We start from the raw sequence: 56,628 nt of genomic DNA, 5'->3' as shown, positions 1-56,628 counted from the left end.
GGAGTTCGGTCGTGTCGCGCCGCAGCCGGCAGGCCTCGTCCGGCCACGGGGCCAGGCCGGAGCGGTCCAGGGCGACGCGCGCGGGGCACTCGACGTCCTTCCCGTCGTAGGCCGCCTCGTACGGGACGAACAGTTGGTACGCGAGCCAGAACCAGCTCAGGAACGCGAGGGACAGCAGCCCGAGCCCCCACGCCTGCCGCCGGCCGGACCGGTCCCGGAAGGCGTCGGCGAAGGCGAGCGGATGCGTCATGACGTGGTCCTCCCCGGTGGCGACTCCCGAAGGTACCCCGGGACCTCCGGGGGAGGAGAGCCGCGGGCGACCGCCGCCGGGCCTCAGCGGGGCGGGAGCCGGTCGTACGTCTTGAACGTGTAGGTCGCCGAGAAGGCGAGCGAGTTCCCGGTCGCCGCGGGCAGGCCCAGGCGCCTGTTCACCAGCCGGCCCAGCGGGCCGCAGCCCTCGGCGGCCGGGGCGGTGAAGGTGTCGTCCTTCGCATCGAAGGCGATGACCGGAGGGTTCTTCGAAAGCCACCGGGAGCCGCCCACGCGCTGCAGGCGTATCTCCAGCGGCTCGTCGCCGCCGCCTATCACGCAGTCCCGCGGCAGCAGCGGACTCTGGACGCGGAAGCGCAGGGTGAACAGCCCCATGCTGCTGCCGACGGAGTAGAAGTCGGACCGGCCGCCGTACTCCGGCTGGAGGGACAGCGAGAACAGCGGGTGCCCGGCCTCCCCCGTGCGGTCCAGGAGTCCGCCCGGGACCTCCGTGGGCCCGCCGCGCAGCGCACCCCAGACCTGCCCCCTGCTCCCGTCCGGCATCGGCCCCTCGGCATGGGTGACGGTCATCGGCGCGAGCTCCGGTATCCGCCGGCTCCCGAGGTCCAGCGCCCCCGTCGCCGTGAGCACCTCGCACTTCCAGCTGCTCGCGTCGACCCCGGCCGGGATCGCCGGGCAGTCGCCGAAGTCGTACACGGGTGCCGCTGAGGGCGCCGCCGCCACGGGCGACGCCGGGGGTGCGGCCATCGCGGGTGCGGCCGTCGCGGGTGCGGCCGCCACGGCGACGGCGGCCGCGGTGAGCGCGGCCGCGGTGAGCGCGGCCGCGGCGGTTCCCGCGGCCACACGACGGGCGGTGGACGAGCGCTTCTCGGCTGTGGTCTCCATGCCGTCCAGACTGGCCGCCCGACCACCCCCGGGCCCACCGGGAATCCCCCCAGCCGTCCCTGACCCGCCCCTGACCCCACGTCAGGGGCGCAGCCCTGAAGCCGGTTCCCCCGTCAGGACTTGAGGGTGTCGGCCACCAGCTTCTTCCACGCGTCCACCGAGATCGACTTGATGCCGTCGCCGGACGAGACCTCCACCTTCTTGCCGTCCAGGTACACCGCGGGCGTGCCCTTCTCGCCGCTCTCGTAGAAGGCCTGGCCGACCCTGTCGACCCACGGCATGTACGTCAGCTCCTTCACCGCCTTGTTGAAGGCGGGCGTGCGCAGTCCGGGGACCTGGTCCGCCAGTTCCAGCAGGGTGGCCGTCGAGCCGAACTTGTCGTCCTTCTCCTCCGCCGGGTGGTTCGCGTACAGCACCTGGAGGTAGTCCACGAACTTCTCGGGGCTCTCGTTGACCGCCGCGCCCAGCGCGTTCAGCGCGCGCTTCGAGCCCTTGCCGCCGAGGGCGCCGTCCAGGAAGGTCGCGAAGCGGTACTCGATCCGGTACGTGCCCGCGTCCGCCTGCTCCTTGAAGGTCTTCCCGAGGCCCTGCTCGGCGCCCGCGCAGTAGGGGCAGCGCGGGTCCAGCCACATCGTGAGGGTGTGCTTCGCGTCCGCCCGGCCGTACGGGACGACCGTGCCGTCCTTGCCGGACGTGTTCGCCGGCCGGACGAACGGTTTGTCACCCGCTTCCGATTCGCCGGAATTGCCGGGGGCGTTGGCGGCGTACACCCCGACCCCGACGGCCAGGGCGAGGACCGCGACGACCGAGCCGCCGACGACGAGCCGGCCGCGCAGCCGGGCCCTGCGCACCTCGGCCTCGCGCTCGGCCTTCAGGCGCTCGCGCGCCTCGCGTCGCAGGTCGTCCTTCTTGGCCATGAATCCGGGGTTCCTTTCGGCAGGCAGGGTCGGTCGACCCCCAGTCGAGTCTAAAGAGCCTCCGGCGGCGCATACCCGGGCCTTTGGGGCATGCCAGGCACGGCCATTGGTCCCAATTGTCCAGCCCGTCACGGGTAGTCCGCATGCAGGCCGAAGGACTGCCCTTCAGGGCAGGCGTCGGACAGGTGAACAGGGCGTCATAAAGGTGAGGGGGGACGGCGAGTCGCCCTGCGAGACCTGATAGACAGTCCATATTCACGGCTGAATCGGCCCGCACGCCTTGGGGGGAAAGCCGCACTGTGAAGCCTCTACGCCGTCATGTCATCAGTACGTCGCGCAAGGTGCTGTGCACCGCCGCGCTCGCGGCCAGCCTGACCACTGCCGCGGTCGTGGGAAACCCGCCGACTGCCGATGCCGGGGAGTCCGCGCCGACCCCCGACAGCCCGCAGGCGCAGGACCGCGGCAACGCCCGCCTCGACCTGCCCGACCTGGTCACCGACCCGCCGCCGCCCGCCGGCGCGCCGCAGGGCAGCACCGGCATACCCGGAACCGCCCTCGACGCGTACCGGCGGGCCGCCACCTCCGTGACCGCGGCGCTGCCGAACTGCCACCTCCCCTGGGAACTCGTGGCCGGAATCGGTCGGGTGGAGTCCGTACACGCCTCGGGCTACGGCCTGAAGACGGACGGCTCGACCACCAAGCCGATCCGCGGCCCCCGCCTCGACGGCAACGGCTTCGCGCGCATCACCGACACCGACAAGGGCCTCTTCGACGGGGACACGGAGTACGACCGCGCCGTCGGCCCGCTCCAGTTCATCCCCTCGACCTGGGCCTCGTGGGGCGCCGACGGCAACGCCGACGGCACGCGCGACCCCAACAACATCTACGACGCCGCCCTCGGCGCCGGCCTCTACCTCTGCGCCGGCGACCGGGACCTGGCGCGTGCGCAGGACCTCGACAAGGCCGTACTGAGCTACAACAACTCCCGCGAGTACGTGAACACCGTGCTCAGCTGGATGCGGCAGTACCAGAAGGGCGGGGTCGGCGTCCCCAACCCGCCCGTCGTGAACGTCCCCCCGACGCCCACGCCGACGCCGATCACCCCCTCCCCGGGCCCGCGGCCGAACCCGCACACCCCGACCACGCCGGAGAAGCCGAAGCCGGACCCGAAGCCCAAGCCGGACCCGAAGCCGAAGCCGCCCACGGCGACGGTGGCCGGCCTGGACCGCCTGGGCGAGGAGCGGATCACCGCCGAGGCCGGTACGCAGTTCAGCGTGACGCCGCAGGTCAAGGCGCGGCTCAGCGACAACAAGCCGGCGGTCCGCGAGGTCGTGCTCTTCGAGATCGAGGGCGACACCTCCGGGACCGTCTTCGCCGGCGGCAGGACCCACGTGGTGGTCCGCACGAACGCCGACGGCATCGCCACCGCCCCCGTCCTCACGGCGGGCGAGAAGGCGGGCGACAAGGCCGGGGCCTTCACACTGCGCGCGACCCTGTACGGGACCCGCGAGTTCACGGTGCGGTTCCAGGGCGCGGTCACCCCGAAGCCGAAGCCGGTCGCGGACAAGCTGACTCGGGTCGGCGAGGACGCGGACGAGGCGCTGGTCGCCACGGCCGGCCAGGAGCGCTTCGCGCAGAGCGTGAGCATCCAGGCCACCGCCAAGGACCAGGCCCTGGCCGGTACGAAGCTGACGGCCGCCATGGTCGTGAAGGACGCGGACGGCAAGTGGGTCACCGCGGAGTCGGGCCCGTTCTTCAAGAGCACCGACGCCGCCGACGGCGAGGTCAAGCGGGTCCGCTCCCTGGAGCTGGCCCCGACGGACGAGAACGGCCGCATCCTCCTCCCGGAGATCTACCTCCCGGAGAGCGTCGAGCCGGGCACCTACCACCTCCGCCTGACCACGCCCGAGGGCGTGGAACTGGTCCTGGAGCTGAAGGTCGCCCCGAAGCCGGAATCCACCACCCCGGACCCGGGCACCCCGTAGGACACGGCACAACGGCGCGAGCCCCGCACCCCGAGAGGGGGTGCGGGGCTCCCGCCGTTCCGGGTTTCGGGCCAGGCCTAGCCAAGCGCCTTGATGGTCGTCCACCCGGAGCCGACGGCCGAGGGCGTCCCGTGGGCGGTCGTGCCGCCGGGGTAGTACCGCAGCTCGCCACCGCTGGTGACCGCCCAGAAGTCGGGCGTGGAGGACCCGCTCACGTTGGGTCCGCCGAGGACGATCGGCATGCTCGCGCGCAGCCAGCCGGCCGTTCCGTAAACGATGTCCGCACCGGTTGCCGAGTCGGCGGCGGTGGAGAGCGAGTTCAGATCCACGCCGCCGCCCGCGGCGGGCTTCCCCTGACGCAGGAGCAGACCACGATCGGCGTCCGGGCCCCGGTACAGCATGTCCGCAACGCCGTCGCCGGTGACGTCGCGGACGTTGACGATGTCCCGCGTCGGCCAGTACGAGCTGTCGGTGAGCAGCTCGGCCTTGCTGAACGAGCCGCCCGTATAGCCGGTAAAAGCCCACAGCTGGGTGTCCGCGATGGCCATCATGTCCGGCAGGCCGTCGCCCGTGATGTCCTCGGTGGCCACGATCTGCGATCCAGACGTTCTTCCGCCCCGGAGGGGACCTGAACGGCTACATGCAGGAGCAGCATGCACGGTACGGAGGCTCTTTTGTGGACTGACCCGATCGGCAGCGGCGTTTCCCTCAGGAGGTGGTGACCTTGGCTGTCGAAGCGGATTTTCTGCGGCGGTACGACCAGGCGCAGATCGCCGCAGGGCGCGGCGGAGGGGATTCAGCCCTGCGGCACCTGACGTCGTGGAAGGGCTTCGTCGAAGCCTGTGCCGAAGGCTACGACGACGTGATCTCCGAGTACTTCGAGGATCTTAGCGTGCGGGATGCCATCGAGTGCGGGCTGGCGGAGGCGTCCCTGAGGGAGCTGGCAGGCTACGAGGAGTACTCGCGTGCCGTGCAGGCTGTGGATGCCCGCTTCCGTGAGATCGCGACCGTTCCCATCCCACTCGCCCATCCGGAGAAGTTCTCCTGGTGGCACCACGTGGTTCCGCGCGCGGGTGGCGAAGAATTCGCTGCTGACCTGAAGCGCCACTTCGGAGTCACGATCGGAATCGTGGGGAGCGGCTGAGCAGTACCGAGTCCGTGCTCCCGCCCGCCCCGAGGGCTGGCGGGAGCAGCCCCACGACGCCTGGCCACAGGCCCTGCTCCTGAGGCGAACCCCCGGAGGGCAAAGGGCAGGGGCCCCGGTCCTCGCTGGCGCGAGGGCGGGGCCCCTTGGGTACTGCTATCCGACCGCGATCCGGTCGGGCCGGGCAACTTAGGCCACGGTCACGTTCTCGGCCTGCGGACCCTTGGGGCCCTGCGTGACGTCGAAGTTAACGGTCTGGTTCTCCTCGAGGGAGCGGAAGCCAGTCGCGTTGATCGCGGAGTAGTGGACGAAGACATCCGGGCCGCCGCCGTCCTGGGCGATGAAGCCGAAGCCCTTTTCAGCGTTGAACCACTTCACGGTTCCGGTAGCCATAAGCCCTCCTTGGGCCAAAGGGTTGCCCTGCTCCAGAACCTGCTAAGAAGTCTGAAAACTACAAAAGCCCGCGGGTTACATGATCCGCAGGCTCTGTACTGCAAGGGAAACCAAACTGCAACTTGCGTCGAGCCTAGCACGCAGAGTGTGCAGAGGGGTAGAGGGAAAGATCACGTCACCCGGACGTTTGACACCCCTCCAAGAGGCTGACGTGACGGCGGCGGCTAGTCTCGCGATGTGGACGCCAATCGCAGCCGGCCCCGGGTCGGCCACATTCAGTTCCTGAACTGCCTGCCGCTCTACTGGGGCCTGGCCAGGACCGGCACGCTGCTGGACCTGGAGCTGACCAAGGACACCCCCGAGAAGCTCAGCGAGCGTCTGGTGGCGGGGGAGCTGGACATCGCTCCGATCACCCTCGTCGAGTTCCTGAAGAACGCCGACCGGCTGGTGGCCTTCCCCGACCTCGCCGTCGGGTGCGACGGGCCCGTGATGTCCTGCGTGATCGTCTCCCAGGTCCCCCTGGCGCACCTGGACGGCGCCCGCGTCGCACTGGGGTCCACGTCCCGTACGTCCGTGCGGCTGGCGCAGTTGCTGCTGGCCGAGCAGTACGGCGTACGCCCCGACTACTACACCTGCCCGCCCGACCTGGGGCTGATGATGCAGGAGGCGGAGGCGGCCGTGCTGATCGGGGACGCCGCCCTGCGGGCCTCCCTCCACGACGCCCCCCGGCTCGGCCTCACCGTCCACGACCTGGGGCTCATGTGGAAGGACTGGACCGGGCTGCCCTTCGTCTTCGCCGTCTGGGCCGCCCGCAAGGACTACCTGGAGCGCGAGCCGCTGGTGGTCCGCAAGGTCCACGAGGCCTTCCTCGCCTCCCGTGACCTCTCCCTCGAAGAGGTCACGAAGGTGGCCGAGCAGGCCGCCCGCTGGGAGGCCTTCGACGCCGAGCTGCTGGAGCGCTACTTCACCACCCTCGACTTCCGCTTCGGCCCCGAGCAGCTCGCCGGCGTGAAGGAGTTCGCGCGGCGTACGGGGGCCGGCGACGCCCGCGTGGAGCTGCTCGCCCCCTGAGGTCGGGGCGGCCGGCCGCGCGCGGCGGGGCCGCTCCGCATACCGTCCGGTATGTCCCGTAGGAGGCTCTTCGTGGAGCCCTCGGCGTAATTCCTGATGAATTTCCGGAGAATCCGCCCCGGGGATTCCGCGCGCCCCCGTTCAAAGGGCGTCCGCCCGCTTCTCGTGATTGTCGTGGACGCGCCGTGATTGGCGCTCCCGGTGGAGGGCCGCGCCGGGGCGGTCTCGGGTGCCCGGGCGGTGAGCGAGGTGAATTCCGCGGGTGGGCGATCCGGTGCCGAGATCGGTCACGGAGATGGGTCGCGGAGATGGGTCGCGGAGTCGGTCGAGGAGATCGGTCGCGGAGTCGGTGCGGCGCGGGCGGTAAGTCGGCCCGGGAAGCGGGCCGGGAAGGGCCGCGGGAATTCGGCCGCCGTCCGGTTCACCGGTTCGGCCGCCCGGGAACTTCCGTACGCGGCTAGGGTGCTGGCGACACCGGGCCACGAGGCCCGGACCTCACGGGGGACCGGCAGGGAGGCACCCATGCATCCGCTCGACGCGGGGGATCCGCGGACCATCGGTGCGTACCGGCTGCTCGGCAGGCTGGGCGCGGGCGGAATGGGGCGCGTCTACCTCGGCCGCAGCGCGGGCGGCCGGACGGTCGCGATCAAGAGCGTCCACCCGCACTTCGCCATGGACGACGAGTTCCGGGCGCGGTTCCGGCGCGAGGTGGAGGCCGCGCGCCGGGTGGGCGGCGAGTGGACCGCCCCGGTGCTGGACGCCGATCCTGACGCCTCCGTGCCGTGGGTGGCCACCGGGTACGTGGCCGGGCCCTCCCTGGACCGGGCCGTCGCGGCGCACGGCCCCCTGCCCGAGGCCTCGGTACGGGCGCTGGGCGCGGCCCTCGCGGAGGCGCTGGCGGCGGTGCACGCGCTGGGGCTGGTCCACCGGGACGTGAAGCCCTCCAACGTGATGCTGACCCTCGACGGACCCCGGCTGATCGACTTCGGGATCGCGCGGGCCACGGACGGCACCGCCTCGCTGACCTCCACCGGGGTGTCGATCGGCTCGCCGGGCTACATGTCGCCCGAGCAGATCGTGGGCAAGGGCACCACGGCGGCGGCGGACGTGTTCTCCCTGGGCGCGGTGCTGGCGTTCGCGGCGTCCGGGTACCCGCCGTACACCGGGGACAACTCGGCCACGCTCCTCTACAAGGTGGTGCACGAGGAGCCGGACCTGGAGCGGGTGCCGGCGGGCGGGCTGCGCGAGCTGGCCGCGGCCTGCCTGGCGAAGAATCCTTCCGACCGGCCCGCCCCGGCGCGGGTCGCCGCGGTGCTGGCGCCGCAGGGGGCGGCCGCCGCGGTGGGTCCCGGCTGGCTGCCGGGGGTGCTGGTCGAGGAGATCTCCCGGTCGGCCGTGCGGCTGCTGGACCTGGAGGCGGACACGGACGCGGGTACGGGCGCGGGTACGGGCGCGGGTACGGGCGCCGGTTCCGGTTCCGGTTCCGCTCACGGGGCCGACGGCTCCGGCGTGCCGGCCGACGCCGTACCGGTGGCCGACGCGGTGCCGGGTGCCGCCGCGGCTTCCGCCGGGTCCGGTGCCGGGTCCGGTGCGGGGGCGGTCGTGGACACCGGTGCCGGCAGTGGCTCGGTGCCGGCCGGGTACGGGTCCGGCGCGGTGCCGGCCGGGTACGCGGCCGGGGGCTTCGGGCCGCCGGACCCCTCGTACGGCAAGGGCGAGCCGTACGCCGCCCACGCCTCGTACGGGACCGGCGGCAACCCGTACGCCTCCGGCACCGGCGGCCGCGGCGGCCCCCTGCCCGGCATCCCCGCCCCGCGCGAGGCGGAGGGAGGCACCCGCTTCACGGTGACCGCCCGGGCCGGCCGGCGGGCCAGCTGCACGGTTGCCCTCGCGGTCGCGGGCGCACTGGCGGCGGTGACGGTGGGCGGGTACTTCCTGACCGACCTGTTCCCCGGCAGTGCCAAGGGGAAGGACAGCGCGAACGAGCCCGGCGGCGGAAGGACGGGCCCGAGCGTCTCGGCCGCCGCGACCCCGCCGACCGGGGGGACCGGCCAGGACGCCGGACGCCGCGACTCCGTCCCCGAGGCCCTCACCGGCACCTGGAAGGGCAGGGTGACCACCAAGAACTTCGGCGTGCCCGTGGACTTCCAGATCACCATCACCGCGGGCAAGGTCGGGCAGGTCGTCGGCCGGGACAAGTCGGTGCTCGACCTGCTGGGCACGGAGTACGACTGCAGCGGTGAGTGGAAGCTGGCCGAGGCCACCGACCGCTCGCTCGTCCTCGACACCTCGGGCGGCACCAACCCCCACCCCGGGATCTGCGCCGACGGCTCGTCGAACGAGCGCTTCACCCTCAACGCGAACGGCACGCTGCACTACGCGTCGGGCGACGCCGCCGCCGGGAAGCCGGAGGGCGACCTGACCCGAGAGCGATGAGGGGGCTGGCGTAGGCTGGATCGGTCCGAACCCCTTGACACCGCCGAAAGGTGAGGCACCGGTGACCGACCAGGCCGCTCTCCAGTCTGTCCTCGATCGCGCCGCCGAGGGGGGCCGGATCTCCGCCGAGGAGGCGCTGGACCTCTACCGGCACGCCCCGCTGCACGCGCTGGGCCAGGCGGCCGACGCCGTACGCCGCCGCCGCTACGCCGGTACGGAGCACATCGCGACGTACATCATCGAGCGGAACATCAACTACACCAACGTCTGTGTGACGGCCTGCAAGTTCTGCGCCTTCTACGCGGCCCCCAAGGACACGAAGAAGGGCTGGTCCCGCGACCTCGACGACATCCTGCGCCGCTGCGCGGAGACCGTCGAGCTGGGCGGCACGCAGATCATGTTCCAGGGCGGGCACCACCCGGACTACGGCGTGGAGTACTACGAGGAGCACTTCTCGGCGATCAAGAAGGAGTTCCCGCAGCTGGTCATCCACTCCCTCGGCGCGTCCGAGGTCGAGCACATGGCCCGGATCTCCGGGGTCTCCGCCGAGGAGGCCATCAAGCGGATCCACGCCGCGGGTCTGGACTCCTTCGCGGGCGCGGGCGCCGAACTCCTGCCGGAGCGGCCGCGCAAGGCGATCGCGCCGCTGAAGGAGTCCGGCGAGCGCTGGCTGGAGATCATGGAGATCGCCCACGGCCTGGGCGTCGAGTCCACCTCCACCATGCTGATGGGCACGGGCGAGACGAACGCCGAGCGCATCGAGCACATGCGCATGATCCGCGACGTGCAGGACCGGACCGGTGGCTTCCGGGCCTTCATCCCGTACACGTACCAGCCCGAGAACAACCACCTCAAGGGCCGGACGCAGGCCACGGTCTTCGAGTACCTGCGGATGATCGCCATCGCGCGGCTGTACCTGGACAACATCGCGCACATCCAGGGCTCCTGGCTGACCGTCGGCAAGGAGGCCGGGCAGCTGGCGCTGCACTACGGCGCGGACGACCTCGGTTCGATCATGCTGGAGGAGAACGTCGTCTCCTCGGCCGGTGCCAAGCACCGCTCGAACCGCCAGGAGATCATCGACCTGATCCGCAAGGCGGGGCGGGTGCCGGCGCAGCGCACCACCACGTACGAGCACGTCGTGGTCCACACCGACCCGGCGGACGACCCGGTCGACCACCGCGTGGTCTCCCACATCTCGTCCACGGCCATCGAGGGCGGCACGGCCCACCCGGAGCTGAAGCTCCTCGACGCGAACGCGAACTGAGGCGGTCGGGCGGTGCGTACGCTGCACGCGGCACCGCTGGTGCTGCCGGTGGGAGCCCCGCCGGTGCCCGACGGGGCGGTGCTGGCCGAGGGCGACCGGCTGGTGGCCGTCGGGCCGCAGGCCGAGCTGGCCGAGACGTACCCGACGGCCCGGATACGGGAGTGGCCCGGCGTGATCACGCCGGGTCTGCGGCAGCCGCGGGCCGGGTGGCTGCTGCGGCACTGCTACTTCCCCGACCCGCGGGAGGCCGAGCTGCTGGGCACGGAGCCGCTGTCGCCCGCGGAGACCTCCCGGCTGGCGCCGGACGCGTCCCGGATGGGCGGGAGCGTGCGGCGGGGCCTGCAGCAGATGCTCCGCTACGGGACCACCGCGGTCGCCGTGCCGGCGGGGGACGCGCTGCTGGGGGCGCCCGTGGCGCGGCTGGGGCTGCGGGTGGTTGTGGCTGCGGGTGATGCCGCCGCCCGTGCTGTCGCTGATGCGCCGGATGCCGGTGCGGCGCTTGCTGCGCCGGATGTGCCTGGTGCGCTTGCTGCGCTTGCTGCGCCGGATGTGCCGGACGCGCTGGACGCGTTCGGTGCGGTGCCGGATGCGCTTGGTGCGGTGCCGGACCTCGACCCCCTTTCGGGTCTCGGCTCGCTTGCCTCCGCCGTTGCCGGGCCGCTCGTGGTGGGTGGGCCGGCGGACTTCGCCGTCTTCGACGCCGGGGACGAGGGGGCGCTGCTGGTGCGCGGTGCCGGTACGTGTGTGGCCACGGTGCTGGGCGGCCGCCTGCTGTACCGCGGGCGCTAGCCGGTTCCCTGCGGGGCGGTGCGGGGGCGTCGGCGCCCGTTGTTGTGCGGCCGGTGGCTCCGCCTTCCCTGCGGGGCAACACCCCACCCCACCCTTCTCCCGTTCACCGGGGCACGCCCCGGACCCCTGCGGGCTCCCCCCAAGCGCTGGCCGGCCTGAGGCCCCGGGCCTCTGCCCCCAAGCGCCGGGTGGGCTGAGGCCCCGGGGCTCCGCCCCGGACCCCGCGCCTCAAACGCCGGCGAGGCTGGAAGTGCCCCCGGGGGTAGATCCAGCCCCTCCGGCGTTTGAGGAGCTGGGGGTCCCCCCAGCGGTAGCTGGGGGAGGGTCCGGGGGCGGAGCCCCCGAAGGGGTCCGGGCGGAGCCCTGGGGGCACCTCCCAGCGGTAGCTGGGGGAGGAACGGAGGAAGGGCGGGTAGGGGACCTGGCCCCGCAGGGCAACGCACCCGCACCCGGCAACGCACCCGCACCCGGCACCCCACGGCACCCGCCCGGCACCGCACCCGCGCCGCACCCGCGCCGCGTCGGCGGGGGGCCGTGCCCGGCGTCGGGGCGGGGCGGCCCCGCTACGCGCCGCACGGCGTTCGGCTGCCAGAATGGGCGGCGCAAGCCGACCCGTACCGAACCGAGCGAGGCAGAACGCCAGTGACCCGCGCATCCCTGGACAAGCAGCCGCACGAAGTCGCCTCCATGTTCGACGGCGTCGCGGCGAACTACGACATCACCAACGACGTGCTCTCCCTCGGCCAGGCCCGGCTCTGGCGCAAGGAGGTCGCCAAGGCCGTCGACGCGCGCCCCGCGCAGAAGGTCCTCGACCTGGCCGCCGGCACCGCCACCTCCTCCCTCCCCTTCGCCGCCACCGGCGCGTACGTCGTCCCCTGCGACTTCTCCCTCGGCATGCTCCGCGAGGGCAAGAAGCGCCACCCCCACCTGCCCCTCACCGCGGGCGACGCGACGAAGCTCCCCTTCAAGGACGAGGTCTTCGACACCGTCACGATCTCCTTCGGGCTGCGCAACGTGCAGGACACCGAGGGCGCGCTGCGCGAGCTGTACCGGGTGACCAAGCCCGGCGGCAAGGTCGTGATCTGCGAGTTCTCGCAGCCGACCTGGGCCCCCTTCCGCACCGTCTACACCGAGTACCTGATGCGCGCCCTGCCCCCCGTGGCCCGGGCCGTCTCCAGCAACCCCGACGCGTACGTCTACCTCGCCGAGTCCATCCGGGAGTGGCCGGACCAGCCCGCGCTGGCGCAGCTGCTCCAGAAGGCCGGCTGGTCCTCCGTGGCCTGGCGGAACCTGACCGGCGGCATCGTGGCCCTGCACCGCGGCACCAAGCCCGCCGCATAGCCCCGGGTCCGTGGCCGTGGACTACCAGGGCGTGCTGGAGGAGATCGCCCGCGACGTCGCCCCGCTGATCGGCAGCGGCGAGCCCGCCGCGTACATCCCGGCGCTCGCCGGCGTCGACCCGTCGAGCTTCGGCATGGCCGTGGCCGACCTCGACGGCAACGTGTACGGGGTGGGGGACTGGCGCACGCCGTTCTCCGCGCAGTCCATCACCAAGGTCTTCACGCTCGCCCTGGTCCTCGCGCACGGCGGTGACAGCGTGTGGGAGCACGTCGGCCGCGAGCCGTCGGGCAACCCCTTCAACTCCCTGGTGCAGCTGGAGTACGAGAACGGCATCCCGCGCAACCCGTTCATCAACGCGGGTGCCCTGGTCGTCACCGACCGGCTGCAGACCTGGACCGGCGACGCGAGCAGCGAACTCCTGGAGTTCCTGCGGCGCGAGAGCGGCAACCCGGAGCTTGCCTTCGACCCCGAGGTCGCCGGGTCGGAGTCCGAGCACGGCGACCGCAACGCGGCCCTGGCCCACTTCATGGCCAGCTACGGCAACATCGCCAACCCCGTGCCGGCCCTGCTCGACCACTACTTCTGGCAGTGCTCGATCGAGACCAGCTGCGCCGACCTGGCCCTCGCCGCCCGCTTCCTGGCCCGGCACGGGCTGCTCGCCGACGGCTCCCGGCTGCTGACCCGCAGCGAGGCCAAGCAGGTCAACGCGGTGATGCTGACCTGTGGCACGTACGACGCGGCCGGCGAATTCGCGTACCGGGTGGGGCTGCCCGGCAAGAGCGGGGTCGGCGGCGGGATCGTCGCCGTGGTGCCCGGGCAGTGCACGCTCTGCGTGTGGAGCCCGGGACTGGACGAGCGCGGCAACTCCGTCGCCGGTGTGGCCGCCCTCGACCGCTTCACGACCCTGACCGGACTCTCCGTCTTCTGAGTGCCGGGGGCCGTCGGGGTACGGGACCTCAGAGCGCCAGCGTGAAGCGGTGGCCCTGGCGGCCCTGGCCGCCCAGCGGGAAGGTCTCCGCCAGCTCCATGCCGAGTCTGCGCGCCACCGCGATCGAGCGGGCGTTGGCCGCGTCCACCATGGCCACCACCTCGGGTACGCCCGCCGCGCGCACCCGGTCGAGGGTCTCCAGCGCCGCCGCGGTGACGTAGCCCTTGCCCCAGTACGGGCGGGCCAGCCGCCAGCCGATCTCTATCCGGCCGACCGGGCCCCAGTCCCGGGGCCAGGGCTGGGCTCCGGTGAAGCCGATGACCTCGCCCGCCGTGTCGAGCATGGTCCAGAAACAGAAGCCCAGCTGGGCGTCGTGCATGCGCTGCCGCGCGGTCAGCTCCTCGTACACCGACAGCTCGGCCGGGGCACCGCCCTGGAACTCCATGACCTCCGGATCGGCGAACACGCGGTGCCAGGCGTACGCGTCCTCCTCGGTCGGCACGCGCAGCTGGACGGCGGGGAGCAGCTTGGTCATGGTCGGCCCTTCTCGGTGTCGATCGCGGTTCGCTGCATAGACTGCCCATGTCCCGTGCCTTCGGCACGCAGAAATTTCGAGCCTCCGGGAGATCACGCAGTGACCGAGCCCCTCTCCGAGCACACCGCTGATGTGATCGTCGTCGGAGCCGGACCCGCCGGCTCGACCACCGCCTACTACCTGGCCAAGGCCGGACTCGACGTCCTGCTGCTGGAGAAGACGGCCTTCCCGCGCGAGAAGGTCTGCGGCGACGGGCTCACCCCGCGCGCCACCAAGCAGCTGGTGGCCATGGGCATCGACATCTCGGAAGAGGCCGGCTGGCTCCGCAACAAGGGCCTGCGCATCATCGGCGGCGGCGTCCGGCTGGAGCTGGACTGGCCCGAGCTGGCCTCGTTCCCCGACTACGGCCTCGTCCGCAAGCGCGACGACTTCGACGAGCAGCTGGCCCGCCAGGCGCAGAAGGCCGGCGCGCGGCTGTACGAGCGCTGCAACGTGGGCGAGCCGATCCGGGACGCGCGGACCGGGCACATCACGGGCGTGCACGCCAAGCTCGGCGAGGAGAAGAAGGAAGTCACCTTCCACGCGCCGCTGGTCGTGGCCGCGGACGGCAACTCCTCGCGCCTCTCCCTGGCGATGGGCCTGCACCGGCGCGAGGACCGCCCGATGGGCGTGGCCGTGCGGACGTACTTCACCTCGCCGCGGCACGACGACGACTACCTGGAGTCCTGGCTGGAGCTGTGGGACCGGCGCGGTCCCCAGGACCGGCTGCTGCCCGGCTACGGCTGGATCTTCGGCATGGGCGACGGCACGTCCAACGTCGGCCTCGGCATCCTCAACTCCTCCTCCGCCTTCCGCGAGCTGGACTGGCGCGAGGTGCTGAAGGCCTGGTGCGCCTCGATGCCGGAGGACTGGGGCTACACGCCGGAGAACATGACGCACCCGATCCGGGGCGCGGCGCTGCCGATGGCCTTCAACCGGCAGCCGCACTACACCAAGGGCCTGCTGCTGGTGGGCGACGCGGGCGGCCTGGTCAACCCGTTCAACGGCGAGGGCATCGCGTACGCCATGGAGTCCGGCCAGATCGCGGCCGACGTGATCGTGCAGGCGCACGCGCGGGCCACCCCGGCCCAGCGGGAGCTGGCGCTGCACAACTACCCGAAGGTGCTCAAGGAGACCTACGGCGGCTACTACTCGCTGGGCCGCGCCTTCGTGAAGCTGATCGGCAACCCGAAGGTCATGAAGATCGCCGCGCAGCGCGGTCTGACCCACCCGATGCTGATGCGCTTCACGCTGAAGATGCTGGCCAACCTGACCGACCCGACGGGCGGCGACGCGATGGACCGCATCATCAACGGCCTGAGCAAGGTGGCCCCGAAGGCCTGATCCAGGTCTTCCTTCCGTGCGTTTCCGCCGCTGACCGCCCCGTCCTCGGGCGCGGTCAGCGGCGGAGTGCTTCCGCGGGGGTGATGCGGGCGGCCCGGGCGGCGGGGTAGACGCCGGCCAGGAGGCCGGTGGCGAGGCCGGCCAGGGGCGCGGCGGCCACCGTGGCGAGGTGCAGGACCGGGGTCCACTCGCGTACGACGGCGACGGCGACCACCGTGAGGACGCCCAGGGACGTGCCCACGAGGCCCCCGAGCGCGCCGAGGGCGGCGGACTCGGTGAGGAACTGGGCGGCGATGTGCCGGCCCCTGGCCCCCAGCGCGCGCCGCAGCCCGATCTCGGGGGTGCGTTCGAGGACCGCGACGAGCGTGGTGTTGGCGATGCCGACCGCGCCGATCACCAGGCAGACGCCGGCGAGCAGCAGGAAGAGCGAGCCGAGGTCCGAGGTCACGCTCGACCGCAGCAGCCGGGGGTCCGGCGGCGGCACGGCCCGGAGGTGCTCGGGGTGGTCGGGCCGCAGTGCGGTCGGGGCCAGCCGCGCGACCTGCCGTGCCGCGCCGAGTTCGGTGGCGATCAGCATGCGGGCCGCGCCCGGTGCGGGCGGCCCCCACAGCTCCTCCGCGGTCGAGCGGGGCACCTGCACGGCGAGCAGGGAGTCGGGCTGCCGCCGTACGTCGGCCAGGATGCCGGCCACCACGAACGGCTCGCCGTCGATGCGGATGGCGGGGCGCGTCGCGAGGGTGCCGATGCCGAGCCGGGCCGCGACGCCGGGGCCGATGACGGCCACGCGCTGCCGGGTGCGCTCGGCGAACTCGTCGTACAGGCGCCCCTCGCGCAGCCGGGGGACGGTCGCCCGGAGCGCGCCGGGCGACACGGCCAGTACGGGCGCGTCGCCGGGGGCGGCGTCCAGGCGTACGGGCCACCAGACGCCGGCGTCGCGGATGCCGGCCAGCCGGGCGAGGCGGCGCTCGGCGTCGGCGGGGAAGCCGGGGCCCGCGAACTCGTCCTGGCGGGCGGCGACGTCCTCGACGGTCACCTCGGTCGCGGTGAGGGAGTTGAAGCGGCCGTCGATGCGCGCGGAGAGGGTGGCGGTCAGGCCGAGCACGGCGACGAAGCTGCCGACGCCGAGGACGGTGCCGAGCGCGGTGAGTGCGGCCCGGCCGGGGCGGCGCAGGATGCCGGCGAGCGCCTCGGAGAGGGTGTCGCGGAGCGAGAGGCGGGTGCGGGGGACGGGGGTGGGGCGGAGGTCTGGGCGGGGGTCTGGGCCGGGGCAGGGTTCGTGGCTCACGTGTGGACCAGGCCGTCCCGGATGGTGAGGGTGCGCCCGGCGCGGGCGGCCACGTCCCGGTCGTGGGTGATGACCAGCAGGGTGAGTCCGGCCGCGTGGAGTTCGTCCAGCAGGGCCAGGACGGAGGCGGCGTTCTCCGAGTCCAGGTTGCCGGTCGGCTCGTCGCACAGCAGCAGGGAGGGGCGGCCGGCCAGGGCGCGGGCGATGGCGACGCGCTGGCGTTCGCCGCCGGAGAGGTGCCCGGGGGTGGCGTCGGCGCGGGGCGAGAGGCCGACGCGCGCGAGTGCCTCCGCCGCGCGGGCCAGGCGCTCCGCGCGGGGTACGGAGGTGTAGAGCATGGCGAGGGCGGTGTTCTCCAGGGCGGTGCGGTGCGGGAGCAGGTGGAAGGACTGGAAGACGAAGCCGATGCGGCGGCCGCGCAGGGCCGTGCGGGAGCGGTCGGGGAGGGCGCCGGTGTCGATGCCGTCGAGCAGGTAGCGGCCGCGGGTGGGGGTGTCGAGCAGTCCGGCGACGTTGAGGAAGGTGGACTTCCCTGAGCCGGAGGGGCCGACGACGGCGACGAACTCGCCGCGGGCCACGGTGAGGTCGCACTCCTTGAGCGCCTCCACGGGCGGTGGCCCGGGGTAGGTCAGGGCGACGCCGCGGAACTCGATGACGGGCGGCGGGGCGGGATCGGGGGCCGCGGTCACGAGGGCGGGGCTCCCGGGTCGGTGCCGGTGCCGGTGCCCGGTGCAGCGCCGGCGCCTGTGCCCGCGCCCGTGCCCGTGCCCGGCGCGGCCGTGCCGGTGATGACCTGGGCGCCGGCTTGCAGGGTGGCCGGGGCGACGGGCTCGACCTCCACGAACCCGTCGCCGGTGGTGCCCGTGCGGACCTCGACGCGGTGCCGGGTGCCGGCGCGGTTCACGGTCGTGACCGACGTACGGCCGTCCGCGCCCGAGGAGACGGCGGTGACGGGGACCACGAGCGCCGGGCCGCCGGTGGTGGCGGCCTCGACGGTCAGCCGTACGTCCTGGCCGGTGAGGGCGGCGGGCAGCGGGCGGTCGGGGCGGACCAGCATCCGGTACCCGAGGTCGACCGCGGGTGCCGGGAGCTGGCCCTCGCCGGGGGGCGGCTGGGTGCCCGGGGGCGTGCCGGTGGAGCGTTCGGCGGCGACCAGCGTGACCTTGCCGGACACCTCGGCGCCGGTCAGCTCGGAGGAGACCAGTACGGGCAGGCCGGGGCGCAGCAGCCGGTGCTTGTCGTCCTTGAGGTAGGCCTCGACGAGGAGTTCACCGGCGGTGAGGGTGAGCAGGGTGCCGGTGACGGGGGCGCCGACGGTCGCGCCGACGCCGCTGACCCGTGCGGGGAAGGCCCGCAGGAACACCACCTCGGCTGCGGGCAGCATCGGCCCGTCGGCGGCCTCGGCGGCGGCGAGTTCGGCACGCGCCTCGGCCAGCGCGATCCGCGCCCGTGCCAGTTCCCTCCCGGGGAGGGTGCTGCCGGGGGACGGGCCGCCCCCCGGCTTGGGCGCCGGTGTGGGCGCGGCGGCGAGCTCGCCCTGCGCCACGGCCGGCGTCCCTCCCCCCTCCGGGGTGCCACGGGACGCAGGGTGGGCCCCCGGAGCCGAGGGCCCGGGCCCGTCCGGTCGCCCGGTGCCGGGGCACGCGGCGCCCTCCGTGCCCCCGATGACCGCCGCGGCGGTCGCGGGGCTCAGGGTCGTGCCCGCGAGCGCCCTGCCCGGGTACGGCTCACCGGCGGCGCGGCCACCGGTCTCCGGCACGACCCGGCCGGGCCGTACCGCGCCGGGGCGGGCCGCGGTGGGGGACGGGGCCTCCACCCCGTCCGTCCCGCCGGTGGGTACCGCGGCACCCCGCTTCGCCGCGGCCGCCGCCGCCGCTTCCGCGTCCTCCAGGGCCCAGATTGCCTCGCGGAGGGCGGTGCGGGCGGCGCGGACGCGGTCCGCCGCGTCGGGGGCGGCCGGGAGCGGGGGATAGCCCAGGGCGCGGTACAGCGCGGTGAGGGCGGTCTTCGTGCCCGGGCCGAAGCGGCCCCGCGGGTCGCGCCCGGTGCCGTGCCCCAGTTCGCGCAGGGCGTCCTGGAGCTGCGCCACGTCGTCCCCCGTGGCGCCGGGCCGCAGGTCCCGGTACACGGGCAGCGCCCCCCGCAGCGCGACCACCGGCCGTCCCGAGACCTCGGCCACCACCCGCCCGGCGGTCACCGGCGCCCCGGGGGCGAAGGGCAGCCGGGTCACCACCGGCCGCCCCTCGCCCTGCGGGGCGACGGCCACGCTCTGGCCGGCGACCACGGTGCCGCGCATCACCACCGTCTCGGCCAGCACCCGGCGTTCGACCTCCGCGGTCAGCACCCCCTGGGCGGGCGGGCCGGTCTCGGCGGCGAGCTGGGCCGGGGACTTCACGAAGGCGGTGCTCAGCAGCCCGCCGGCCGTCATCAGGGCGGCCCCGGCCGCGACCCCGTAGACCACGCGCCGCCCCCGCGCGAGCGTGCTCATCCCCGCCCGAGCCCCTTCACACAGAGCTGCATCTTCTCCGCGTGCTCCGTCTTCAGGCTGCGCAGCTGGTCGCGCGTGAGTCCGCGGTCGTCGAACTCCCCGGTGACCGGGTCGGGATCGGGGTACCAGGCGACGCCCTCGCGGCGCATGCACGCCGTCTCCTCGCGGGCCTCGGCCATCCGCGCGGACGAGGCCGGCGACGGCTTCGGATCGGGCGGGAGTTTGTCCTTGCAGGCCTCCTGGGCCGCGAGGACCTTCTCCATCGGCTGGGTTTTGTCCACGCGCGGAGCACCGTAATCCGTGTGCCAGATCTTCACGCCCTGCTCTTTCAGACAGTCGTGGTATGCGATCTCCTCGGCCGACGGCGGAGGGCTGTCGCTCTCGTCCGGCTCCTTTTCACCGGTGCACGCGGCGAGCGAAAGGGACATAAGCAGAAAGGGGGCGACAATCCGCAGCCGCATGGGGGTGCTTCGCATGAACGTGCACCCTATGAGCGGCTCCGGAGCCAACACAGATGACTATCGGCCAACCCGGAAGGTGTCCTTGTGCCCCGCCGTCCCGCCGCCCTTTAATCCCGGGTCGGCAGTGCTCTGCTGCCGCCCCAAAAACCCCCAACGGTGAGGAATGCGCGATGAACCGGACACTTCGCAGACTCGCTTCCGCTTCCGTCACGGCCGTGGCCCTGGGCGCCGCGGTGCTGTCCACCGCCGCGCCCGCGTCGGCGTACGCGAAGGACGGCTACCTGGAGGTGGAGGAGTTCGGCCTGTACTACAGCACGGGAGGCACCGGCTGCGTATTCGACCTCTCCGGCTCGGACAACAATTTCACCGACAACAAATTCCGCGGGCCTTCCGGCTGCTACGGATACGGCACGACCGCCAACGACAATACGGAGTCCTACCGGAACCGCGACGTCGTGACCTGGCAGGTGTGGACGGACGTCTACTACGACGGGAGCCTCGGCTACATCCCGAAGGGATACGGCGGCGACGCGTCCCTCACTTTCAAGAACAAGATCAGCTCCTCGAACTACTCCTTCTCGTGAGCCGGTTCTTCGCCGCCGCTCTCGTCGCCGTCGCGGCCGTCGCGCTGACCGGCTGCTCGCATTCCGGCGACAGCGGGGAAAAAGCCGTGCCGGAGCCGGAACTCGGCACCGTGGCCGTCAATCCCGCCACGTCCTCCATCGCCCTCCCCCTGGACGCGTACCAGGACAGCGCGGAGGAGAACCGCCGGATGGACGCGGTCCAGGACCGGCTCATCGTGCGCTGCATGGCCCGGTTCGGGTTCACGTACCAGCCGCCCGTCGCCACGCGCGCGCCCACCGCGGGCGGAGCGGCGGACCGGCACCAGTACCTCTTCGGACTGGCCGACCCCCGGTACGCGGCGGTCCACGGGTACGACAAGGACGCGGGCCGCCCCGAGCCGCCCAAGCCCCGCGCGCCCCGGCTCAGCGACAGCGCCCACACGGTGATGTACGGCGAACGGCCGGGCGCACGGGGGCAGACGGGGCCGGACCCGCGGACCCAGGAGGAGGCGGAGCGGACGGACAGCGGTCTCGTCGTCGGCGGGCAGCGCGTGCCGCCGGGCGGCTGCCAGCGGGAGAGCTACCGCAGGCTCTACGCCCCCGCCAAGGACAGCGTCGACCTGCTGTACGCCTTCGGGCTGACCTCGGAGGCGCACACCCGCGCCCAGCAGGACTCCCGGGTGAAGGCGGTGCTGGCGAAGTGGTCGGCCTGCATGGGCCGGGCGGGCTACCCGGGCATCGGGAGCCCGTACGAGGTCACGCAGGAGCTGGGGCTCGCCGCGGACCGGGGCGGTCCCCGGGCCGTGCGCGCCGCGGTGGCCGACGTGGCCTGCAAGCGCGAGGTGAACCTGGTGGGCGTCTGGGCCGCGGCCGAGGCGGCGTACCAGCGGCGGCTGGTCGAAGAGCACGCCGAGACGCTGGCGCTCTACAAGCGGCAGCGGGAGGAGCGCTTCAGGCTGGCGGCCACGCTGTCCTGACGGCCCGCCGCCGGGCGGCGGCCGGACGCGGAGCCGCGGCCCCGCACCCGGCCGCCGGGACAGGACGAAGGGCCGGTACTCCACCCCCGAGCGGGGGAGTACCGGCCCTTCGCCGTGCCGTGGGCGCGGGGGACGGGTGCGTCAGAGGACGCGCACCGCGCCGGACGGGCGGTCCCAGTCGAGCGACCGCTCGACGACGCCCGTGCTGGGGTTCTGCGCGCCGACGAACTTGCCGCCGCCGATGTAGACGGCCACGTGGTACGCGCTGCCCGCGCCGCCCCAGTACAGGATGTCGCCGGGCTGGAGGTTGCTCAGCGAGACCTGGGTGCCGTACGTGGACTGCGACTGCGAGGTGCGCGGCAGGGTGATGCCGGCCTGCCGGTACGCGGCCTGGACCAGGCCGGAGCAGTCGTACGCGGAGGAGCCGGTGGCGCCCATGACGTAGGCCTTGCCGACCTGGGCCAGGGCGAAGTTGACGATCGCGGCGGCCGAACCGGTCGCGGTGGAGCGCTTGGCGGTGCCGGCGGACCTGGCCGCGCCGCCCTCGTCCGAGGAGCCGGACAGGGTGGTGCGCGTGGCGGTGCGGGAGGCGCGCTCGGCGGCGGCGCGGCGCTCGGCCTCCTGCTCGGCCTTCTTCTCGGCCTCGGCCTCCGCGCGCGCCTCGGCCTTGGCCTTCTTGGCGGTGGCGGCGGCGCTCTTCTCGGCAGCCTGCTCCTGGGCGTCGAGCTCGCTGTCGAGGGCGGCCGCGCGGGTGGCGTCGGCCGACTTGGTGACCGCGGAGGAGACGTCGGCGGCCAGGTCCAGGTTGAGGACCGGCATTTCCAGGGTCTCGGTCACGGGCTCGGCCTGGGACGCCGCGCTCGCGGATCCGGCCATCGCCAGGGTGCTGAGGACGCCACCGGCAACTCCGGCGCGGACCGCGAGCTTCGAGGCGCTGCGGCGGGGCTTCCGGTGGCTGGGTATGTGAGCGGTGAGGGACATGAAGACAACCGCTATCAGCCGTTCGCGGTTCCCTTCAAGAAACGTGGTCTCCGCCACAGTTGAGAGCGAAACGCGCGAATCGGGCGCGCCGCGCGGCTTATTGACGCCGTAACGGGCGAATCGGACGCCCCCTCACAAGCCTGTGATCATGGGTTTTCAGCAATACGCCCGAATTGCCCCGACGCCTACCATCACCCCGTACGGATGGCCAAGCCCCCTTTCGCTGGCGCGAATCGGGCGTGGCGCAGGTCACAGGAACGTCACGCCCGGGGCTCGTGAACGGATGCACGTGTCCACTCGCGTACGCGGGCCGTCCCCCGACCGGGGGAAGCGGATTCCTATACCACCCGGCCCCCTGGCTCGCCAATTTGCTTGCAGTGGCCACCATTTGATAGTGCGATGCGCTTCCTACCTGCGGTAACGACCTCGGATGTCACCTTTGGTGATCACTTCGGTGCTTCACGTATGAAGATCACCGCTCATCCGACTTCATGATCGTTCGTCAGGTGGTGGAGATCACAAACTCGGTCCCGTACCCCGTGTCGCAGATCACAGAGGAGCAGGCATAGGATGCGGGGCAGTCCGGCTTGTGAACTGCCTCACATGTACGTGATCTTCGCGAGGCGGGCTCGCCCAGCACTGCTGGGAGGGCTCTCCGGCCGGCGTGCGGTCCAACGGTCAAGGACGACTGGAAGGAGCGAGGAGCGTGAATGCCTACGCGCCCATCCTCGTGCTCGGCGCCCTCGGGGCAGGGTTTGCGATCTTCTCCGTGGTCATGGCCACGCTAATCGGCCCCAAGCGGTACAACCGGGCGAAGCTGGAAGCGTACGAGTGCGGCATCGAGCCCACCCCCACGCCGGCGGGCGGTGGCCGCTTCCCCATCAAGTACTACCTGACGGCGATGCTCTTCATCGTCTTCGACATCGAGATCGTCTTCCTCTACCCCTGGGCGGTCACCTTCGACGCCCTGGGGATCTTCGGGCTCGTGGAGATGCTGCTCTTCGTGCTCACCGTCTTCGTCGCCTACGCCTACGTGTGGCGGCGCGGCGGCCTGGAATGGGACTGAGGGGCACACACATGGGACTCGAAGAGAAGCTGCCGAGCGGCTTCCTGCTGACCACCGTCGAGCAGGCCGCCGGCTGGGTGCGCAAGGCCTCCGTCTTCCCGGCGACCTTCGGCCTGGCCTGCTGCGCCATCGAGATGATGACCACGGGCGCGGGCCGCTACGACCTCGCCCGCTTCGGCATGGAGGTCTTCCGCGGCTCCCCGCGCCAGGCCGACCTGATGATCGTGGCCGGCCGGGTGAGCCAGAAGATGGCTCCGGTGCTGCGCCAGGTCTACGACCAGATGCCGGCCCCGAAGTGGGTCATCTCCATGGGCGTCTGCGCCTCGTCCGGCGGCATGTTCAACAACTACGCGATCGTCCAGGGCGTCGACCACATCGTCCCGGTCGACATCTACCTGCCCGGCTGCCCGCCCCGGCCCGAGATGCTGATGGACGCCATCCTCAAGCTCCACCAGAAGATCCAGACTTCCAAGCTCGGTGTGAACCGCGAGGAAGCGGCCCGCGAGGCGGAGGAGGCGGCCCTCAAGGCGCTCCCCACCATCGAGATGAAGGGGCTGCTCCGGTGAGCGAGACCCGCGAACCCAATCCCGACAAGGACATCTCCGCGCAGAACCTGCCCGGTCAGCGCGGCGACCACGGCGAGGAGATCCGCGTCCAGCACGGGATGTTCGGCGCCCGCAACGGCGGCGACACCACCGGCTACGGCGGGCTCGTGCGCTCCGTCCGGCTGCCCGGCCCGGCCACCCGCCCGTACGGCGGCTGGTTCGACGAGGTCGCCGACGAACTGGAGGGCGCCCTGGAGGAGCAGGACCTGCTCCCGGACAACGCCATCGAGAAGACCGTCGTGGACCGCGGCGAGCTGACCTTCCACATCGCGCGCGAGCACCTCGTGCAGGTCGCCCGCACCCTGCGCGACGACCCCGCCCTGCGCTTCGAGCTGTGTACGGGCGTCTCCGGCGTCCACTACCCGCACGACAAGGGACGCGAGCTGCACGCCGTCTACCACCTGCGCTCGCTCACCCACGGCCGGCTGCTCCGGCTGGAGGTCTCGGCCCCCGACGCCGACCCGCACGTCCCCTCGCTCGTCGCGGTCTACCCGACCAACGACTGGCACGAGCGCGAGGCCTACGACTTCTTCGGGCTCGTCTTCGACGGCCACCCGGCCCTCACCCGGATCATGATGCCGGACGACTGGCAGGGCTTCCCGCAGCGCAAGGACTACCCCCTCGGCGGCATCGCCGTCGAGTACAAGGGCGCCCAGATCCCGGCTCCGGACCAGCGGAGGTCGTACAGCTGATGTCTACCGCCAACCACTCAGCGGCCCGCGAGACCACCGAAGGCACCGTCTACACGGTCACCGGCGGGGACTGGGACGAGATCGTCCAGTCCGCGGCCAGGGCCGACGACGAGCGCATCGTCGTCAACATGGGACCGCAGCACCCCTCCACCCACGGCGTGCTCCGCCTGATCCTGGAGATCGAGGGCGAGACCGTCACCGAGGCCCGCTGCGGAATCGGTTACCTGCACACCGGCATCGAGAAGAACCTCGAATTCCGGAACTGGACGCAGGGCACCACCTTCGTGACGCGCATGGACTACCTGACGCCGTTCTTCAACGAGACGGCGTACTGCCTCGGCGTCGAGAAGCTCCTCGGCATCACCGAGCAGGTCCCGGACCGCGCCTCCGTCATCCGCGTCCTGCTGATGGAGCTCAACCGGATCTCCTCCCACCTGGTGTGCATCGCCACCGGCGGCATGGAGCTCGGCGCCACGACGATCATGATCTACGGCTTCCGGGACCGCGAGCTGATCCTCGACATCTACGAGCTGATCACCGGCCTGCGCATGAACCACGCGTTCATCCGCCCCGGCGGCCTCGCCCAGGACCTCCCCCCGGGCGCCGTCGACCAGCTCCGCGACTTCGTGAAGACCTTCAAGAAGAACCTGCCGGAGTACGACAAGCTCGCCACCGGCAACCCGATCTTCAAGGCCCGCATGCAGGACGTCGGCTACCTCGACCTGGCCGGCTGCATGGCGCTCGGCGCCACCGGCCCGATCCTGCGCTCCGCCGGCCTCCCGCACGACCTGCGCAAGACCGACCCCTACTGCGGCTACGAGAACTACGAGTTCGACGTGCCGACCACCGAGACCTGCGACTCCTACGGGCGGTTCCTGGTCCGGCTGGAGGAGATGCGCCAGTCGCTGCGCATCGTCGAGCAGTGCCTGGACCGGCTGGAGCCCGGCCCGGTCATGGTCGCCGACAAGAAGATCGCCTGGCCCGCGCAGCTCGCCATGGGCCCCGACGGCCTCGGCAACTCGCTCGACCACATCAAGAACATCATGGGCACCTCCATGGAGGCCCTCATCCACCACTTCAAGCTGGTGACCGAGGGCTTCCGGGTCCCGCCCGGCCAGGCCTACGCCGCCGTCGAGTCCCCCAAGGGCGAGCTCGGCGTGCACGTGGTGTCCGACGGCGGCACCCGCCCCTACCGGGTCCACTTCCGCGACCCGTCCTTCACCAACCTGCAGGCCATGGCAGCGATGTGCGAGGGCGGCCAGGTCGCCGACGTCATCGTCGCCGTCGCCTCCATCGACCCCGTGATGGGAGGCGTCGACCGATGACAGACGTTTCGCTCGGCATGCCGCAGCTCCCGGCACCCGACTACCCCGCCGAGGTGCGCGCCCGGCTGGAGGCGGACGCCCGGGAGGTCGTCGCCCGCTACCCCGGCAGCCGCTCCGCGCTGCTGCCGCTGCTGCACCTGGTGCAGTCGGAGGAGGGCTACGTCACGCGCACCGGCATCCGGTTCTGCGCCGAGGTGCTGGGCCTGACCACGGCCGAGGTCACCGCGGTCGCCACCTTCTACACGATGTACCGGCGCAAGCCCTCGGGCGAGTACCAGGTCGGCGTCTGCACCAACACCCTGTGCGCGGTGATGGGCGGCGACGCGATCTTCGACGAGCTCAAGAGCCACCTCGGCGTCGGCAACAACGAGACCACCGAGGACGGCAAGGTCACGCTGGAGCACATCGAGTGCAACGCGGCCTGCGACTTCGCCCCCGTCGTGATGGTCAACTGGGAGTTCTTCGACAACCAGACCCCCGAGTCCGCCAAGGCCCTGGTCGACGACCTGCGCGCCGGACGCCCCGTCGAGCCGACCCGGGGCGCGCCGCTCTGCACGTACAAGGAGACCGCCCGGATCCTGGCCGGCTTCCCCGACGCGCGCGAGGGCGCGGTCGAGGCGACCGGCGGCGCCGGCCCCGCCTCCCTGGTCGGCCTGCGCATCGCCCGCGGCGAGACCCCGCACACCCCGATCGTCCACCCGCGCGCCGAGACCACGACCGAGGGAGGGGAGTGATGACCGTGTCCACCCAGGGAAGCCAGGGCGACACCTCCCAGCCGGAGGCCGGGGGCGGGACCAGCCCGGACAAGCTGCTCGCCCCGGTGCTCTCCGCCTTCTGGGACGACCCCCGCTCCTGGACGCTGGAGACCTACCGGCGGCACGACGGGTACGAGGGGCTGCGCAAGGCCCTCGCGATGTCGCCCGACGACCTCATCGCGTACGTCAAGGACTCCGGTCTGCGCGGCCGCGGCGGCGCCGGCTTCCCCACCGGCATGAAGTGGCAGTTCATCCCGCAGGGCGACGGCAAGCCGCACTACCTCGTGGTGAACGCGGACGAGTCCGAGCCGGGCACCTGCAAGGACATCCCGCTGCTCTTCGCCAACCCGCACTCGCTCATCGAGGGCATCGTGATCGCCTGCTACGCGATCCGCTCCGAGCACGCCTTCATCTACCTGCGCGGCGAGGTCGTCCCCGTACTGCGCCGGCTGCACGAGGCGGTGCGCGAGGCCTACGAGGCCGGCTACCTGGGCGAGAACGTCCTCGGCAGCGGGCTGAACCTCGAACTCACGGTGCACGCGGGCGCCGGCGCGTACATCTGCGGCGAGGAGACCGCGCTGCTCGACTCGCTCGAAGGGCGCCGCGGCCAGCCCAGGCTGCGTCCTCCCTTCCCCGCGGTCGAGGGCCTCTACGCCTGCCCCACCGTGGTGAACAACGTCGAGTCCATCGCCTCGGTTCCCGCGATCCTGAACCGCGGCAAGGACTGGTTCAAGTCGATGGGCACCGAGAAGTCCCCCGGCTTCACGCTGTACTCGCTCAGCGGGCACGTGGCCAACCCGGGCCAGTTCGAGGCACCCCTCGGCATCACCCTGCGCCAGCTGCTCGACATGAGCGGCGGCATGCGGCCCGGGCACCGGCTGAAGTTCTGGACCCCCGGCGGCTCGTCCACCCCGATGTTCACGGACGAGCACCTCGACGTCCCGCTCGACTACGAGGGCGTGGGCGCCGCCGGCTCGATGCTCGGCACCAAGGCGCTCCAGTGCTTCGACGAGACCACCTGCGTGGTCCGGGCCGTCACCCGGTGGACCGAGTTCTACGCCCACGAGTCCTGCGGCAAGTGCACGCCCTGCCGCGAAGGCACCTACTGGCTGGTGCAGCTGCTCCGCGACATCGAGGCCGGCAAGGGCGTGATGTCCGACCTCGACAAGCTGAACGACATCGCCGACAACATCAACGGCAAGTCCTTCTGCGCGCTGGGCGACGGCGCCGCCAGCCCCATCTTCTCCTCGCTCAAGTACTTCCGTGCGGAGTACGAGCAGCACATCACGGGCAAGGGCTGCCCCTTCGACCCGGCGAAGTCGACCCTCTGGGCCGACACGGAGGTGACCGCATGACCGTGACCAGCAACGCCCCGGCCGGCGGCGGCCCGGCGGTGCCCCCCGAGGACCTGGTGTCGCTGACCATCGACGGCGTCCAGCTGTCGGTTCCCAAGGGCACCCTCGTGATCCGCGCCGCCGAGCAGATCGGCGTCGAGATCCCGCGGTTCTGCGACCACCCGCTGCTCGACCCGGCCGGCGCCTGCCGCCAGTGCATCGTCGAGGTGGAGGGCCAGCGCAAGCCGATGGCCTCCTGCACCATCACCTGCACCGACGGCATGGTCGTGAAGACCCAGCTCACCTCGCCCGTCGCCGACAAGGCGCAGCGCGGCGTGATGGAGCTGCTGCTGATCAACCACCCGCTTGACTGCCCGGTCTGCGACAAGGGCGGCGAGTGCCCCCTGCAGAACCAGGCGATGTCCCACGGCAACGCCGAGTCGCGCTTCGAGGGCCGGAAGCGGACCTACGAGAAGCCGGTGCCGATCTCCACGCAGGTGCTGCTCGACCGCGAGCGGTGCGTGCTGTGCGCGCGGTGCACCCGGTTCTCGAACCAGGTGGCCGGCGACCCGATGATCGAGCTGGTCGAGCGCGGTGCGCTCCAGCAGGTCGGCACGGGCGAGGGCGACCCGTTCGAGTCGTACTTCTCCGGCAACACCATCCAGATCTGCCCGGTGGGCGCGCTGACCTCGGCCGCCTACCGGTTCCGCTCCCGCCCCTTCGACCTGGTCTCCTCGCCGAGCGTGTGCGAGCACTGCGCCGGCGGCTGCGCCACCCGCACCGACCACCGGCGCGGCAAGGTCCTGCGCCGGCTGGCCGCCGAGGACCCGGAGGTCAACGAGGAGTGGGTGTGCGACAAGGGGCGGTTCGGCTTCCGGTACGCGCAGCGTCCGGACCGGCTGACCACGCCCCTGGTGCGCGACGACGCGGGCGTGCTGCGCGAGGCGAGCTGGCCCGAGGCGCTGGAGGCCGCCGCGCGCGGGCTGGCGGCCGCGCGGGGCCGGGCCGGTGTGCTGACCGGCGGGCGGCTCACGGTCGAGGACTCCTACGCGTACGCCAAGTTCGCGCGGGTCGTGCTCGACACCAACGACATCGACTTCCGGGCGCGCGTGCACTCGGCGGAGGAGGCGGACTTCCTGGCCGCCACCGTCGCGGGCCGCGGCCGGGACCTGTCCGGCACGGGGGTCACGTACACCGCGCTGGAGCAGGCACCGGCGGTGCTGCTGGTGGGCATCGAGTCCGAGGAGGAGGCGCCGGGCGTCTTCCTGCGGCTGCGCAAGGCCGCGCGCAAGCGGAAGCAGCGGACCTTCGCGCTGGCGCCGTTCGCGACCCGCGGCCTGGCCAAGGCGGGCGGCACGCTGCTGCCGGCCGCGCCGGGCACCGAGCCGGAGTGGCTGGCCGCGCTGGCCTCCCGTACCGGCCTGGAGGAGGACGGTCACGCGGCGGCCGAGGCGCTGCGCGCGGCGGGCTCGGTGATCGTGGTGGGCGAGCGGCTGGCGGCCGTGCCGGGCGGGCTGACCGCCGCGGTACGGGCGGCCGCCGCGACCGGCGCCGAGCTGGTGTGGATCCCGCGCCGGGCCGGTGAGCGGGGCGCGGTCGAGGCCGGTGCCCTGCCGTCGCTGCTGCCGGGCGCACGGCCGGCCACCGACCCGCGGGCGCGCGACGAGGTTGCGGCGCTCTGGGGTCTGGACGAGCTGCCGCACCGGTACGGCCGGGACACGGGCCAGATGGTGGAGGCGGCGGCCACCGGTGAGCTGGGCGCCCTGCTGGTCGCGGGCGTCGAGGTGGCGGACCTGCCGGACCCGGCGCGGGCCCGGCAGGCGCTGGCGGAGGCCTTCGTCGTCTCGCTGGAGCTGCGGCCGAGCGAGGTGACCGAGCGGGCGGACGTGGTCTTCCCGGTGGCGGCGGTGGCCGAGAAGGCGGGCGCCTTCCTCAACTGGGAGGGCAGGCTGCGGCCGTTCGAGGCCGCGCTGAAGCCGGACCAGATGACCCGCCGGCTGGCCCCGGGTGACGCCCGGGTGCTGCACATGCTGGCCGACGAGGCCGGGTACGGGCTCGGGCTGGCCGACGTGACCGCGGCCCGGCGGGAGCTGACCCGGCTCGGCACCTGGGCCGGCGAGCGGGCGGCCGAGCAGTCCACCGACCCCAGGCCGCTGCCGCGGCCGGCGGCCGGCGAGGCGGTCCTGGCGGGCCACCGGCTGCTGCTCGACCTCGGCCGGCTCCAGGAGGGCGACGAGGCGCTGGCCGGCACCCGGCACGCGGCGAACGCCCGCCTCTCGGCGGCCACGGCGGCCGAGACCGGGGTGAAGGACGGCGACCTGCTGTCCGTCACCGGCCCGGCCGGGACCGTCGAACTGCCCCTGCTGGTCACGCAGATGCCGGACCGCGTGGTCTGGCTCCCGCTGAACTCGGCCGGCCGCGGCGTCCTCTCGGACACCGGTGCCGCGCCGGGCGACCTGGTCCGCATCGGCCCGTCGCTCCCGGCGGCCGAGGTCAGCGACACGACGCCGGAGGTGCGAGCGTGAACGCGGTACAAGTGGCGGCCGAGGACCTCTCCCTCTTCGGCACCGATCCCTGGTGGCTGGTTGCCCTCAAGGCGGTGTTCTGCTTCGCCTTCCTGATGGTGACCGTGCTCTTCTCCATCGTGTGGGAGCGCAAGGTCGTCGCCTGGATGCAGCTGCGCATCGGCCCCAACCGGCACGGCCCCTGGGGCCTGCTCCAGTCGCTCGCCGACGGCGTCAAGCTGATGCTGAAGGAAGACGTCGTCGTCAAGCGGGCCGACAAGGTGGTCTACGTCCTGGCCCCGATCATCGCGGCGATCCCGGCCTTCATGGCCATCGCGGTGATCCCCTTCGGCCCGGCCGGCAACGAGGTGTCGATCTTCGGCCAGCGCACCACGATGCAGCTGACCGACCTGCCGATCGCGATGCTGTACGTCCTCGCGGTCGCCTCGGTCGGCATCTACGGCATCGTGCTGGCCGGCTGGTCCTCCGGGTCGACGTACCCGCTGCTCGGCGGGCTCCGCTCGTGCGCGCAGATGATCTCGTACGAGATCGCGATGGGCGCGGCCTTCGCCTCGGTCTTCCTGTACTCGGGGTCGATGTCGACCTCGGCGATCGTCGAGGCGCAGGCGGACCGCTGGTACATCGTGCTGCTGCCGGTGTCCTTCATCATCTACGTCGTCACGATGGTCGGCGAGACGAACCGCGCCCCCTTCGACATGCCGGAGTCCGAGGGCGACCTGGTCGGCGGCTTCAACACCGAGTACAGCTCGATCAAGTTCGCCCTGTTCATGCTGGCCGAGTACGTCAACATGGTCACCGTCTCGGCGGTGTCGGTCACCCTCTTCCTGGGCGGCTGGCGGGCCCCGTACCCGATCAGCTCCTTCTGGGAGGGCGCCAACCACGGCTGGTGGCCGCTCCTCTGGTTCGTGATCAAGGTCCAGCTGCTGCTGTTCTTCTTCATCTGGCTCCGCGGCACGCTGCCCCGCGTCCGCTACGACCAGCTGATGAAGCTCGGCTGGAAGGTGCTGATCCCGGTCTCGGTGGTCTGGCTGATGCTGGTCGCCAGCGTGCGCGCGCTGCGCAACGAGAACTACGACTTCGGCGACATCGTGCTGTACGTCGGCAGCGGGGTCGTCGCGATCCTCCTGCTGTCCTTCGTCGCCGACCTCTTCCGCGACCGCAAGGCGAAGTCCGGTGCCGCCGCGGCAGGGAAGGCCGCGGCGGAGGAGCCCTTCGACGCGATGGCCGGCGGGTTCCCCGTACCGCCCAAGCCCGGGCAGACGCTTCCGCCGGTACCGCGCCGCCGCCCCCGGCACGAGCGCGAGCTGATCGTCAGCGGCGGATCCAACTCCGACAGTGACCGAGAGGAGGGTGCTGAGAATGCCTGAATCCGAGGAGAAGTGGCAGAACCCGGTGGCCGGCTTCGGCGTGACCTTCAAGGCCATGTTCAAGAAGCGGCTCACCGAGCAGTACCCGGAGCAGCAGAAGACCACCGCTCCGCGCTTCCACGGACGGCACCAGCTCAACCGCCACCCGGACGGTCTGGAGAAGTGCATCGGGTGCGAGCTGTGTGCCTGGGCCTGTCCCGCCGACGCGATCTACGTGGAGGGCGCGGACAACACCGAGGAGGAGCGCTACTCCCCGGGTGAGCGGTACGGCCGCGTCTACCAGATCAACTACGCCCGCTGCATCCTGTGCGGGCTGTGCGTCGAGGCGTGCCCCACGCGGGCGCTGACCATGACGAACGAGTTCGAACTGGCCGACGCGAGCCGCGAGTCGCTCATCTACACCAAGGAGCAGCTGCTCGCCGGGCTGACCGAGAACATGGTCGAGGCCCCGCACGCGATGTACCCGGGCACGGACGAGCAGGACTACTACCGCGGTCTGGTCACGGGCGCGGCTCCGGGTACGGAGCGCCAGCCGGCCGTGTCGAAGGGGGAGGGCCCGCAGGAGGGCGCCTCCGACTTCGGGCCGTCGGAGCCCGCCTCCGAGAAGGTGGTCGGGCGATGAGCGCCACCGCCGCCGGGCTCACGGTGGCCGCCGAGTCGATGACGTCGACCGGCGAGGCCGTGCAGTTCTGGGTGCTGGGCACCGTCGCCGTGATCGGCGCGCTGGCCACCGTACTGATGAAGAAGGCCGTGCACAGCGCGCTGTCGCTGGCCGGGACGATGATCATCCTGGCGGTGTTCTACCTCGCCAACGGCGCCTACTTCCTGGGCGTCGTCCAGGTCATCGTCTACACCGGCGCGATCATGATGCTCTTCCTCTTCGTGGTCATGCTCGTCGGCGTCACGGCCGCGGACTCGCTGAAGGAGACGCTCAAGGGGCAGCGCTGGCTCGCCGCCGCCTGCGGGCTCGGCTTCGGCATCCTGCTGATCGCGGGCATCGGGAACGCCTCGCTGAAGTCCTTCAACGGTCTGGGGCGGGTCAACTCCGGCGGGCACGTGGAGGCCCTGGCGGAGCTGATCTTCACCAAGTACGTCTTCGCCTTCGAGATCACCGGCGCGCTGCTGATCACCGCGGCCGTCGGCGCGATGGTCCTCACCCACCGGGAGCGCACCGAGCGGGCCGCCACCCAGCGCGAGCTGGCCGAGCGCCGCGTACGCGAGGGCACGCAGGTCCCGCCGCTGCCGGCGCCCGGCGTGTACGCCCGGCACAACGCGGTGGACATCGCCGGTCTGCTGCCGGACGGCACCCCGTCCGAACTGACCGTCAGCCAGACCCTGCGCGCCCGCGGCCAGATCCGGGACGTCTCCACGGAGGCCCTGGAGGACCTGAAGGCGCTGGAGCAGCGGGCCGCCGACCGGCTGGGCCGGGAGTCCGGCATCGCGCCCGCCCCCCGGTCGGGCCGTGAGGAGGCGTCCAAGTGAACCCCGTCAACTACCTCTACCTCGCCGCCCTGCTCTTCACCATCGGCGCGGCCGGGGTGCTGATCCGGCGGAACGCGATCGTGCTGTTCATGTGCGTGGAGCTGATGCTCAACGCCTGCAACCTCGCGTTCGTCGCCTTCTCGCGGATGCACGGCAACCTCGACGGCCAGATCATCGCCTTCTTCACGATGGTCGTCGCCGCCGCGGAGGTCGTGGTCGGCCTGGCGATCATCGTGTCGCTCTTCCGTACCCGCCACTCGGCCTCGGTCGACGACGCCAGCCTGATGAAGCTGTAAGGGGTCGCTGTGGAGAACCTGATTGCGCTGCTCGTCGCGGCGCCCCTGCTCGGAGCGGCGGTGCTGCTCTGCGGCGGCCGGCGCCTCGACCGGACCGGCCACTGGCTGGGCACCCTGCTGGCGGGCGTGTCCTTCGTCATCGGCGCGGTGCTGTTCGCGGACATGCTGGGCCGGGAGGCGGAGGACCGCACCCTGACCCAGTTCCTGTACCGATGGATCCCCGTGGAGGGCTTCCAGGCGGACGTCGCCTTCCAGCTCGACCAGCTGTCGATGACCTTCGTCCTGCTGATCAGCGGGGTCGGCACGCTCATCCACGTCTACTCCATCGGCTACATGGAGCACGACGAGCGCCGCCGCCGCTTCTTCGGCTACCTCAACCTCTTCCTCGCGGCGATGCTCCTGCTGGTGCTCGCCGACAACTACCTGCTGCTGTACGTCGGGTGGGAGGGCGTCGGCCTCGCCTCGTACCTGCTCATCGGCTTCTGGCAGCACAAGCCCAGCGCGGCGACCGCCGCCAAGAAGGCCTTCCTGGTGAACCGGGTCGGCGACATGGGCCTGTCCATCGCCATCATGATCATGTTCACCACGTTCGGCACCTTCGCCTTCAAGCCGGTGCTCGGCTCGGTGGGCGAGACGGGCGAGGGCACGCTGACGGCCATCGGCCTGATGCTGCTGCTGGCGGCCTGCGGCAAGTCCGCCCAGGTCCCGCTGCAGTCCTGGCTCGGCGACGCGATGGAGGGCCCGACCCCGGTCTCCGCCCTCATCCACGCCGCGACCATGGTGACCGCGGGCGTCTACCTCATCGTCCGGTCGGGCGCGATCTTCAACGGCGCGCCCGACGCGCAGCTGGTCACCGCCGTGGTCGGCGCGGTCACGCTCCTCTTCGGTGCGGTCGTCGGTTGCGCGAAGGACGACATCAAGAAGGCCCTGGCCGGCTCGACCATGTCGCAGATCGGCTACATGGTGCTGGCCGCGGGCCTCGGCCCGGTCGGCTACGCCTTCGCGATCATGCACCTGGTGACGCACGGCTTCTTCAAGGCCGGCCTCTTCCTCGGCGCGGGTTCCGTGATGCACGGGATGAACGACGAGGTCGACATGCGCAAGTACGGCGCCCTGCGGAAGTACATGCCGGTCACCTTCGTCACCTTCGGCCTCGGCTACCTCGCGATCATCGGCTTCCCCGGCCTGTCCGGCTTCTTCTCCAAGGACGGGATCATCGAGGCCGCCTTCGCCAAGGGCGGCACCGAGGGCTGGATCCTCGGCGGGGTGGCCCTGCTGGGCGCCGGCATCACCGCGTTCTACATGACCCGCGTGATGCTGATGACCTTCTTCGGCGAGAAGCGCTGGCAGCCGGCGCCCGACGCGGACGCCGCGCCGAGCGCGGAGCCGGCCGCCGAGCACCACGCCGGCGAGCTGCCCCACCCGCACGAGTCGCCCAGGTCCATGACGATCCCGATGATCGTGCTGGCCTTCGGGTCCGTCTTCGCCGGCGCCTTCTTCGCCGTCGGCGACCGGTTCGTGAACTGGCTGGAGCCCGTCACCGGGCACGAGCACGGCCACCCGCCGGTCAGCGCCCTGACGGTGAGCCTGGCCGCCACGGCCATGCTGGTCGTCGGCGTGGCGATCGCCTGGGCCATGTACGGCCGCAAGCCGGTCCCGGCGACCGCCCCGCGCGGCTCCCTGCTGACCCGCGCCGCCCGCCGCGACCTGCTCCAGGACGACTTCAACCACGTGGTCCTGGTCCGCGGCGGCGAGCACCTCACCCGCTCGCTGGTGTACGTCGACCACAGCCTGGTCGACGGGGTCGTGAACGGCACGGCCGCCTCGGTCGGCGGGCTCTCGGGCCGGCTGCGCAGGCTCCAGAACGGCTACGCCCGCTCCTACGCGGTCTCGATGTTCGGGGGGACGGCGGTACTCATCGCCGCGACCCTGCTGATGAGGGCGGTGTGAAATGAGTTTCCCGCTTCTGACGGCGACGGCCGCGCTCCCCGCGGCCGGCGCGATCCTCACGGCGGCCGTACCGGCCGCCCGCAGGACCGCCGCCAAGTGGCTCGCGCTGCTCTTCTCGCTGGCGACGCTCGTCCTGGCCGCGCTGGTCGCGGTCCGCTTCGAGCCGGGCGGTGCGCGCTACCAGCTCACCGAGTCCCACGAGTGGATCCCGGACTTCGGGGTGAGCTACCAACTGGGCGTCGACGGCATCGGGGTGGCGCTGATCGCGCTCACCGCGCTGCTGGTCCCGTTCGTGATCGCGGCCGGCTGGCACGACGCCGACCCCCTGGAGACCACGTCGAGCCGGTGGCGGCCGACCCAGGGCTTCTTCGCCCTGATCCTCATGGTCGAGGCGATGGTGATCATCTCCTTCGAGGCCACCGACGTCTTCCTCTTCTACATCTTCTTCGAAGCCATGCTGATCCCGATGTACTTCCTCATCGGCGGCTTCGGGGACCGGGCCCACAGCGGCACCGACGAGAACGCGGCCGCCCAGCGCTCGTACGCGGCGGTCAAGTTCCTGCTCTACAACCTGGTCGGCGGCCTGATCATGCTGGCCGCGGTGATCGGCCTGTACGTGGTCACCGGCACCTTCTCCCTCACGGAGATCGCCGACCTGCGCGCCGCGGGCAAGATCGACATGGCGACCAACACCGAGCGGCTGCTGTTCCTCGGCTTCTTCTTCGCCTTCGCGGTGAAGGCCCCGCTGTGGCCGCTGCACACCTGGCTGCCCAACGCGATGGGCGAGGCGACCGCCCCGGTCGCCGTACTGATCACCGCGGTGGTCGACAAGGTCGGCACCTTCGCGATGCTCCGCTTCTGCCTCGGCCTCTTCCCCGAGGCCAGCAAGTGGGCCACCCCGGTGATCCTGGTCCTCGCCCTGATCAGCATCGTCTACGGCGCGCTGCTCGCGGTGGGCCAGCGGGACATCAAGCGGCTGGTCGCCTACGCCTCGATCTCGCACTTCGGCTTCATCATCCTGGGCATCTTCGCGATGACCTCCCAGGGCCAGTCCGGCGCCACCCTCTACATGGTCAACCACGGCCTGTCGACGGCGGCGCTGATGCTGGTGGCCGGCTTCCTGATCTCGCGCCGCGGCTCCCGCCTCATCGCCGACTACGGCGGTGTGCAGAAGGTGGCGCCGGTACTCGCCGGCACCTTCCTGATCGGCGGCCTGGCCACCCTCTCGCTGCCCGGCCTCGCGCCGTTCGTCAGCGAGTTCCTGGTACTGGTCGGCACCTTCGCCCGGTACCCGGTGGTCGGCGTCATCGCCACGGTCGGCATCGTGCTCGCCGCCCTCTACACGCTGGTGCTCTACCAGCGGACCATGACCGGACCGGTCAAGGAGGAGGTCCGGTCCATGCCGGACCTGCGCGTGCGGGAACTGCTCGTCGTGGCCCCGCTGATCGCCCTGCTGATCTTCCTGGGCGTCTACCCGAAGCCGCTCACCGAGATCGTGAACCCGGCCGTCCGGCACACCATGTCCGACGTGCACGAGAAGGACCCCCAGCCCGAGGTGGAGGCGGCCAAGTGAGCGCACCCGTAATGGCCCTGGCGGCGCTCGCCGCCGACCCCGTCGAGCGGATCCCGGCCCCGCACATCGAGTACGCACAGCTCTCGCCGACCCTGATCGTGGTCGGCGCCGCGATCGTCGGCGTCCTGGTGGAGGCCTTCGTACCGCGCAGGTTCCGCCACTACACCCAGGTGTTCCTCGCGGTCGCCGCCCTGGCCTCGGCCTTCGCGGCCGTGGTCGGTCTGGCCGCCGCCGGGTACGGGACCACCAAGGCCCACATCGCGGCCATGGGCGCCATCGCGGTGGACGGCCCCGCCCTGTTCCTCCAGGGCACGATCCTGCTCGCCTCGATCGTGGCCGTGTTCACCTTCGCCGAGCGGCGGCTCGACCCCCGCGCCCACGGCAACAAGGTGGACTCCTTCGCCGCCCAGGCGGCGTCCGTCCCGGGCAGCGACAGCGAGAAGGCCGCGGTCAAGGCCGGGTTCACCACGTCCGAGGTGTTCCCGCTGGCCCTCTTCGCCATCGCCGGCATGCTGGTCTTCCCCTCGGCGAACGACCTGCTGACCCTGTTCGTGGCCCTGGAGGTCTTCTCCCTGCCGCTGTACCTGCTCTGCGCCGTCGCCCGCCGCCAGCGGCTGATGTCGCAGGAGGCCGCGGTGAAGTACTTCCTGCTGGGCGCGTTCTCCTCGGCGTTCCTGCTGTTCGGCATCGCCCTGATGTACGGCTACGCCGGCACGGTCACGTACGCCGGGATCGCCGACGTCGTCGACGGCACCGCGGTCACCATCGACCCGGCGCTCGCGGACACCATGGGCAACGACGCGCTGCTGCTGATCGGCGGCGCGCTGATCCTGACGGGCCTGCTCTTCAAGGTCGGCGCGGTGCCGTTCCACATGTGGACCCCGGACGTGTACCAGGGCGCCCCGACCCCGGTGACCGGCTTCATGGCCGCCGCCACGAAGGTCGCCGCCTTCGGTGCGCTGCTGCGCCTGCTGTACGTGGTGCTGCCGGGCCTGCGCTGGGACTGGCGCCCGGTGATGTGGGGCGTCGCGATCGTCACGATGCTGGCCGGTGCGGTGATCGCGGTCACCCAGACCGACGTGAAGCGCCTGCTGGCGTACTCCTCGATCGCGCACGCGGGCTTCATCCTGGCCGGTGTCATCGCCACCACCCCGGAGGGCATCTCCTCGGTCCTCTTCTACCTGGGCGCGTACTCCTTCGTGACGATCGGCGCCTTCGCCGTGGTCACGCTGGTGCGCGACGCGGGGGGCGAGGCCACCCACCTGTCCAAGTGGGCGGGTCTGGGCCGCCGTTCCCCGCTGGCCGCGGCGGTCTTCGCGGTGTTCCTGCTGGCCTTCGCCGGCATCCCGCTGACCTCCGGCTTCGCCGGCAAGTTCGCCGTCTTCAAGGCGGCGGCCGAGGGCGGGGCCGGGGCGCTGGTCGTGGTCGGTGTGATCTCGTCCGCGATCGCGGCGTTCTTCTACATCCGGGTGATCGTCCTGATGTTCTTCAGCGAGCCGAAGGCGGACGGCCCGACCGTCGCCGTGCCGTCGCCGCTGACGATGTCGGCGATCGCGGTGGGCGTGGCGGTCACGCTGGTCCTGGGCCTGGCGCCGCAGTATTTCCTGGACCTGGCGAGCCAGGCGAGCGTGTTCGTGCGCTGAGCCGACCGGTACGGCGGAAGGGCCCGGCTCCTGCGGGAGCCGGGCCCTTCGGCATGCGCGGGCGCTATTCGACGCGGCGCTTGGCGGTGATCTGGGTGAGGTCCAGATCGATGGGGAAGGGACGAGTGACCTTGAGACGGTCGTGGAAGATGCCGGTACTCGTGTAGGAGCCCGTAGCGGGCTCCCGCTCGAAGACGTAGATGACGGCCCGGCCGTTGTCGTTCTCGACGCGCCAGAAGTGAGGGATGCCGGCCCGGGCGTACTTCGCCGGTTTGACCTCGCGGTCCCGTTCGACGGAATCCTCCGAGACCACTTCGATGGCCAGCAGCACCGATGCCGCGGGCAGGCGGGTCTCGTTGAGGTCCGGGCATCCTGTCTCGCCCACCACGATCACGTCCGGCTCCGGCCGGTTGCGGCGGTCGATGTCGATGGTGAACTCGCGGATGACTTCCAGGTCTTCCGGGGCCTGGTGGTAGAGCTGCCATTCGAAGAAGCTCACGGCCCGTGAGTGGAAAAGGGTCTGCGGACTCAAGAAGACCAGGCTCCCGTCGATCAGCTCCGTGTGCGGAGGCAGGTTCGGAAGCCGGTCCAGGTCGTCGGCGGTCCAGCCACCCTTCGGCGGGATCGGCCAGTGGATCTCGGGATCGACGCTCATCGGTAGTGCTCCCATGCGACGCAGTCTCGCGAGTCCGACCAGCGTATCGCCGGGGGTCGGAGGAAAGCCGCCCGCATGTGTGAATGGCATATGCGCGTTGACCCGGCCGGGGGAATCACCTTCCGGCCCGCGGGGCGGCGGGCCGGAAGGGGGAGGCGTCAGCGTCCGGCCGGGGTGATGGTGCCGGTGACCTCGCCGAGGCCGATGCGGGTGCCGTCGGCGCCCGGGGCCCAGGCGGTGAGGGTGACGGTGTCGCCGTCCTCCAGGAAGGTGCGCTTGCCCTCGGCCAGTTCGATCGCGTCCCGGCCGTTCCAGGTCAGCTCCAGCAGCGAGCCGCGCTGGTTCACCTCGGGGCCGCTGACCGTGCCGGAGCCGTAGACGTCGCCGGTGCGCAGGGAGGCGCCGTTGACCGTCATGTGGGCGAGCTGCTGGGCGGCCGTCCAGTACATGGTGGCGAACGGCGGGTGGGCCACCTCCTGGCCGTTGATCGACACCGTGATGCGCAGGTCGTAGCCGCCCGGCTCGACGGCCGCGTCGTCCACGTACGGCAGGAGCGGGAAGTCGCGCGCCGGGGGCGTCACGCGGGCGGCGTCGAGGGCCTCCAGCGGGGTCACCCAGGCCGATACGGAGGTGGCGAAGGACTTGCCGAGGAACGGGCCGAGCGGCACGTACTCCCACGCCTGGATGTCGCGCGCGGACCAGTCGTTCAGCAGGAAGAGGCCGAAGACGTGCTCGCGGAAGTCCGCCAGCGCGACCGGCTCGCCCATGGTGGAGGGGGTGCCGACGACGAAGCCGACCTCGGCCTCGATGTCGAGCTTGATGCTCGGGCCGAAGACGGGCGCCGGGTCGGCGGGGGCCTTCCGCTGGCCGGAGGGGCGCACGACGTCGGTGCCGGAGACCACGATGGTGCCCGAGCGGCCGTGGTAACCGATGGGCAGGTGCTTCCAGTTGGGCGTCAGCGCGTCGCCGTCGGGGCGGAACATCCGGCCGACGTTGGTGGCGTGGTGCTCGCTCGCGTAGAAGTCGACGTAGTCGGCGACCTCGTACGGCAGGTGCAGCGTGACGGCGTCCAGCGGGACCAGCAGGGGCTCGACGGCGGCGCGGTGCGCCGGGTCGGTGACCCACTCGGTGAGCGCGGCGCGCACGGCGGTCCAGGTGGCGCGGCCGGCGGCGAGGAGCGGGTTGAGGGAGGGGGCGCCGAGCAGGGCGGCGTGCGGGGAGCCGAGTGCGACGGCGACGGCGCCCGCGTCGAGGACGTGCGCGCCGATGCGCACTCCAATGCGCCGGGTGGATTCGTCACCGGTCGAGAACACGCCGTACGGCAGATTGTGCGGACCGAAAGGGTCACCCTCGGGGAGGTCCAGGGGGCTCTGCTCGGGCATGGGGTGCTGCCTCGCTTTCACGCGGTCCGGGGGTGTCCCGGCGTACACAGTGCGGAGCACACGTTACGTGGGGGGCGGGCGGTTCGGGAGGCCGGATTCGGGGGCTATTTATATGACTTGTCCATAAGGGTCCCGGTGTTGATCCGTATCCTTGACGCCGTGACTTCGGCTCTCCCCTATGCCCTGATCGCCACTGACCTCGACGGCACGCTGCTGCGCGCCGGGGACACCATCTCACCCCGCTCGTACGCGGCGCTCGCGCGGGCGCGCGCCGCGGGCGCCCAGCACATCGTGGTCACCGGGCGCCCCGTCCCACAGGTGCGGCACGTCCTGGACGGACTGGGCTACGGGGGGCTCGCGGTGTGCGGGCAGGGCGCACAGCTGTACGACGCCGGGGTGGGCCGGATGCTCAGCTCCGTGACGCTGGACCGGGAGCTGGCGGAGGTGGCCCTCGGCAAGATCGAGGCGGAGATCGGCGAGGTGTACGCGGCGGTCGACCGGGACGGCGTGGACGCGGAGATGGTGATGGCCCCCGGCTACCGGATGGGGCACCGCCCGCACCTCCCCGTGGTCCGGGTCCCGCAGCGGGCGGCCCTGTGGGCCTCGCCGATCACGAAGGTGCTGCTCCAGCACCCGCGGCTGGACGACGACGAACTGACCCGGGTGGCGCGGGGCGTGGTCGGGCACATGGTGAACGTGACGATGGCGGGGGAGCACACGGTGGAGCTCCAGCCGCCGGGGGTGACGAAGGCGAGCGGGCTGGCGCTGGCCGCCGGTGCGCTGGGGCTGCCGGCCTCGTCGACGATCGCCTTCGGCGACATGCCGAACGACATCCCGATGTTCGCCTGGGCCGGGCACGGGGTGGCGATGTCCAACGCGCACCCCGAGCTCCGCGCGGTGGCCGACGAGATCACCCTCTCGAACGAGGAGGACGGCATCGCGGTCGTCCTGGAGCGCCTCTTCGCGTAGCGGGTGCCGGGTGCCGGGTGCCGGGTGCCGGGTGCCGGGTGCCGGGCCCGTGCCGGGTGCGGTGCGCCTCCGGGTGCGGGGTCCCGGCGGTGGCCCTCGGTGCGGGACCCGGCGGGGTCAGCCGGCCGTGCGCGGGATGCGGTGCTCCCACGTGCGGTGGAAGGCGACCTCCTCGCCCTCCCGGCAGACGATCTCGTTCCGGACGAGGAACGACTCCGCGTCGCACTCCGTCGACGAGGTCGTCGCCACCCGCACGTCCCACCCCGCATCCGCCCGGTGCAGCCGGATCCGCCACTCGGAGCGCGCCCGGGCGGACAGCGGGTCGTCGTCCTGGACCTCGTACACCTCCAGCGCGTCCTCCTCGAACTCCAGGCCGTCCGGGTACACCCGCTTCCCTCCGTACCGCGGGTCCACCTCCAGCCGCCACGTGCCCGCGGCCACGTCCCGCACCACCACCCGCTCCGGCCGCGGCTCGTCCAGCGTCTCCGGGAAGGTCACCCCGAGCGGCGGCGCCTGCTCGGGCTCCTCGAAGGCCACGCCCTCCGACGGCGTCCGCGCCCGCACCGGCAGCTCCAGCGAGCTGCCCGCCGGGTCCAGCGTCCACCCGGCCTCGGAGCCGGGCCGCGGCCAGATCCACGGCCAGTACGCCGACGACAGCGCGAGCCGGATCCGGTGGCCGGGCGGGAAGCTGTGGCCGATGCCGTTCAGCTCGAAGGCCACCGACTGCACCGAGCCCCTGGGCCAGTCCACGGACCGGTCGCGGCCCTCCCGCGCGCCCAGGTTCAGCGCGCCCCGCGTCACCAGGGTGGAGGACCCGTCCGGGGCCACGTCGCAGACCCGGGCGACGACCTGCCCGTGCGGTACGTCCATCCGCAGCCGGAGCCGGACCACCGGCCGCCCCAGCACGTCCACCGGCCCCTCGTCCACCGCGAACTCGAAGCAGGCCGACTTCGCGTCCTCCTCCCGCTGGTCGGGCGGCAGGTCCGCGTCGTTGCCGAAGGGGAAGAAGCGCCCCGCGTCCAGCCCCGTGTGCTGCGGCGAGGCCACCCGCACCGGCTCGCCCCGGAGCTCGTACCGCACCGGCGCGACGTTCGGGGAGGGCCAGGCCGGGTCGCCCACCCAGCGGCCGCCGAGCCGCTCGTACGTGGTCGCGGGCGGGTGCGAGTCGCTGATCCAGGAGCGCAGCAGCGGCTCGTCGAGCACCCCGGTGTCCTCGCCCTTGAGCCAGTGGTCCCACCAGCGCAGGGTCTCCTGGAGGAAGCCGATCGCCGGTCCGGGCGGCAGCCCCCGGTCCGGGTACTGGTGCGACCAGGGCCCGATGATCCCGCGCACCCGGTCGGCCGGCAGGGCCGAGACCAGCCGCAGCACCGTGTCGCGGTACGGGTCGTGCCAGCCGCCCACCGCCAGCACGGCGGCCCGCACCGCCCCGTAGTCCTCGCAGACGCTGCCGTGCCGCCAGTACGCGTCCCGCGTCTGGTGGGCCAGCCAGGTGTGGACGAGCGGCTCCAGGGACTCCAGCCGGTCCAGCCAGCGCTCCCGCCAGCCCCCGCCCGCGTACAGCGGGTCCGGCGGCCGGGCGGCGAAGGCCAGCATGGTCGCCGCCCAGGCGTGCATGTCCACGCCCAGCACCGAGCCGCCCATGTAGTGGACGTCGTTGTCGTAGCGGTCGTCGGTGGAGCAGACCGTCACGACGGCCTTCAGCGCCCCGGGCGCCAGCGCCGCGATCTGGAGGCTGTTGAAGCCGCCCCAGGAGATGCCGAACATGCCGACCGCGCCCGTGCACCACGGCTGGGCCGCCAGCCACTCCACCACCGCGACCCCGTCGGCCAGCTCCCGCGCGTCGTACTCGTCGCCCGGCCGGCCGTCGCTGTTGCCGTGCCCGCGCAGGTCCACCCGGACGGACGCGTAGCCGTGGCCGGCGTACCAGGGGTGGCGCTGCCAGTCGCGCGGCGCGGTCCAGTCGGTGAGCCGGTACGGCAGGTACTCCAGCAGCACCGGCACGGCCTCGTCCGTCACCGGGCGCCAGATCCGCGCGTACAGCCGGACCCCGTCCGGCAGCGGGATCCAGACGTCCTCGCGGGTGGTCTCGTAGGGGAACTCCGTACGGATGGCCACAGGGTCCCTCCGGCGTCAGTGGACGGGGTGCATCGTGCGCCGCAGCCACGGCGCGAGGGCGAGCACGGCCAGGCCGGCGACGATCGCGACGGCGCCGTTCAGGCCGAAGTACACGGGGTGGGAGAGCGTGCCGTAGAGCTTGACCACCTGGGCCTGGATGCCGTTGGCGAGGGCCAGCGACAGGAACCACAGGGCCATGGTCTGGCTCGCGAAGGCCCGGGGCGCCAGCTTGGTGGTGGCGGACATGCCCGAGGTCTCCAGGAGTACGTCGCCCAGGCCGAGCAGCAGGTACGAGCCGACGATCCACCAGGCCGCCATGCGGTACGTGTCGCCCTCGTGCCCGGAGGTCGGCACGACCATCAGCAGGAAGGACAGGCCGCCCAGCAGCACGCCGATGGCGATCTTGTTGGAGGCGTGCGGCTGGCGGTGGCCCATCCGGGCCCACACGGCGGCCACGACCGGGGCCAGCGCCACCTCGAAGGCGCCGAGCGCGGAGGCGTACCAGCTCGCGGGGAAGTCGAAGCCGAGGATGGTGGTCCTGGCGTTCGTCGAGGCCAGCAGCATCATCGTCGAGTACGCCTGGAAGAGGATGAAGTTGAAGGCCACGGAGGCGAGGAAGAGCACCACGTACGGGCGGAGCCGGCCGCGCTCCGCGGCGGTCACCCGCGGGCTGCGGAACATCACCGCGAAGTAGACGGCCGGGGCGATCACCGAGACCAGGGTGAGCAGGTCCACGAACCGGTCCATGGTCAGCCACCCCGCGGCCGCCAGCACCCCGCACAGCAGCGCGGCGGCGGCGAGCCCGCCGATGATCAGCCGGACGGCGCGCCGCATCGCGTCGGGGGCGAGCGCGAACCCGGCGGCGTGCCTGCCCCCGGCCAGGTGGCGGCGGCCGGCGACGTACTGGACCAGCCCGGCCGTCATGCCGACGGCGGCGGCCGAGAAGCCCCAGTGCCAGCCCTGGTGCTCGCCCAGCCAGCCGGTGATCAGCGGGCCGGCGAAGGCGCCGATGTTGATGCCCGTGTAGTAGAGGGCGAAGCCGGCGTCGCGCCGGTCGTCGTCCGTCCGGTAGAGCTTCCCGACCATGCTGGCGACGTTCGGCTTCAGCAGGCCCGTGCCGGCGCTGATCAGGCCCAGACCGGCCCAGGTCATCGCCGTGGTGGGGACGGCCATGGCGTAGTGGCCGCAGGCGATCAGGACGCCGCCCCACAGCACGGCCCGGTACGAGCCGAGGATCCGGTCGGCGAGCCAGCCGCCGGCCACCGACACGAGGTACACCATGGTCCCGTAGGCCGCCGAGACGGAGGCGGCCGTGCCCGGGTCCATGCCGAGGCCGCCGTTCGCGACGGTGTCGGCGAAGTACAGGACGAGGATCGCCTGCATGCCCAGGAACGAGAAGCGCTCCCAGACCTCCAGTCCGGACAGCGTGGCGAGCCCCCGCGGGTGGCCGAGGAAGGCGTGGTCGTCGCCCGGCGGGGGCTGCTCGGCGGCGGGGTTCCCGCCGCCCGGTTCGTTGGGCTCGGTATCGGTGACAGTGTGCGACAAAACGGAATCTCCGGGTGGTATCAGCTGCTCTAGAACATACCGGTGCTGATCGGGCGCTGCGCGGGGGCTGGAGCACGGCCGCTCTCCGAGATCGAAAACGGACCGGATACGCTGACTTGAGTGATGGCAGCGACACATCGACAAACCGTGTGAGTCAGCAGACAGGAGTACCCCTCGTGACCGTCGTCGGGCCGTTCGGACTGAGCGTGCGGGACCAGGCTCTTGAGACCGATGTCCAGGCCGGACTGGCGGCCGTCGAGGAGGGTCTGCTCGAAGCCACCAAGAGTGACGTCCCCTTCATCACCGAGGCCGCGCAGCACCTGGTGCGCGCCGGTGGCAAGCGTTTCCGCCCGCTGCTCGTGATGCTCGCCGCGCAGTTCGGGGACCCGCACACGCCGCGGATCGTGCCCTCCGCCGTGGTGGTGGAGCTCACGCACCTGGCCACGCTGTACCACGACGACGTCATGGACGAGGCGGACGTGCGCCGTGGCGTGCCCAGCGCGAACGCCCGCTGGGGCAACTCGGTGGCCGTCCTGACGGGTGACTTCCTCTTCGCCCGTGCCTCGCACATCCTGGCCGACCTCGGCCCGGAGGCCGTCCGCATCCAGGCCGAGGCCTTCGAGCGGCTGGTCACCGGCCAGATCCTGGAGACCGCGGGTCCGCGCGACGGCCGGGACCCGGTCGAGCACTACCTGGAGGTCATGGCCGGCAAGACGGGTTCGCTCGTCGCCGTGTCCTGCCGCTTCGGCGCGATGATGTCCGGCGCCGACGAGAGCGTCGTCGACATCCTCACCCAGTACGGCGAGCGCCTCGGCCTCGCCTTCCAGCTGGCCGACGACGTGCTGGACGTGGCCTCCGACTCCCACGAGTCCGGCAAGACCCCGGGTACGGACCTGCGCGAGGGCATCCCGACGCTGCCCGTGCTCCGGCTGCGCGAGCTGGCCGCCCGCGACGGCAGGCCGGAGGACCTGGACCTCGTCGCGCTGCTGGACGGCGACCTCACCGACGACGCCCGGCACGCCGAGGCCCTGGCGCGGCTGCGGGTGCACCCGGCGCTGGAGCAGGCCCGCCGCGACACCATCCGGTACGCGGAGGAGGCGCGGTCCACGCTGGCGCCGCTGCCCGAGTGCTTCGCCAAGGCCGCGCTCCAAGAGCTGTGCGACGCGGTCGTCCACCGCGCGGGCTGAGTCCGGCGCGGGTGCGACCTCCGGCTCCCCCGTCCCCTACGGGATGGGGGAGACCGTGCCCCCTCGTGTCATCCCTGCGTAGTACGCGGAGTTGAATCCGTGGGCTGACGCTCCGGCGGCTCCCGTTTGGTCAGATGGATGCACCATCCCCACCACATCGGGTGACACGGAGGCAGGACGAAGATGGCACCGAACGTAAGCGGAAACCCCGAGGGCGCTCAGGCCGAAGAGGCCGCGGACCTCCGGGCGGGCCGCCGCAAGGCCGCCCGGTACGTCGTACCGGTGGCGGTGGCGGGCGTGGCCGCCGCGACGATCGGGCTGGTCCCGGCGCTCGCGGCCAACGGCAGCCCCGATCTGCCGAAGATCTCGGCACAGGAGCTCATCGAGAAGATCGCCGCCTCGGACACGCAGCAGCTGTCCGGCACGGCCAAGGTCAGCACGGACCTCGGGCTCCCGTCCTTCGCGGACGGCCTGCTCGGCGGCGCGCTGGGCGGCGGGGGCGGCGCCGGCGGCTCGGCGAACCCCGAGGACCGGCTCGCCGAACTGGTCACCGGCACCCACACCTTCAAGGTCGCGGCCGACGGCCCGGACCGCCAGAAGCTCACCTTCGTGGACGGCCCGGACGAGTACAGCCTCATCCACAACGGCAAGGACGTCTGGGGCTACGACAGCAAGTCCAACCAGGTCTTCCACGACACCGAGGAGGCGCACGAGGGCGGCCCGCGCCACAAGACGGCCGACCGCGTGCCCGCCACCCCGAAGGAGATCGCCCAGGAGGCGCTGAAGGCGGCCGGTCCGACCACCGCGGTCAGCGTGGGCGACACCGCGCAGGTCGCCGGCCGGGACGCGTACCAGCTGGTCCTCACGCCCAAGCAGAGCGGCTCCACCATCGGCTCGGTCAAGATCGCGGTGGACGGGAAGAACGGCACCCCGCTGCGCGTCCAGGTGCTCTCCAGCGAGGGCGGCAAGCCGATCCTCGACGCGGGCTTCACCAAGGTCGACTTCTCGAAGCCGGCCGCGGACACCTTCTCCTTCACCCCGCCCAAGGGCGCCCAGGTGACCGAGGGCAAGGACGCGGAGAAGGAGTTCGGCAAGGACGGCAAGCACGGCAAGGCCGGTCACGAGGAGGCGCTCAAGCGGCTGGAGTCGCTGCCGGGGCTCGGCGGTCTGACGGAGGGTCTGGCCGGCGGCGCCGGCGCCGAGGGCGGCGAGACGAAGGTCATCGGCGAGGGCTGGGCCACGATCGCGGAGATCAGCGTGCCGGGCGGCAAGGGTCTGAACGCGGTCAAGGGTGAGAAGGACGTCCCGAAGCAGGCCCAGACCTTCCTGGACTCCATCGGCGACAAGGTCTCCGGGAAGTTCGGCGAGGGCCGGATCCTGTCGACCCGCGTGGTCAACGCGCTCGTGACGGACAACGGCAAGGTGTACGTCGGTGCGGTCACCAAGGACGCGCTGCTGAAGGCGGCCAACGCCGCCGGGTAGTCCGGCGTCGTACGGAGACGGCGAGGGGTGGCCCGGGACGTGTGTCCCGGGCCACCCCTCGCCCGTTCCGGTGTTCCGTACAGCGCGGCCGCTGTACGGTTGACGGCATGTCGAGACACGTCACCATCCGCCTGGACGAGGAGTTCCACGACCGCCTGAAGGCGCGGGCGGCGGCCCTGGGGACGACCGTCACCGCACTGATCACCGAGGTCACCGAGCGCGAACTGGACCAGGACCGGCGCGACTTCCTCGCCGGCATCGAGGAGTTCGCCGACCACTGGGGCTACTTCCAGAAGCGGTTCGGCACTTGAAGATCACCGAGGAGTGGGCCTGGACGGCACTGGCCCACCACCTGCCCTCCGACCCGGCGGTCTGGGACCCCTCGGGCGTGGTCGCCGCGGTGGCCCGCCACCAGAGCGACCTGGTGATGCTGCCGGACGCGCCGCCCCCCGACATCGCCTGGCGGGCCGCCGCGTTCCTGCACACGCTGGCCGTGTGCCCGGCGCTGGAATCGCCGATGAACGAGTTCTACGCCGCCGCCGCGACCCGCTCGTACCTGCGGGTGGCCGGGGCGGACCGGCTCCCCTCGCCCGAACTCCTCGGCGACCTGGTCGAGGCGGCCAAGCTGGGGAAGGCCGACATCGCGGCCGTCGCCGACGAACTCCGCTCACGCATCGAACCCGCTCCCGTGGAACTCTGACCACGGGAGCGGGTTCGTTTCCTCAGCCTCGGCGGGCGGTCGTCCGCGGCCGGCTCAGAAGGTGATCTTCCAGCTGTTGATGTAGCCGACGTCCTGGGCCGCGGCGTCGCGCACCCGCAGGTTCCAGACACCGTTCGCGACCTCGCTGGAGGCGTTGACGGTGTAGCTCTGGACGATGTTGTCGGCGCTGCCACCGGTGCGGTTGTGCAGGTTGTAGACCGAGCCGTCCGGGGCCACCAGGTCCACGATCAGGTCACCGCGGTAGGTGTGGACGATGTTCACGTCCACCTTGGTGGTGGCCGGCGCGTTGCCCGTGACGCCGGAGACCGTGATCGGCGAGTTCACCGCGGCCGCGGGGGAGTCCGGGATGTTGACGTCCGTGGTGTTCTCGAAGGACGGGCCGGGCGGGACCGGCGTCGAGGCGCCCAGGTTCCAGATCGCGTAGGCGACGGCGTCGCTGTTCCGGTCGAGCGCGGTGTCGTTGATGTTCGACGTGGTGTCGCACGAGGAGTGGTAGCAGCGGTCGAAGGACTGCCCGGCCGTGCCGCCCCACTTCTGTGCCTGGGCGCTGGTCTTCGTGTTGCTGGCGCCCGTGAAGAGGCCGCCCACGGCGATGCCCACGTTCTTGAACGACGCGTGGTCGGACCGGCCGTCGCCCTCGGTCTCGATCTCCGTCGGGACGCCGATGCCCGCGAAGTAGGTCTTGAAGGTCTGCTCGATCGTGGGGTCGTCGTCGTAGACGAAGTAGCCCGGGTTCGGCGAGCCGATCATGTCGAAGTTCAGGTAGCCCGAGATCTTCGCGCGCTCCGCGCTGGGCAGCTGGTTCACGTAGTACTTCGACCCGACGAGGCCCAGCTCCTCCGCGCCCCACCAGCCGAAGCGGAGGTGCTTGGTGGGCTGGAGCCCGGCCCGGGAGACGGCCAGCGCGGTCTCCAGGACGGCGGCGGAACCCGAGCCGTTGTCGTTGATGCCGGGACCCGAGCTGACCGAGTCGAGGTGCGAGCCGGCCATCAGGACCGAGTTCGGGTCGCCGCCGGGCCAGTCGGCGATCAGGTTGTAGCCCGTGGCACCGCTGGAGGTGAAGGTCTGCAGCGTGGTGGTGTAGCCGGCGGCGTCGAGCTTGGCCTTCACGTAGTCGATCGAGGCCTTGTAGCCGGTGCGCCCGTGCGCGCGGTTGCCGCCGTTGTTCGTCGCGATCGTCTGGAGCTGGGACAGGTGCGCCTTGACGTTCGCGAGGGGTATGTCCGGCGGGGTGGGCGCTGCGGCCGCGGCCGCGGGGGCGGCGAGCGCGGCGGGGGCGGTGGAGGCGAACAGGCCCGCGACCGCGAGTGCGGTCACGGCGGCCAGCCGCCGGGGGACGGAGAGGCTCATGTGGGGGCTCCGGTATTCCGAACGGGGACAGAACGGAACGTGCGAGGTCAGTGCAGTGGAGCGGCTCGAGCGGCAAGAGCTGTCCTGGCGGCAGCAGCTGTCCGAGCTGGTGGAGCGACCGTGCGTGCCTGATGTTCAGTGAGAGCTTGACTCTCCGTCAAGAGCCTTATTCGGTCAGGTGTGTTCGTCATACGGACAAGCGCCCGTACGGAAGTCCGTACGGGCGCCTGCGCGTGTGAGGCTGGAGGGTTGGGCGGTTACGAGGGGGACGCGGCCTCCCGCACCGGCGCGGCCTCCGCCGCCTGCGCCGTGCGCCGCCCCAGCTCGGCCCGCGTACGGCGCGCGGTGCGCAGCGCGTCCCAGGTCAGCAGCACCAGCGCGGCCCACACCAGGGCGAAGCCGGCCCACCGCTCGGGCGGCATGGCCTCGTGGAAGTACAGGACGCCGAGGGCGAACTGGAAGACGGGCGCGAGGTACTGGAGCATCCCCAGCGTCGACAGCGGCACCCGGATCGCGGCGGCGCCGAAGCAGACCAGCGGTACGGCGGTCACGACACCGGTCGCGGCGAGCAGGGCCGCGTGCCCCGTGCCCTCGGTGCCGAAGGTGGACCGTCCCGCGGAGCCGAGCCAGAGCAGGTAGGCGAGGGCGGGCAGGAACTGGATGGCGGTCTCGGCCGCGAGGGACTCCAGTCCGCCGAGGTTGACCTTCTTCTTGATCAGGCCGTACGTGCCGAACGAGAAGGCCAGCGTCAGCGCGATCCAGGGCGGTCGCCCGTACCCGATGGCGAGCACCAGCACCGCCGCGAAGCCGATGCCGACCGCGACCCACTGCAGGGGCCGCAGCCGCTCGCCGAGCAGCAGCACGCCCATGGCGATCACGACCAGGGGGTTGGCGAAGTAGCCGAGCGAGGCCTCGACGACGTGGTCGTTGTTGACGGCCCAGATGTAGACGCCCCAGTTCACCGTGATCACGGCGGCCGCGGCGGCGGTCAGCGCCAGCCGGCGCGGCTGGCGCACCAGCTCGCGTATCCAGCCCCAGCGGCGCAGGGCCAGCAGCGCCACGCCCACCACGGCCAGGGACCACACCATCCGGTGCGCGAGGATCTCGACCGCCCCGGACGGCTTCAGCAGCGGCCAGAAGAGGGGGACCAGCCCCCACATGCCGTAGGCGCCGAACCCGTACAGCAGCCCTGTCCGCTGCTCACTGCGTACCTTCACGGACCCTCCAGAGCTGCCGTACGCCAATCCCTCGACGGTAGCTTTCGGACACCCCTCGTGTCATGCCCGTAGATACGTGACGCTCGTGACCGCATTCCGGACGCAGCCCGGTCCGGCGGGCGCCGGACCGGGCTGACCGGGGAGGGGGCGGCAGGTCAGGCCAGGGCCCGGGAGATGGCCTCGGCCACCGGCGTCGTCGGACGCCCGATCAGCCGGCGCAGGTCCCCGCCGGTTCCGGCCAGGGCGCCCCGCGCGATGGCCGCGTCCACGTCGACCAGGACCGCGGCGAAGCCCTCCGGCAGCCCGGCGCCCTTGAGGATCTCCAGGTGCGCGGCGGCCGGCACGTCGGAGTGGACGACCGTACGGCCCGACTGGGCCGCGACCTCGGCGGCGTACTCGGCCAGGCTCCAGGCGTGGTCGCCGCTCAGCTCGTACACGGCGTTCAGGTGCCCCTCGCCGGTCAGGACGGCGGCCGCCGCGGCGGCGTAGTCGGCCCGGGCGGCGGAGGCGATCCGGCCGTCTCCGGCGCTGCCCACCACCACGCCGTGCTCCAGGACCGCGCCCAGGTTGGCGGTGTAGTTCTCGTGGTACCAGCCGTTGCGCAGGAAGGTGTGGGGCAGGCCCGAGGCGAGGATCGCCTCCTCGGTCTCCTTGTGCTCGGCGGCGAGCTCGAAGTCGGCCTCCGGCCCGCCGAGGATCCCGGTGTACGCGAGCTGCGCGACGCCGGCGGCCCGGGCGGCCTCGATCACCGCGGTGTGCTGCGGGACGCGCCGGCCGACCTCGTTGCCCGAGATCAGCAGGACGCGGTCGCCGGCCCGGAAGGCGCCGGCGAGGGTCTCGGGCCGGTCGTAGTCGGCCACCCGCAGCTCCACGCCGCGGGCGGCCAGGTCGGCGGCCTTGGCCTCGTCGCGGACGACGGCGGCGATCTCTCCGGCCGGCACCCGGTCCAGCAGCTCGTCGATGACGAGGCGGCCCAGGGCTCCGGTGGCTCCGGTGACGACGATGCTCATGGTGGTGCTCCTTCGGTGCGGCGGGGACGTGCCGGTGGCGATGACCACTACCTTACAGAAAGCGCTAACTTTTAGAAAGTGAACCGGTCCGAGGGCGGCCGGAGCCCGGACACGCGGAAGCCCGGGCCTCCCGAAGGGGGCCCGGGCTTCGCCGGTGCGGTGCGCCGCCGGGGCTAGCCCACGACCGTCCAGGTGTCGTTGCCGGTCAGGAGCGCGCCCAGATCGCCCTTGCCGCGCTGCTCGATGGCGTCGTCGAGCTGGTCCGCCATCTGCGTGTCGTACACCGGCCGCGCCACGCTGCGGAACACGCCGATCGGCGTCTGGTGCAGCGTGTCGGGGTCGGCCAGCCGGGACAGCGCGAAGGCCGTGGTCGGCGACGCGGAGTGCGCGTCGTGGACCAGGACCGAGCCCTCGTTCTCCGGGGTCACCTCGACCACCTTCAGGTCGCCGGTCGCCGGGTCGCGGACGACGCCCTTGTGGTCGTCGGCCCCGAAGCGGATCGGCCGGCCGTGCTCCAGCCGGATCACGGCCTCCTGCGCCTGGTCCTTGTCCTTGAGGACCTCGAAGGCGCCGTCGTTGAAGATGTTGCAGTTCTGGTAGATCTCCACCAGCGCCGTGCCGTTGTGCTCGGCCGCCGCGCGCAGCACCTCGGTCAGGTGCTTGCGGTCGGAGTCGACGGTCCGGGCCACGAAGGAGGCCTCGGCGCCGATCGCCAGCGACACCGGGTTGAACGGCGCGTCCAGCGAGCCCATCGGCGTGGACTTGGTGATCTTGCCGATCTCGGAGGTGGGGCTGTACTGGCCCTTGGTCAGCCCGTAGATCCGGTTGTTGAACAGCAGGATCTTGAGGTTGACGTTCCGCCGCAGGGCGTGGATGAGGTGGTTGCCGCCGATCGACAGCGCGTCGCCGTCACCCGTGACCACCCACACGCTCAGGTCCCGCCGCGAGGACGCGAGACCCGTCGCGATGGCCGGGGCGCGGCCGTGGATGGAGTGCATCCCGTACGTGTTCATGTAGTACGGGAAGCGCGAGGAGCAGCCGATGCCGGAGACGAAGACGATGTTCTCCTTCGCCAGGCCGAGCTCGGGCATGAAGCCCTGTACGGCGGCGAGCACCGCGTAGTCACCGCAGCCGGGGCACCAGCGGACCTCCTGGTCCGACTTGAAGTCCTTCATGGACTGCTTGGCCTCGGCCCTGGGGACCAGGGAGAGCAGGGAGTGGGCCGTCGTCTCAGTCATTGATGGCCTCCTTGAGGGCCTTCGCGAGCTGCTCCGCCTTGAAGGGCATGCCGTTGACCTGGTTGTACGACCGGGCGTCCACCAGGTACTTCGCCCTCAGCAGCATCGCGAGCTGGCCGAGGTTCATCTCGGGCACCACCACCTTGTCGTAACGCCCCAGGACCTCGCCCAGATTCCGGGGGAAGGGGTTCAGGTGGCGCAGGTGGGCCTGGGCGATCGGGACGCCCGCGATCCGCAGCCGGCGTACCGCGGCCGTGATCGGTCCGTACGTGGAACCCCAGCCGATGACCAGGGTCCGCGCGCCGTCCGGGTCGTCCACCTCCAGGTCCGGCACCTCGATGCCGTCGATCTTGGCCTGGCGGGTGCGGACCATGAAGTCGTGGTTGGCCGGGTCGTACGAGATGTTGCCCGTGCCGTCCTGCTTCTCGATGCCGCCGATCCGGTGCTCCAGCCCGGGGGTGCCGGGCACCGCCCACGGGCGGGCCAGCGTCTCGGGGTCGCGCTTGTACGGCCAGAAGACCTCGGTGCCGTCGGCCAGCGTGTGGTTCGGGCCGGTGGCGAACAGCGTCCGCAGGTCGGGCAGCTCCTCCACGTCCGGGACCCGCCAGGGCTCGGAGCCGTTGGCCAGGTAGCCGTCGGACAGGAGGAAGACCGGGGTGCGGTACGTGAGCGCGATCCGCGCCGCGTCGAGGGCGGCGTCGAAGCAGTCCGCCGGGGTCCGCGGGGCCACGATCGGGACCGGGGCCTCGCCGTTGCGCCCGTACATCGCCTGGAGCAGGTCGGCCTGCTCGGTCTTGGTCGGCAGACCGGTGGACGGGCCGCCGCGCTGGATGTCCACGATCAACAGCGGCAGCTCCAGCGAGACCGCCAGGCCGATCGTCTCCGACTTCAGCGCGACACCCGGGCCGGAGGTGGTCGTCACGGCCAGCGCGCCGCCGAACGCCGCGCCCAGGGCCGCGCCGATGCCCGCGATCTCGTCCTCGGCCTGAAAGGTCCGCACGCCGAAGTTCTTGTGCTTGCTCAGCTCGTGCAGGATGTCCGAGGCCGGGGTGATCGGGTACGAGCCCAGGTAGAGCGGCAGGTCGGCCTGCCGGGAGGCGGCGACCAGGCCGTACGAGAGGGCCAGGTTCCCCGAGATGTTCCGGTAGGTGCCGGGCGGGAAGGCCCGGCTGGCCGGCGCCACCTCGTAGGAGACGGCGAAGTCCTCGGTCGTCTCGCCGAAGTTCCAGCCGGCCCGGAAGGCGGCCACGTTCGCCTCGGCGATGTCCGGCTTCTTGGCGAACTTCTGCCGCAGGAAGTTCTCCGTGCCCTCGGTGGGCCGGTGGTACATCCAGCTCAGCAGGCCCAGCGCGAACATGTTCTTGCTGCGCTCGGCCTCCTTGCGGGAGAGCCCGAAGTCCTTCAGGGCCTCGACCGTCAGGGTGGTCAGCGGTACCGGGTGGACGCTGTACGCGTCGAGCGAGCCGTCTTCCAGCGGCGAGGTCTCGTAGCCGACCTTGGCCATCGGGCGCTTGGTGAACTCATCGGTGTTGATGATGATCTCCGCGCCGCGCGGCACGTCGCCGATGTTCGCCTTGAGCGCCGCCGGGTTCATCGCCACCAGGACGTTCGGGGCGTCGCCCGGCGTCAGGATGTCGTGGTCGGCGAAATGCAGCTGGAAAGAGGAAACGCCCGGCAGGGTGCCTGCGGGCGCGCGGATTTCGGCGGGGAAGTTCGGAAGCGTCGAAAGATCGTTGCCGAAGGACGCCGTCTCGGAGGTGAAACGGTCACCCGTCAGCTGCATGCCGTCACCCGAGTCACCCGCGAAACGGATGATCACGCGGTCGAGCTTGCGGACTTCCTTTTCGCCCTGCGCCGCCGCGCCGCCGGCGTCCGCGGGCGTGCGCTGTTCCCCGACGACGGCCTCATCGGCCCCGTCGGCCTGCTCGGCTGGGCTACTGACCTGGCTGGTCACTGAACTGGACCTCCTTCGAGGCGTGAGCGTCCCAAGGCCAACCCTACGTCGGTAAGGGTGCCCTTCCTGGGGCCTCTCATATGCTGGACGCAGAAATGAGACGCCATCCGTGTGAGACGGCTTGCCATGGGCGGATATTCCGGCTTCCGGCTAGCTGACAGAGTGTCAGGTAGTCAGGAATTCAGGTAGGTGAGAACGGCGAGCACCCGCCGGTGATCCCCGTCACTCGGTGACAGGCCGAGCTTCATGAAGATGTTGCTGACGTGCTTCTCCACCGCGCCGTCGCTGACGACCAGCTGCCTGGCGATCGCGGAATTCGTCCGGCCCTCGGCCATCAGGCCCAGCACCTCGCGCTCCCGCGGGGTCAGCCCCGCCAGTACGTCCTGCTTGCGGCTGCGGCCCAGCAGCTGGGCGACGACCTCGGGGTCGAGGGCGGTGCCGCCCCGCGCCACGCGGACCACGGCGTCCACGAACTCTCGTACCTCGGCTACCCGGTCCTTGAGCAGGTAGCCGACTCCGGTGCTGGACCCGGCCAGCAGCTCCGTGGCGTACTGCTCCTCCACGTACTGCGACAGGACCAGCACGCCTATGCCGGGGTGGTCGCGGCGCAGCCGCACGGCGGCCCGTACGCCCTCGTCGGTGTGCGTGGGCGGCATCCGCACGTCGGCGACCACCACGTCCGGCAGGCCGTCCTCGGCCGCGAGGTCCGCGACCGTCTTGAGCAGGGCCTCCGCGTCCCCGACGCCCGCCACGACGTCGTGCCCCCGATCGGTCAGCAGCCGGGTCAGGCCCTCACGGAGCAGCACTGAATCCTCGGCGATGACCACCCGCACCCTGTCCTGCTCCACGTCTCAACCGCTCCCGCGTTCGCTCGTGCCGTGCCGGCGTGCCGTGTCCGGCGGTACGAGCCAAGCATCGCAGTCTCGTGGGTGGGTTGAGGCCAGCCGGGGCACCCGGCGGGGTGCGGGTTTTCGCTTTTCATGGATCCGCAACGGTGCCGCCGCGCGGCGGCACCGTTGCGGAGGCGGGGCCCCCCCCCCCGGGGGGGGGGGCCCCCCCCCGGCCCCCGGGTCGCGAACCCCCCCCCCCCC

51 protein-coding genes (1 of these 51 running past the window's edge) are annotated in these 56,628 nt (G+C 72.0%); 30 read left to right on the top strand and 21 right to left on the bottom strand.

Annotation, left to right across the window (positions count from 1 at the left end; genetic code table 11):
- From ACIQUR_RS14905 to ACIQUR_RS14895, 3 genes are all read right to left on the bottom strand, one after another.
- Positions 1 to 250, bottom strand: partial view of a hypothetical protein gene (locus ACIQUR_RS14905; RefSeq protein WP_403663708.1) — the 5' portion only. Its footprint begins 134 nt before the window's first position; 250 of the gene's 384 nt are visible here — the first part of the coding sequence; its start codon is at positions 248 to 250; the stop codon falls past the left edge of the window.
- An 83-nt stretch (positions 251 to 333) separates the two neighbouring features.
- Entirely contained in the window at positions 334 to 1,155 is an 822-nt protein-coding gene (locus ACIQUR_RS14900; protein WP_403663705.1) for a hypothetical protein, read from the bottom strand.
- A 113-nt stretch (positions 1,156 to 1,268) separates the two neighbouring features.
- Entirely contained in the window at positions 1,269 to 2,072 is an 804-nt protein-coding gene (locus ACIQUR_RS14895; protein WP_403663702.1) for a thioredoxin domain-containing protein, read from the bottom strand.
- A 299-nt stretch (positions 2,073 to 2,371) separates the two neighbouring features.
- On the opposite strand from ACIQUR_RS14895, the gene ACIQUR_RS14890 reads away from it, so the two are divergent.
- Entirely contained in the window at positions 2,372 to 4,057 is a 1,686-nt protein-coding gene (locus ACIQUR_RS14890; protein WP_403663699.1) for a lytic transglycosylase domain-containing protein, read from the top strand.
- 77 nt (positions 4,058 to 4,134) lie between these two features.
- Here the strand turns inward: ACIQUR_RS14890 and ACIQUR_RS14885 are convergent, their stop codons facing one another.
- A complete protein-coding gene (locus tag ACIQUR_RS14885) occupies positions 4,135 to 4,647 on the bottom strand; it encodes an FG-GAP-like repeat-containing protein (RefSeq protein ID WP_403663696.1) in 513 nt (170 codons plus the stop codon).
- 134 nt (positions 4,648 to 4,781) lie between these two features.
- Between ACIQUR_RS14885 and ACIQUR_RS14880 the strand changes: the two genes are divergently transcribed.
- Positions 4,782 to 5,201 (top strand): hypothetical protein, encoded by a 420-nt coding sequence (locus tag ACIQUR_RS14880; protein ID WP_403663693.1) that lies wholly within the window; start codon positions 4,782 to 4,784, stop codon positions 5,199 to 5,201.
- 189 nt (positions 5,202 to 5,390) lie between these two features.
- Here ACIQUR_RS14880 and ACIQUR_RS14875 read toward each other — a convergent pair whose 3' ends face one another.
- A complete protein-coding gene (locus ACIQUR_RS14875; protein ID WP_399945801.1) occupies positions 5,391 to 5,594 on the bottom strand; it encodes a cold-shock protein in 204 nt (67 codons plus the stop codon).
- 237 nt (positions 5,595 to 5,831) lie between these two features.
- On the opposite strand from ACIQUR_RS14875, the gene ACIQUR_RS14870 reads away from it, so the two are divergent.
- The 6 genes from ACIQUR_RS14870 to ACIQUR_RS14845 all read left to right on the top strand — a co-directional run bounded on the left by ACIQUR_RS14870 (position 5,832) and on the right by ACIQUR_RS14845 (position 13,426).
- A complete protein-coding gene (locus ACIQUR_RS14870) occupies positions 5,832 to 6,665 on the top strand; it encodes a menaquinone biosynthetic enzyme MqnA/MqnD family protein (RefSeq protein WP_403663690.1) in 834 nt (277 codons plus the stop codon).
- Between the two features lie 522 nt (positions 6,666 to 7,187).
- Complete coding sequence (locus tag ACIQUR_RS14865; RefSeq protein WP_403663687.1) at positions 7,188 to 9,101, top strand: serine/threonine-protein kinase; 1,914 nt, start codon at positions 7,188 to 7,190, stop codon at positions 9,099 to 9,101.
- 61 nt (positions 9,102 to 9,162) lie between these two features.
- Entirely contained in the window at positions 9,163 to 10,368 is a 1,206-nt protein-coding gene (gene mqnC, locus ACIQUR_RS14860) for a cyclic dehypoxanthinyl futalosine synthase (RefSeq protein ID WP_403663684.1), read from the top strand.
- A 12-nt stretch (positions 10,369 to 10,380) separates the two neighbouring features.
- Positions 10,381 to 11,157, top strand: a complete 777-nt coding sequence (locus ACIQUR_RS14855; protein WP_403663681.1) for an imidazolonepropionase-like domain-containing protein — start codon at positions 10,381 to 10,383, stop codon at positions 11,155 to 11,157.
- 642 nt (positions 11,158 to 11,799) lie between these two features.
- Positions 11,800 to 12,498, top strand: coding sequence for a demethylmenaquinone methyltransferase (locus tag ACIQUR_RS14850; RefSeq protein WP_403663678.1), 699 nt, complete (start codon positions 11,800 to 11,802; stop codon positions 12,496 to 12,498).
- A gap of 16 nt (positions 12,499 to 12,514) precedes the next feature.
- The gene (locus ACIQUR_RS14845) at positions 12,515 to 13,426 is read left to right on the top strand and encodes a glutaminase (protein WP_403663948.1); all 912 of its coding nucleotides are present in this window, start codon (positions 12,515 to 12,517) and stop codon (positions 13,424 to 13,426) included.
- A 28-nt stretch (positions 13,427 to 13,454) separates the two neighbouring features.
- Here ACIQUR_RS14845 and ACIQUR_RS14840 read toward each other — a convergent pair whose 3' ends face one another.
- Positions 13,455 to 13,961, bottom strand: coding sequence for a GNAT family N-acetyltransferase (locus ACIQUR_RS14840; RefSeq protein WP_403663675.1), 507 nt, complete (start codon positions 13,959 to 13,961; stop codon positions 13,455 to 13,457).
- Between the two features lie 99 nt (positions 13,962 to 14,060).
- On the opposite strand from ACIQUR_RS14840, the gene ACIQUR_RS14835 reads away from it, so the two are divergent.
- Complete coding sequence (locus ACIQUR_RS14835; RefSeq protein ID WP_403663672.1) at positions 14,061 to 15,344, top strand: geranylgeranyl reductase family protein; 1,284 nt, start codon at positions 14,061 to 14,063, stop codon at positions 15,342 to 15,344.
- 55 nt (positions 15,345 to 15,399) lie between these two features.
- Here the strand turns inward: ACIQUR_RS14835 and ACIQUR_RS14830 are convergent, their stop codons facing one another.
- The 4 genes from ACIQUR_RS14830 to ACIQUR_RS14815 are packed head-to-tail and all read right to left on the bottom strand — an operon-like array spanning position 15,400 to position 19,593.
- Positions 15,400 to 16,629 (bottom strand): ABC transporter permease, encoded by a 1,230-nt coding sequence (locus tag ACIQUR_RS14830; protein WP_403663669.1) that lies wholly within the window; start codon positions 16,627 to 16,629, stop codon positions 15,400 to 15,402.
- Positions 16,626 to 17,318 carry an ABC transporter ATP-binding protein gene (locus tag ACIQUR_RS14825; RefSeq protein WP_403663666.1) on the bottom strand — a complete coding sequence of 231 codons (693 nt, stop codon included), beginning with the start codon at positions 17,316 to 17,318 and terminating at the stop codon, positions 16,626 to 16,628. Before ACIQUR_RS14825 ends, ACIQUR_RS14830 begins: the two co-directional genes overlap by 4 nt.
- Complete coding sequence (locus tag ACIQUR_RS14820; protein WP_403663663.1) at positions 17,315 to 19,117, bottom strand: peptidoglycan-binding protein; 1,803 nt, start codon at positions 19,115 to 19,117, stop codon at positions 17,315 to 17,317. Before ACIQUR_RS14820 ends, ACIQUR_RS14825 begins: the two co-directional genes overlap by 4 nt.
- Positions 19,114 to 19,593: a hypothetical protein gene (locus ACIQUR_RS14815; protein ID WP_403663660.1), complete on the bottom strand. Its 480-nt coding sequence runs from the start codon at positions 19,591 to 19,593 to the stop codon at positions 19,114 to 19,116. The genes ACIQUR_RS14820 and ACIQUR_RS14815 overlap by 4 nt, the downstream gene beginning before the upstream one ends.
- A gap of 155 nt (positions 19,594 to 19,748) precedes the next feature.
- On the opposite strand from ACIQUR_RS14815, the gene ACIQUR_RS14810 reads away from it, so the two are divergent.
- Both ACIQUR_RS14810 and ACIQUR_RS14805 read left to right on the top strand, forming a co-directional pair.
- Positions 19,749 to 20,162 (top strand): peptidase inhibitor family I36 protein, encoded by a 414-nt coding sequence (locus ACIQUR_RS14810; protein WP_403663657.1) that lies wholly within the window; start codon positions 19,749 to 19,751, stop codon positions 20,160 to 20,162.
- Positions 20,159 to 21,118 (top strand): hypothetical protein, encoded by a 960-nt coding sequence (locus tag ACIQUR_RS14805; protein ID WP_403663654.1) that lies wholly within the window; start codon positions 20,159 to 20,161, stop codon positions 21,116 to 21,118. The genes ACIQUR_RS14810 and ACIQUR_RS14805 overlap by 4 nt, the downstream gene beginning before the upstream one ends.
- Positions 21,119 to 21,259: 141 nt before the next feature.
- Here the strand turns inward: ACIQUR_RS14805 and ACIQUR_RS14800 are convergent, their stop codons facing one another.
- Complete coding sequence (locus ACIQUR_RS14800; protein WP_403663651.1) at positions 21,260 to 22,099, bottom strand: C40 family peptidase; 840 nt, start codon at positions 22,097 to 22,099, stop codon at positions 21,260 to 21,262.
- A gap of 706 nt (positions 22,100 to 22,805) precedes the next feature.
- On the opposite strand from ACIQUR_RS14800, the gene ACIQUR_RS14795 reads away from it, so the two are divergent.
- The 14 genes from ACIQUR_RS14795 to nuoN are packed head-to-tail and all read left to right on the top strand — an operon-like array spanning position 22,806 to position 38,712.
- A complete protein-coding gene (locus ACIQUR_RS14795; protein ID WP_003992243.1) occupies positions 22,806 to 23,165 on the top strand; it encodes an NADH-quinone oxidoreductase subunit A in 360 nt (119 codons plus the stop codon).
- An 11-nt stretch (positions 23,166 to 23,176) separates the two neighbouring features.
- The gene (locus tag ACIQUR_RS14790; protein ID WP_365105674.1) at positions 23,177 to 23,731 is read left to right on the top strand and encodes an NADH-quinone oxidoreductase subunit B family protein; all 555 of its coding nucleotides are present in this window, start codon (positions 23,177 to 23,179) and stop codon (positions 23,729 to 23,731) included.
- Positions 23,728 to 24,462 (top strand): NADH-quinone oxidoreductase subunit C, encoded by a 735-nt coding sequence (locus ACIQUR_RS14785; RefSeq protein WP_399945847.1) that lies wholly within the window; start codon positions 23,728 to 23,730, stop codon positions 24,460 to 24,462. Before ACIQUR_RS14790 ends, ACIQUR_RS14785 begins: the two co-directional genes overlap by 4 nt.
- Positions 24,462 to 25,787 (top strand): NADH-quinone oxidoreductase subunit D, encoded by a 1,326-nt coding sequence (locus ACIQUR_RS14780; RefSeq protein WP_403663646.1) that lies wholly within the window; start codon positions 24,462 to 24,464, stop codon positions 25,785 to 25,787. Before ACIQUR_RS14785 ends, ACIQUR_RS14780 begins: the two co-directional genes overlap by 1 nt.
- Positions 25,784 to 26,521, top strand: coding sequence for an NADH-quinone oxidoreductase subunit NuoE (gene nuoE, locus ACIQUR_RS14775; RefSeq protein ID WP_403663643.1), 738 nt, complete (start codon positions 25,784 to 25,786; stop codon positions 26,519 to 26,521). Before ACIQUR_RS14780 ends, nuoE begins: the two co-directional genes overlap by 4 nt.
- Entirely contained in the window at positions 26,521 to 27,897 is a 1,377-nt protein-coding gene (gene nuoF / locus ACIQUR_RS14770; protein WP_399945855.1) for an NADH-quinone oxidoreductase subunit NuoF, read from the top strand. The genes nuoE and nuoF overlap by 1 nt, the downstream gene beginning before the upstream one ends.
- Positions 27,894 to 30,401: an NADH-quinone oxidoreductase subunit G gene (locus ACIQUR_RS14765; protein WP_403663638.1), complete on the top strand. Its 2,508-nt coding sequence runs from the start codon at positions 27,894 to 27,896 to the stop codon at positions 30,399 to 30,401. The genes nuoF and ACIQUR_RS14765 overlap by 4 nt, the downstream gene beginning before the upstream one ends.
- A complete protein-coding gene (gene nuoH, locus ACIQUR_RS14760; protein WP_403663635.1) occupies positions 30,398 to 31,768 on the top strand; it encodes an NADH-quinone oxidoreductase subunit NuoH in 1,371 nt (456 codons plus the stop codon). The genes ACIQUR_RS14765 and nuoH overlap by 4 nt, the downstream gene beginning before the upstream one ends.
- Positions 31,761 to 32,390, top strand: a complete 630-nt coding sequence (nuoI, locus tag ACIQUR_RS14755) for an NADH-quinone oxidoreductase subunit NuoI (protein ID WP_403663632.1) — start codon at positions 31,761 to 31,763, stop codon at positions 32,388 to 32,390. Before nuoH ends, nuoI begins: the two co-directional genes overlap by 8 nt.
- Positions 32,387 to 33,250 carry an NADH-quinone oxidoreductase subunit J gene (locus ACIQUR_RS14750; RefSeq protein ID WP_403663629.1) on the top strand — a complete coding sequence of 288 codons (864 nt, stop codon included), beginning with the start codon at positions 32,387 to 32,389 and terminating at the stop codon, positions 33,248 to 33,250. Before nuoI ends, ACIQUR_RS14750 begins: the two co-directional genes overlap by 4 nt.
- Positions 33,247 to 33,546, top strand: a complete 300-nt coding sequence (gene nuoK, locus ACIQUR_RS14745) for an NADH-quinone oxidoreductase subunit NuoK (RefSeq protein WP_045946785.1) — start codon at positions 33,247 to 33,249, stop codon at positions 33,544 to 33,546. The genes ACIQUR_RS14750 and nuoK overlap by 4 nt, the downstream gene beginning before the upstream one ends.
- Before the next feature lie 9 nt (positions 33,547 to 33,555).
- Positions 33,556 to 35,496: an NADH-quinone oxidoreductase subunit L gene (gene nuoL, locus ACIQUR_RS14740; protein WP_403663626.1), complete on the top strand. Its 1,941-nt coding sequence runs from the start codon at positions 33,556 to 33,558 to the stop codon at positions 35,494 to 35,496.
- 1 nt (position 35,497) lies between these two features.
- Positions 35,498 to 37,069, top strand: a complete 1,572-nt coding sequence (locus ACIQUR_RS14735; protein WP_399945872.1) for an NADH-quinone oxidoreductase subunit M — start codon at positions 35,498 to 35,500, stop codon at positions 37,067 to 37,069.
- 11 nt (positions 37,070 to 37,080) lie between these two features.
- Positions 37,081 to 38,712, top strand: a complete 1,632-nt coding sequence (gene nuoN / locus ACIQUR_RS14730) for an NADH-quinone oxidoreductase subunit NuoN (protein WP_403663945.1) — start codon at positions 37,081 to 37,083, stop codon at positions 38,710 to 38,712.
- A gap of 64 nt (positions 38,713 to 38,776) precedes the next feature.
- Here the strand turns inward: nuoN and ACIQUR_RS14725 are convergent, their stop codons facing one another.
- Positions 38,777 to 39,367, bottom strand: a complete 591-nt coding sequence (locus ACIQUR_RS14725; protein ID WP_403663623.1) for a Uma2 family endonuclease — start codon at positions 39,365 to 39,367, stop codon at positions 38,777 to 38,779.
- Positions 39,368 to 39,525: 158 nt separating this feature from the next.
- A complete protein-coding gene (fahA, locus tag ACIQUR_RS14720; RefSeq protein WP_403663620.1) occupies positions 39,526 to 40,749 on the bottom strand; it encodes a fumarylacetoacetase in 1,224 nt (407 codons plus the stop codon).
- Between the two features lie 159 nt (positions 40,750 to 40,908).
- Between fahA and ACIQUR_RS14715 the strand changes: the two genes are divergently transcribed.
- Positions 40,909 to 41,718 carry an HAD-IIB family hydrolase gene (locus ACIQUR_RS14715; protein WP_399945878.1) on the top strand — a complete coding sequence of 270 codons (810 nt, stop codon included), beginning with the start codon at positions 40,909 to 40,911 and terminating at the stop codon, positions 41,716 to 41,718.
- Between the two features lie 117 nt (positions 41,719 to 41,835).
- On the opposite strand, the gene ACIQUR_RS14710 is transcribed toward ACIQUR_RS14715, so the two are convergent.
- Together ACIQUR_RS14710 and ACIQUR_RS14705 are read right to left on the bottom strand one after the other, a co-directional pair.
- Positions 41,836 to 43,833, bottom strand: a complete 1,998-nt coding sequence (locus ACIQUR_RS14710; RefSeq protein WP_403663618.1) for a CocE/NonD family hydrolase — start codon at positions 43,831 to 43,833, stop codon at positions 41,836 to 41,838.
- 15 nt (positions 43,834 to 43,848) lie between these two features.
- The gene (locus tag ACIQUR_RS14705) at positions 43,849 to 45,378 is read right to left on the bottom strand and encodes a peptide MFS transporter (RefSeq protein ID WP_403663615.1); all 1,530 of its coding nucleotides are present in this window, start codon (positions 45,376 to 45,378) and stop codon (positions 43,849 to 43,851) included.
- Between the two features lie 176 nt (positions 45,379 to 45,554).
- Between ACIQUR_RS14705 and ACIQUR_RS14700 the strand changes: the two genes are divergently transcribed.
- The 4 genes from ACIQUR_RS14700 (at position 45,555) to ACIQUR_RS14685 (ending at position 48,747) form a co-directional block, all read left to right on the top strand.
- Positions 45,555 to 46,565: a polyprenyl synthetase family protein gene (locus ACIQUR_RS14700; protein ID WP_403663612.1), complete on the top strand. Its 1,011-nt coding sequence runs from the start codon at positions 45,555 to 45,557 to the stop codon at positions 46,563 to 46,565.
- 183 nt (positions 46,566 to 46,748) lie between these two features.
- Positions 46,749 to 48,047 carry an outer membrane lipoprotein carrier protein LolA gene (locus tag ACIQUR_RS14695; protein ID WP_403663609.1) on the top strand — a complete coding sequence of 433 codons (1,299 nt, stop codon included), beginning with the start codon at positions 46,749 to 46,751 and terminating at the stop codon, positions 48,045 to 48,047.
- 107 nt (positions 48,048 to 48,154) lie between these two features.
- Positions 48,155 to 48,358 carry a hypothetical protein gene (locus ACIQUR_RS14690; protein ID WP_399945891.1) on the top strand — a complete coding sequence of 68 codons (204 nt, stop codon included), beginning with the start codon at positions 48,155 to 48,157 and terminating at the stop codon, positions 48,356 to 48,358.
- Positions 48,355 to 48,747: a hypothetical protein gene (locus ACIQUR_RS14685; RefSeq protein WP_403663606.1), complete on the top strand. Its 393-nt coding sequence runs from the start codon at positions 48,355 to 48,357 to the stop codon at positions 48,745 to 48,747. The genes ACIQUR_RS14690 and ACIQUR_RS14685 overlap by 4 nt, the downstream gene beginning before the upstream one ends.
- Before the next feature lie 54 nt (positions 48,748 to 48,801).
- Here ACIQUR_RS14685 and ACIQUR_RS14680 read toward each other — a convergent pair whose 3' ends face one another.
- From ACIQUR_RS14680 to ACIQUR_RS14655, 6 genes are all read right to left on the bottom strand, one after another.
- Positions 48,802 to 50,118: a M28 family metallopeptidase gene (locus ACIQUR_RS14680; protein ID WP_403663603.1), complete on the bottom strand. Its 1,317-nt coding sequence runs from the start codon at positions 50,116 to 50,118 to the stop codon at positions 48,802 to 48,804.
- A 257-nt stretch (positions 50,119 to 50,375) separates the two neighbouring features.
- A complete protein-coding gene (rarD, locus tag ACIQUR_RS14675; protein ID WP_403663600.1) occupies positions 50,376 to 51,335 on the bottom strand; it encodes an EamA family transporter RarD in 960 nt (319 codons plus the stop codon).
- Between the two features lie 155 nt (positions 51,336 to 51,490).
- On the bottom strand, positions 51,491 to 52,345 hold the full coding sequence (locus ACIQUR_RS14670; RefSeq protein ID WP_403663597.1) for an SDR family oxidoreductase: 855 nt from the start codon (positions 52,343 to 52,345) through the stop codon (positions 51,491 to 51,493).
- Positions 52,346 to 52,518: 173 nt separating this feature from the next.
- Entirely contained in the window at positions 52,519 to 53,583 is a 1,065-nt protein-coding gene (locus ACIQUR_RS14665) for a 2-oxoacid:ferredoxin oxidoreductase subunit beta (protein ID WP_403663594.1), read from the bottom strand.
- Complete coding sequence (locus ACIQUR_RS14660) at positions 53,576 to 55,537, bottom strand: 2-oxoacid:acceptor oxidoreductase subunit alpha (protein WP_403663591.1); 1,962 nt, start codon at positions 55,535 to 55,537, stop codon at positions 53,576 to 53,578. Before ACIQUR_RS14660 ends, ACIQUR_RS14665 begins: the two co-directional genes overlap by 8 nt.
- A gap of 173 nt (positions 55,538 to 55,710) precedes the next feature.
- Positions 55,711 to 56,370: a LuxR C-terminal-related transcriptional regulator gene (locus ACIQUR_RS14655; RefSeq protein WP_403663942.1), complete on the bottom strand. Its 660-nt coding sequence runs from the start codon at positions 56,368 to 56,370 to the stop codon at positions 55,711 to 55,713.
- Positions 56,371 to 56,628 lie beyond the last annotated feature (258 nt).

Origin of the sequence: Streptomyces sp. NPDC101132 (assembly GCF_044759225.1) — a bacterium.
Lineage (GTDB): Bacteria > Actinomycetota > Actinomycetes > Streptomycetales > Streptomycetaceae > Streptomyces.
Note: the sequence above shows the minus strand (reverse complement) of the source record. Positions and strands in the feature narration are given on the sequence as shown.

Excerpts from the sequence above, each read along its gene's own strand:
- ACIQUR_RS14900 (WP_403663705.1), bottom strand. The coding sequence starts at position 1,155 with ATGGAGACCACAGCCGAGAAGCGCTCGTCCACCGCCCGTCGTGTGGCC.
- ACIQUR_RS14895 (WP_403663702.1), bottom strand. The coding sequence starts at position 2,072 with ATGGCCAAGAAGGACGACCTGCGACGCGAGGCGCGCGAGCGCCTGAAG.
- ACIQUR_RS14875 (WP_399945801.1), bottom strand. The coding sequence starts at position 5,594 with ATGGCTACCGGAACCGTGAAGTGGTTCAACGCTGAAAAGGGCTTCGGC.
- ACIQUR_RS14865 (WP_403663687.1), top strand. The coding sequence starts at position 7,188 with ATGCATCCGCTCGACGCGGGGGATCCGCGGACCATCGGTGCGTACCGG.
- ACIQUR_RS14840 (WP_403663675.1), bottom strand. The coding sequence starts at position 13,961 with ATGACCAAGCTGCTCCCCGCCGTCCAGCTGCGCGTGCCGACCGAGGAG.
- ACIQUR_RS14820 (WP_403663663.1), bottom strand. The coding sequence starts at position 19,117 with ATGAGCACGCTCGCGCGGGGGCGGCGCGTGGTCTACGGGGTCGCGGCC.
- ACIQUR_RS14815 (WP_403663660.1), bottom strand. The coding sequence starts at position 19,593 with ATGCGAAGCACCCCCATGCGGCTGCGGATTGTCGCCCCCTTTCTGCTT.
- ACIQUR_RS14810 (WP_403663657.1), top strand. The coding sequence starts at position 19,749 with ATGAACCGGACACTTCGCAGACTCGCTTCCGCTTCCGTCACGGCCGTG.
- ACIQUR_RS14800 (WP_403663651.1), bottom strand. The coding sequence starts at position 22,099 with ATGTCCCTCACCGCTCACATACCCAGCCACCGGAAGCCCCGCCGCAGC.
- ACIQUR_RS14790 (WP_365105674.1), top strand. The coding sequence starts at position 23,177 with ATGGGACTCGAAGAGAAGCTGCCGAGCGGCTTCCTGCTGACCACCGTC.
- ACIQUR_RS14780 (WP_403663646.1), top strand. The coding sequence starts at position 24,462 with ATGTCTACCGCCAACCACTCAGCGGCCCGCGAGACCACCGAAGGCACC.
- nuoE (WP_403663643.1), top strand. The coding sequence starts at position 25,784 with ATGACAGACGTTTCGCTCGGCATGCCGCAGCTCCCGGCACCCGACTAC.
- nuoF (WP_399945855.1), top strand. The coding sequence starts at position 26,521 with ATGACCGTGTCCACCCAGGGAAGCCAGGGCGACACCTCCCAGCCGGAG.
- ACIQUR_RS14765 (WP_403663638.1), top strand. The coding sequence starts at position 27,894 with ATGACCGTGACCAGCAACGCCCCGGCCGGCGGCGGCCCGGCGGTGCCC.
- nuoI (WP_403663632.1), top strand. The coding sequence starts at position 31,761 with ATGCCTGAATCCGAGGAGAAGTGGCAGAACCCGGTGGCCGGCTTCGGC.
- ACIQUR_RS14750 (WP_403663629.1), top strand. The coding sequence starts at position 32,387 with ATGAGCGCCACCGCCGCCGGGCTCACGGTGGCCGCCGAGTCGATGACG.
- ACIQUR_RS14735 (WP_399945872.1), top strand. The coding sequence starts at position 35,498 with ATGAGTTTCCCGCTTCTGACGGCGACGGCCGCGCTCCCCGCGGCCGGC.
- nuoN (WP_403663945.1), top strand. The coding sequence starts at position 37,081 with ATGGCCCTGGCGGCGCTCGCCGCCGACCCCGTCGAGCGGATCCCGGCC.
- ACIQUR_RS14725 (WP_403663623.1), bottom strand. The coding sequence starts at position 39,367 with ATGAGCGTCGATCCCGAGATCCACTGGCCGATCCCGCCGAAGGGTGGC.
- fahA (WP_403663620.1), bottom strand. The coding sequence starts at position 40,749 with ATGCCCGAGCAGAGCCCCCTGGACCTCCCCGAGGGTGACCCTTTCGGT.
- ACIQUR_RS14695 (WP_403663609.1), top strand. The coding sequence starts at position 46,749 with ATGGCACCGAACGTAAGCGGAAACCCCGAGGGCGCTCAGGCCGAAGAG.
- ACIQUR_RS14690 (WP_399945891.1), top strand. The coding sequence starts at position 48,155 with ATGTCGAGACACGTCACCATCCGCCTGGACGAGGAGTTCCACGACCGC.
- ACIQUR_RS14680 (WP_403663603.1), bottom strand. The coding sequence starts at position 50,118 with ATGAGCCTCTCCGTCCCCCGGCGGCTGGCCGCCGTGACCGCACTCGCG.
- ACIQUR_RS14670 (WP_403663597.1), bottom strand. The coding sequence starts at position 52,345 with ATGAGCATCGTCGTCACCGGAGCCACCGGAGCCCTGGGCCGCCTCGTC.
- ACIQUR_RS14665 (WP_403663594.1), bottom strand. The coding sequence starts at position 53,583 with ATGACTGAGACGACGGCCCACTCCCTGCTCTCCCTGGTCCCCAGGGCC.